We start from the raw sequence: 57,671 nt of genomic DNA, 5'->3' as shown, positions 1-57,671 counted from the left end.
CGGCTTAGGCGGGACAATCATTGGTGATGGTGGTTGTTCATGTGCCGGTGATGTATCTAAAGCCTTTGGTGGTGGTGCAGATTTTGTCATGCTAGGCGGTATGCTTGCTGGTCACTCTGAGTCAGGTGGCGAAGTGGTAGAGCAAGATGGTAAGCAATACATGAAGTTCTACGGCATGTCTTCACAGTCGGCTATGGACAAGCACTCAGGTGGTGTTGCTAAGTACCGTGCTGCGGAAGGTAAAACTGTTTTACTTCCATACCGTGGTTCAGTTCACAACACCATTTCTGACATCCTTGGTGGTGTACGTTCAACTTGTACATACGTAGGCGCAGCAAAGCTTAAAGAGCTAACTAAGCGTACGACTTTCATCCGTGTACAAGAACAAGAAAACAACGTATTTGGTAAAGAATAACGTTTAAAACACTTGTTTAAATGTAAAAACAACCATACGTTGATTTTACGAAAGCATACCCTAAAATATAAACAACTATACCTTGATAGAGCTTAAAAAGTGTACGATGCTTTAGTAAGTTTACAACAGGTATGGTTGTTTTTATATGAAAAAGCGAATTCTTAGAAACTCATCAGTAAAAAACATCTCGCGATTTGTCAGCCTCAAAACTGATTCTATCCAAACAGTTGAATCCGACTTAGAATTTGATGCCTGCTTCCACTTTGAATTTGCTCCTAAAATCGTGTCTTTTGAGGCACAACCTTTAGGGTTTGAATACTAACTCGAAGGCAAGCGACGTAGGTACACTCCCGATTTTTTAGTCACTTATGATGACGCTTATCAGACATTTTACGAAATAAAACCAAAGCAAATAGTCGAAAGCGATGACTTCAAAATTCTCTTTGCCGCCAAGAAAGAATACGCACTGAGTATTGGTAACGACCTCCATGTTCTGACAGAAGACGATATTCAAATTTATCCTTTATTAGATAATTTGAAGATCATTCATCGACATGCTTGTGACGAAAGCCTCAACTTAATTCAACGTAATATCCTAAATTTATTAAAAAAATACGGCGAGTTAAGAGTTGAGCAAATTATTCAGCTATCCTCAGCCCATTCATCAAGATCACTGCCAGCTCTATATGATTTACTTTCAAGACAACTGTTGAGCATCGATATGCATCGGCCGATCAGTTGGCAAAGTCCAGTTTGGGCTTCATAGCAATGGCAGAGCAAAACACACAGCGATTTGGTCAGCTATTTCCAAGCTCAGATAATGAATCCAAACCTAAGGAGACATTGTCACTACCAGTGTGGAAAGACATTGACCTGACATTCAAAGATGTTTTCGCTGTTAGCGAAGAACTAAGAGACGAAGCTATACATAGGTATAACGTTCTTGAATTTCTTATTGTGCGATATGGAAATAATTTTTCTAAAAAGGAAATCGATGACGCATTACCAACTTTAGAAGAAAAGTTCGGTTCTACTACACCTTCAGCAAGCAGCATTTACAGATACTGGAGAGCCTTTAAACAATCGGATTTCCAGCTGTCATCACTTATTCCTAAAGTCACAACTGGAAACACTGGTAAAAACGTATCAGAAGAACTTGAGCCATTAATTCAAGAAGCAATCAAAGACTACTTCTCTGCTGAAAAGCAAACGGCAGCATCAGCATATCTCACACTTGAAAGTGAGGTTTCTAGGTACAACGAAATCCATGATACTCAGCATACCTTGTTTTCAATACAATCATTTAGAACAAGAATCAGTAAACACTCCGAATACGAAAAAGTTCTGCTTAGAAAGGGAAAAAGTGCTGCTGATGCAGTATTTAGGAAAGTGGGTCAAAGGCCCGTTACAACGAGGGCTTTAGAGCGTGTAGAAGCAGATCATACAAGACTCGACTTATTCGTCATTGATGAGAACACAGGTATTCCACTAGGCAGACCTTGGCTAACTTTGTTATACGACGTTCATACAAAAAGTATTGTTGGTTTTTATTTAGGGTTCGAACCACCTAGTTACTTATCTGTCTCATTGGCTCTTGAGAACGCTATATTACCCAAAGACTACGTAAAAGAACTCTATCCTTCTGTAAATGGTACATGGCCTTGTTATGGATTACCTGAGCATTTAGTCGTAGACAACGGCGCTGAGTTTAACAGCAAAGACTTCAAGATTTCCTGTAAAGAATTAAAAATAAAGGTTAAGAAAAATCCAACCAAAAAACCATGACTTAAAGGCTCGGTTGAGCGTTACTTTCGTACAATCAATAATCGATTACTGTCCAGGATACCAGGAAAGAGTTTTAGTAACATATTTGAGAGAAAGGACTATGACCCGCTTAAAAATGCGGTCATTGACCGTGTTTTACTTCAAGAAATGGTACATATCTGGTTGGTTGACGTTTATCAAAATGGCAAGAATAGGCTAGAAAATAATATTCCGAACTTAAGCTGGGTCGAAGCAGTCAGATCATCGCTCCCACCTCGTCCATTCAAAGGTACCAGAGAGCTGTTAAAGTTCAATCTAGGGAAAAACCATCAAGTTGCTCTAGATAAAAATGGGATCAGGCTTGGCGCTACAATAAGGTACTCGAGTAAACGTTTAGCTCGTTATTGGGGGCAGCACACCATTGAGAATAAGAGTTTTCAAGTACGGATAAAATATGACCCTAGTTGCTTTGGTAAAGTCTATGTTCTTGACGAAGATAATGAAGAATTTTTTGCAGTTGAAGCTGTCGACGCCGACTACGCTTATTCAGTTTCCGAATGGTTACACAAAACATGTTGTAACTTCGCCAGACGACATATTCGCAAGAACTACAACCACAGAGATGTTGTTAAAGCATGGCGTAAAATCCTCGATATTATTGATGAAGCAACAGATAAAGCAAAGCACACTAAAAATAAAAATTCATTAGGTATCAGAACGACCTTTAAGGCGCAAAGAGTGAAAGAGCATGCCGAGAGAGCTAAATCAGAATCAACAAAACAAAGAACTGATTCAAGCAGAGCATTAGAGATCGACGATGGTGACTTAGATTGGGATATCGAAATTGATACCTCAGGCTGGTCAGTGGACTAATCAACTTTAAGATTTGAACTGCATGGATAGTATTGAAAAAACAAAGATAATTGACCAAGTCAAGCGAATTTTCGTTAAAAACCCCCAAATTACTGACATCCTTAACGATATTTCTGATTGCAGAGAGTTTAGTGATGGCGTTTATGAGCCAGATTGTATGATTGTCGTCGGTGATACTGGGTCAGGGAAAACAACTATTATCGACATATATTTAAAGAGTAACCCACGTTCCGAAACTAATGATGGCTCCGTTATCCCGATTCTATCTACCTCTCTTCCTCCCAATGCGACCCCAATTACGGCTTCTGAGCAATTACTATCTGATCTTGGTGATCCCTTTGCCTTCTCTAGAGGTAGTGATCCAGTAAAGGTTGCGAAAGAAATGGGCGATCTAATGAAATCATGTGGCGTTGAATTAATCATTATTGATGAATTTCAACACATGATCGACAGGAAAAATAAACAAGTACTTCACAGCGTCGCAGACTGGTTAAAAATGCTCATCGTTCGTTCAAAGATTCCGGTCGTACTCTTTGGTATGCCTTACTCCGTCGTGATTCTAGAGGCGAATAATCAATTAGCAGGGCGCTTCGAACTTCAGCATAAACTCGAACCTTTCCGGCTAAATAGCAAGCCAAATCGCTCTCGTTATAAAACGTTTCTATCTTTAGTTGATGATGCACTCCCTTTTCAGGAATCATGTGATCTGACATCCCGTGATATGATGAAGCGTACATACGTATTCTCTAACGGAAACCTACGTCGTATAAGAAAACTTATCAATAGAGCGACTCGAATAGCATTGCGCGAGGGTGCAACTAAGATTTTACTTGAACACTTCGCCGAAGCAGCTCCTAAAGTGAGTAAAGCGGCATGCGCTAAGAAGAATCCATTTATCGAACCGATAAATGCCCTGAAAATCAAACACCCCCCAATAGACGTAGGGTGGAAAAACTATTTGAACCAACAAGAAAAAGACGTCTCACTCAAGGATGCTATTTAAGGCTTCATTCTTGCCATAGCTCAAATAATCAAACATGTGCATGCTTGGTTGTGTCATTACCGGATCAGAACGCGTACTGGGTCACATCCACGCTAAAATTCAGCCTGTGAAGGTTCTGGACATAAATGCGTTAGAGCAAAAGGTCTAAGACTGGGTAGTGGGATTAGTAAATGTATGGGTATCAATTAAATTTCACACTGCCCCCACATATCAGGCGACAAGACTTTCAGCATGAGTGATATCATGTCGCTGTCTTTCAGAAAGTTCTAAATAAACAGGTAGACCATTACAGGAATGGGTTTACTGCTCACGAGCTCAGGGTTATAGCTCAGAATAGCCCCTAAGAGTAAAACGAAAAAACCAACCACCTGTAGAAGTATTTTATCTTCCATTCACGTCCTTCCCAGTAATAACCAAAGGATGATTTGAGTATCTTCTTAACGCCAACCTAAACATCACTAGTGTGTTGACGTTGGATCATTTCGAAACTGCCGAGGGCTTACTCCTGTTTTTGCTTTAAAAAGCTTTGAAAAGTGTTGTGGGTATTCAAAACCCAGCTCATAGGCTATCTGAGTAATGCTGTCATTCGTTTGTGAAATCTGACGCTTTGCTCGCTCTATTAAAAACAGATGAATATGCTCTAAGGCATTTTTTCCTGTCTCTTTCTTCAGTAGATCACTTAAGTAGTAAGGCGATAAACCAATCTCTTTACCACAGTATTGAACCGTAGGTATGCCCTCTTCAAAAGGCTTGTCGCTTTGGTAATATGAGTTTAAGAACTGATTAAAACGTCCCATGTAATCGTGGTTTAAATCAGATCGTACAATAAATTGACGATCATAAAATCGAGCACAATACTTCAGCAACAACTCAATGCTTGAGCAGATCAACGATTGAGTATGTTTGTCCATATTCATTTCAGTCTCATTTCCAACGCTAGAAGCGATATCAGTAACCATCAAACGCTCACGCTCTGAAAGATGTAAACCCTCATTTGTCTGATACTCGAAGAAAGAATAATCAGACATCTTGTGACTAAGGTCGCTCCTTGCTATCAGTTGAGGGTGAAAAGCAATGGTCCACCCCAACGAATCTTCCAATGGCTCCGTTGCTTCAATCATCAATTCTTGACCGGGAGCGATAAAGGTCATCGTTCCTTCATCAAAATCATAGGTCGTGTGACCATATCCAACCTTGCAATGAGCAGAATCCTTCAAAGAAATGAGAAAGAGGTCAAAACAGATTTTGACGTCTTCCTTAACTGCCTGCTTAACTTGAGATGGTTTGAAAAAACTCACTAGTGGGTGAGTTGGAGCACCCAACCCTAACGCAGTATGTAGGTCCGAAATAGAATTTATGTGCAGTGTATTGGTCATTTTCTGCTCTCAAATAATTTATCTAATTGGCCTATAGGGCGATAGCTTTCATCGTTTTGTCCAATTCGGCATAATACGGGTTCCAAGTAAGTCGAGCATGAATGCGATCGACTTCAGTGTAACCCCATGCTGAAAACCAAGTTTTCTCACCCTGATTGCATGCCTCGACATCAGAAGAGCTCAAGCTGTTTTCACAGATTATTTTGTCTCCACCCTGTCCATAGTAGCTATTATCAGGGGCAAATAAAGGGCTCATATGAGAGGCAGTACTTATTCTAAGATCGTCTCTTTGCATTGAGTAGCGTTCTACTTTGCCAGGAAGTTTAAATTCTGTGCTCTCCCCGTACCACACCAACCTACTTTTGGTATGCGTAAAATGTTGGCCAAAGTATTTATTTAGAGCATTCGCATCAATCACGCTATCAGCCTCTGAAACAACTAACATAACGGGAATGTCTAGTTTTTGATCTGCGATTTTATTGCGAAACACCTTAGCACTTTCTGAATAGGCTAATGCACTAACTAGAAGCCCAGAGTTATATTTGGCAAGGTTGCTCTCTTCTGTAAACCAACCTTCAGTAAAGATTGCTACTAACGGCGTTAATTTTTCTAGTACTGGCGTCCTGGTTTGAAAACCTGGTGAAAATAACATTAAGCCATCCACACCCTGATTATCTAATGCATGAATAGAAACCAAGTTACCGCCCGTCGAAAAGCCTCCTAGCCAAACTTCATCGTATTGCTGTTTTAGCTGCTGGGCATAGTGATCAATCATTATTTGCCAATCTTGATAGTTCACCATTTTCATATGTTTAGGGTTACTGCCGTGACCAGGCAAAAGTACAACCTGCACATAAAAACCCTGCTCAGCAAGAGAGTCTGAAATATCACTAAAACTAAAAGGTGAGTCGCCAAGACCATGTGCGAGTAAGATCGCTTTTTCTGAGCTTGGATCTCCCTTACTGTAAGGTGCATTCATCGCTAACTCTATTTCGTGCTGGTCATGTTCAGTGATAAAAGCTCGATTCTCCCGTAACCATTCTGTTGTCGTTTCCACATATTGGTCAAAAGTAGGTTGTAAATAATTGTAGTACTGCTCTGATTCATACATTGCCACACGAGATATACCGTTGCTGGCACAGCCGCTGATAATCATGATTAAGGTCGATAATAATAACGTCAATGAAGATTTTATGGCTTTCAATGCTAGAGATTCCTCTGCTGGTCTTGTCTACTACGCTTAAAGGAATTCTAAGTAAAACAGCCAAGAAAAACTTATTCATATCTCAAAAAATAATGAGATTTGAAATAGAGCAAAACCAAATAAGCCATTGATTAAATTGAACTTACACATCCAGTTTAACAATTATAGAAATGTATAAGTTTATCTAAGACCGACCAATTAAACTGATCCCATCTTTACAGCAGCTTGAAGTATAAGGTTGATACTGAGGGACTCATTAATGAAAAAATACATATTATCCATAGGGGTCTGCATGATTTCTGCAACAGCTTCATTAGCTAACGACGTTAATAAAGAGTTATACCAACTTGAAGAGACGGTTCAAGATGTCGAAGGGAATATCTACCGTACCGTTACAGTAGGCAATCAGACCTGGTTAGCTGAGGGGCTTAGAAGTACTGCATTTCAAGACGGCTCTGCTGTAAGGACAGGGGGAATCCCTGAAGATAAACCAGATAACTTATTGAAGTATGGCAGGCTATACGATTGGCATGATGTTTCTGATGAGCGAAAACTCTGCCCTGTGGGTTGGCGTGTAGCAACCGATGATGATTGGAAACAGTTAGAGCGCAATATAGGCATGCCTGAAGAAGAAATTGACCAAAATGGCTGGCGCGGAGGTGAGCAAAACCTTGGCGCTCAACTCAAAGAGTCCCAAAGCGATGGCTTGTTTAAGAAATTTGAACCATCAATCGTAAATAAACATCGCTTTTTTGCTCGCCCTGCTGGAGTGAAGTGGAATGGATTTTACATCACTCAAGGTGCCTACACTGAGTTTTGGACCGCAACCGCTTCGACTAATAAAAAGGCCATTATTCGAACTCTTGCTTATTCTTGGTGGAATGCGCATAAAGGTGAGATCCGACGAGCTACAAGCACCAAGGATTATATGTTTTCTGTTCGTTGCGTAAAAATTGAAGACTGATTTTTAGAACGTTGTAACGATTAATTCATGGCCTTGCGCCACCTTTACACTTTTTGATAATGGTAAACACTATGAGCTATTCATCAGTTTTAATTACAGGTGCAAACTCGGGACTTGGGTTTGAAGCAGCACGACAATTCGCTGAAAAAGACGGCATTTCGAGAATCGTATTGGCATGCCGTGATAAAAAACGTGCTGAAGAGGCGCTCCGCCAATTAGAAGATTCAACAGGTAAGGATATTTTTGAGATTTTACTTGTTGATGTTGGCGACGTTGAATCATGTCGTCAAGCTGCCGACAACCTTGATGCACCAGTAGATGCAATTATTTTAAACGCCGGAGGTGGAGGAGGAACAACGCCAACTCAACTGACTAAAGATGGGGTAATGTTTATCTTTGCGATCAATGTGTTAGGACATGTGGGATTTACTAATCACTTGATTAAAAACAATAAACTCTCCACTGGTGGCGCAGTTATGTATGTCGCAAGCTTTGCTGCAAGGGGAGCACCAGAAGTGGGTGCAAGCCGCCCTCCTATTGAACAGGGGTCAATTGAAGAGTGGACGAGCGTGATTAATGGTGAAAAATTTGCTGAAAACAAAAACTATACGGATATTTATGGCTCAGTGAAACTCATGGGCGCACTATGGACAATGAGTATGGCACGCGAGCATTTAGACAAAAGATTTATCACGGTTGATCCTGGTATGGCGCGTGGCACTTCTGGAACGGCATCCCTCCCTTGGCATCAAAGATGGGTCATGGATTCCGCAATGTGGGTAATGCAGAAGATAGGAAAGGCGCACTCTGTAGATGTCGGTGCTAAACGTTACGTTGATGTGCTACTTAACAGCGATGAATTTGAGACAGGTGCTTGGTGGGGAAGTAAGAAAGGGTTGACTGGTGCACTGGCGAATCAGGTAGACCACTGGCCTGAAATTATAGGTAGCCAATCAGCACAAAACAACGCTAACACTGTCATCAATCAATTTCTAACAGATTAGTACTGTTGCTCTCTTTGGTGTTACCCATGACACATACACCGAAGGTACAAAACCAGTTGGCTGTTTCGCTTCGCTACACAATATTTAGTGCAGTTCACTAAGCAATAGAGGTGAGACGGGCCATATATTCAAAAGGTTGGTTTCGAAAAGTTAGATTTAAAATACGAGAAAGTGAAAAATTAAACTTCAAGTAAAACATGTAGTTATCACTGGTGCGACCGCTGGTATTGGGCAAGCTTCCGCCATATCGTTGGCAAAGTCAGGCGCGAGAATAACTATTGTGGCGCGTAACCAGCAAAAAATTGAAAACACCTTGGCAGCACTCAAGGCAGCCTCTGGTCGCGATGATCATAGATTTGTTTTAGCAGATTTTGCCTGTTTGGCGTCGGTTCGTCGTGCTGCTGAAGAGATTTTGAGTTGGGATGACAAAATTGACGTATTACAAAATAATGCCGGTTTAGCTAGCTCAGTTTACCGCGAAACAGCGGATGGTTATGAAGAATTATTTGCTGTTAACCATTTGACCGGCTTGCTGTTGCCGCTGCTGAACGAAGGGTCACGTATTATTAATGTTTCCGCTATGATTTATGCCAGTGTGAAAGGAATTAATTTTGATGACTTACCAGCCACTAAAAACTTCGATCCCCTAAAAGGATATGCGTACTCTAAACTAGCCAATATTCTTTTTACCAAAGAGCTTGCTGAGCGATTAAAGCCGCACGGTGTAACTTGCAACGTATTGCATCCAGGGGCAGTGAGCACGACATTGGGTGCAGAAGACAAAGGCTGGGTACTTACAATTGCGTCTTTTTTGATTAAACACTTCCCTATATTGTTCAAAACACCAGAGCAAGGCGCTGCAACGTCAAATTACCTTTCTGAAAGCAATGAAGTCGCAAACATTACTGGCAAATATTTTGTTGATTGCAAACAAGTACAACTCAAACCAGTAGGGGAGGATATGGAAGCAGCGAAGTGTTTATGGTTGTTAAGTGGGAAAATGGCAAGTTTTCATTACCCCAAGCTATGAATCGACCAAACTTTTATGAGTTAGTTATTCGAGCTTCAATCGAGTTGGAAGAGACGCCTTCTTCTAGCACGGAAACTTGTCCAGTCACCGATGTAAGCCTTGGGGTCAGAGTCAAAAAACTCTGACCCCTCCCCCGTTTTGGCGAGGTGTAGTGGATTATCAAATTTGGCCTCATAGCTAGAGGTTTTACGATAAGAAAAAGTAAGTCAGACCCCAAAGTGAATGCCTTGCAGAATAGTTATTCTAAAACGTAAAGGGGCATAACCGTGTCAGAGAATCGCCATCTTGCCGCTTTCCGTGAGCGTTTTATCGAGACTACACATTCGATTGGCGGTCATAGTGAAAGGCTTCAATGACTCTCTGGTTGAAGTCTTTTAACGATAGTTCCTCGTTGGTCGGAGTGCTGTTACTGTTGAATGGTGGGGTAGCGTTTGTATCGTCACTGAAATTTATTGATATTTGATTGCCAGTTTGAACGGCGACAGGTGACTCTGAACTGAGACCATTCAAATTTGTATGCGTGCCCAATGTTTCTGATTCCTCTTTAAGAAACAAGCAACTGTTAGGAATGTCGTGTTCAATTTCTTCGGCAAACTGAATCAGTTTTGGGGCGGCAAAGGTGTACAACCAGGCCTCTTGGTTCCTTGATGAAGTAGTGCGTAAAATACGGCCTAGTATCTGTCGGAAATAGAGTTCAGTTTTTATGTTGCTAAGATGACAGCATACCTGAAGCCTTGGAATATCGGTTCCTTCGCTTACCATCCCTACACTAATAATCCATTCGGTATTTCTCGATTTGAAGTGTTCAATACGAGCATGCGAACCATCCTCTTTGTACGTAACGGTCGTAGTTGTTTGGTTGAATGTGGTTTCAAGCAATGATGCAATTTTTTTCGCATGACTGATTGAAGACGCAACAATTAAACCTCCAGCAGAAGGAGATTCAGTACGGATTTGTTTTAGGCGAGATACTGCCGTTTCTAAAATGTGGATTAGCGCAGAGTCATTGTGCAGTATCGCTGAGTAATTGATATCACCATCAGTAACTAACTTATACAGTGAATTAAATGATTCAACATGATTGTTAGCTTTAATTGTTGAATGTTCGCAGTCCACAAGAGCAATGGTTGGCCTGCGGCACACACCATCTTTGACTGCTTGAGCTAATGAATATTGATAGTCACAAATAATCTCACCCTCTGGATCTGTATATGACGAGAGTGCGACAGGTGTTAAATTTGAGCGCCAGGGCGTCCCTGTAAGTGCGAGGGTGTAAGTTGATGCTTTCTGTACCTCACAAAGGATATGGCGCCCCCAGGAGTTGGTGTTAGTTTCATTATCTCCTGCACAGTGATGTATTTCATCGAAAATACAAAGTACACGGTATTTTGAAAGTGTTTCCCAAAAATGTTCCCCAAGGTACCTAAGTGACTGATAAGTAATGGAGCTACCTAATGTGCCGAGTTTCCCATCAAAAGGGCAATTTAGTTCGGCGGAAAAACACGCGGCAATACTTTTAGATATAGTTTTAGATGGCGAGAAACAGATGACAAAATCAATCATCTGATTATCGAACATTCTTTTGGCTAAGTTGGCTGCCATAAAGGTTTTTCCCGCGCCAGGTGTCGCTTGAGCGAGAAAGTGATGCTTCTGGTTAGTAAAACCATCGAATGCTGAATCGATACATTGCTGTTGCCACGCTCTTAGCATGCAGCTGACCTACTGTGTTTTATTAGCTCTATTGCATTAGACCATACGTTAAGTTTCGCCATTAACACTGCTGCTTTTTGAGTGGTGACAGAATAGGATGGCTTTAGTAACTTTTTTAATTCTCTCGACCGCATCATAAGTATTTTGTACTCATCAACCTCAGCCAATGTGATAGCGAGCTCGGCTTCAATGCCTGTTTTTTCATTCTCAAGATCAATTGAAATTGGCTTCTGTTGCTTATCCTTACTGCTGGGGGTTGTCTTAGTTCGCTTCTTTTTTTGAATGAGCTTAAAATTGGATAGAACGAACTTTTCTGTTTTCGAATAATGCTTTTTGTGACCAATGAGCTCTGATTTTATAAAGCCAGCGTTTTCTAGTACTTGAATTTGCCTAGCGACGAATAGTCTCGCCGTGTTTTTGTTACCGTACATGTCAGAGATTTCTAGAATCGAATTTCTTACTTCAACGACTGTAAATTGAGTTACGTCTGTTCGTGAAATTGATTGATAAATATCGCTATTTATTCGTTGCTGTCTGCGCATTATTTCTAGCCGTTTTTGAAATTTATGCGGATTATAGTCCGTGGTAATATTTGCATCAAGAGTAGATAGTCTTTCATTTTAAGAGTTAAATAAAATGAAAGACTTAGCAAAGATGTTTGGTGCTAATCTACGTGGTGTGCGTAGAGATAAATCTATTTCACAAGACAAGTTGGCTCTGTTAGCTGATATTGATCGAAGCTATGTTGGTAGAATCGAGAGAGGGGAAGTGAACATCACACTCGAAAAAGCCTATCAGCTAGCACAAGTGCTTGAGTGTGATGTGAGAGAGCTATTACCTTAAAATCAGCGTCGCCCTAAGATATCTACTTATTCAGCAGTATATTGATCTTGAACTCGAATAAATGTGGTTCGTTTATTATCAGCTACTGTTTCAGTAGTAATGAGGATTATAGTCCTCTTTTGTGGGTAATACAAACAGCCATTTGGCTGCTTGTGATTAAAACTACAGTGTTGATTCTTTGTTAGAAGGCTACCTATTCGGCAGTACACGTGACAACTCATCACTACTAATTCTGATACCACTTATCAGCTACCTATTCGGCAGTACACTGTAGCTAAATAAAGAATAGTACAGTTTTATCAGATAGTTAATTCATAAAAGGTATTTTGCCCCTATTTTTAGATGCTAGATAAAAATCAAGCTATTTCAATACGTTACGCCATTGCTGTAAAAAAAGGGTTAAATAATCGGTATGGGTTGAGATGTGTTTTCAGTATTCGCAAGACCATAACTGCTAAATAGTGCATCTCCGTCTAAGCTAGCTTCTTTGAATATTCTTATATTGAGTCGAAAACTACCGCCACGACTTTTACTATCTTCCTCAAGCGAGTGGTAATGATCGAGTGCAACAACTTCGTGTTGTTTGAACGAGGATAAGTCAAACTCTTTACCTCTTTCTTCCGCACGTTTTTTTAATCTTTTCGCTTTTCTAGCTTGTCCAGCAGGTGTTGCTTTGTCTATCGACTGGCAACGCTTAAATGAAACATACTCGCAGCCGTCAGGGACAACCTTTGTATTTGATATATCAAAATAGTGCAGAACTTTCATTTGGGTGAAGTAGTGCTGTTTGAGTAGCAAATCGAGTTCGATTTTATTTGTGCTCACAAAAGAAATTTTATTTCCGATGGTATCGTCACTCCAAAGAGGAAATGAAACCCCAATATTTCTTGTTTCATACTCATAGTTAAAGCCATGAAGAATCTGAAGGCACTTAGCGGCTAATGATTCATTGTTACAACGCGCTGGCAGAAAAGTGACAGTTTTGTAGTACCACTTCATACTTAATCCCCCTTATGTTGGAACATTCCACCCTTGATGATGTTTGCGACCAAAAAGTGCAGGTCGTTTATGGTCTCTTGATTTGGTTTATCTGAAGACGTGAGTGCTTCAATATAAGACTCTGTTTGCTGAAGTATAGAAAAGAAATCTTTTTGCGTAGAAGGGTGACGGTAGCAAGTGACATCTTCTTTATGAACCCCAAACCGACCGACGCGTAGTGCCTCAGTTGCATCGGGGTACCAGTCGTCTATGGTCGCAATGGCGGCACCAGTTTTATAAATACCCAATATTGGGCTCCGTTCACCGTCAACCGTTGTGCATTGAAAAATTCGTCCCTTGCTTTGTTTCTTAGATTTATTAGTGTTGTTACTTTCATTTTCGGTGAATGCTTGGCTCGGGAAAATCTCTCTATTAGTCGGTAACCGCAAGGTGGCTTTCACTTCAAATATGGCCAAACCATTAGAGTGAGAAAAAGCATTTTTGGTCATTTGAGCAATAGCTTCCCAATCTTTATGGTTCTCAAAGTCATTTCTTTCTTGGTAGTTAGCCCTTATGTCTTGAAATGTGACAGCAGCTCCCGCCCAGGGCCAAGGGGTTAACTCTACATCCCAGCAATAGGCTTTTTTAGTATTTTTCCACAGCCATGAACCATTGCATATTGACTAGATATCGAGAAACCAATTCATTCCAACCAATATTTTCTTCATACACTTTGATGAGCTGCATTAGTGTGCGTTTAACCGTAGACGAATTACACTTGTAAGGTTTGCGTAGCTCAGAAGAAAAAGAGACCGAAAAGTAGCATTCAATGTGGCTCGCACCGAAAGGAGCATGACAAAAATCGACTTGATGTGGGTTACCTTGAGCCAGTTTTTCAGCGGTTGCACTCTCTTTGGTCCGCCCCGACGGCTCATAAGCTAAGGCTGCGGTTTCCATTTGTCCTAGTACAGTACGAGAAGTGTAGGTTAAGGGGGTCTTTCGCCCATCTGGCCACACAACTAGAAAGCACACATCAGAAGGATCAATAGAACGTTCATAGGCTAGGTTAGTCGGTAGTTCCATGATAGGTACTCCTTGGCTGCACAGAAAGGTAGTTTTGATAGCACTTGTGATGCCACAAAATAGTATTTATGTCGGTGTTTTGATCAAAAGTGACTGGCTCAATCAGACCAATGATGCACTCAGAAAAAGCATGTTTATAACCTCGAAGAGAGTTAGGTTTGTCGGTCGGCTCTTCAAGAAAATGATACCCAACACAGCTTGGGGTTAATTTTCGGTTCTCTTTAACTTCCGATAAAATATCACTCATGTTTTTGATAGGTTCAGTATGCATCGATAGCCATTTGCCGGTTTTCTGAGGAAAGGATTGAATCGTCTTTTCTAACGTTGAAAATGACCGGATGTATTTGAAATCTGCAATGGCTATTTTAGCGGAACCTCTGGCAAACCGTTTCGGCAGAGCTCGAACAATAGTATTTTCATCAACGTTCAAGCTACGATCAAACTTAATCACCAAACTAAAGACCAAATCACACTGCCAGTCATCGTGTGTAGCGGGTGGCGATATGGTGTGGTTTGCCTTTTGTACATATTCTTTTGTTAAACCGCGTTTTTCAACGTGTAGTTGATGGACACAGATGGCATACGAATCAATTGCGAGCGTAGGAAAAGACTCATTTAAGTTACGTTCAAACGCGTGAGTAAACCCCAAGAAAGCAGTGAGTGATGGAAGACCGACCGTGATAGGTGAACTCAACGCGCTTGCTCCACAAACTCTTATATTTGGAATAGCGAAAAATGAATCCTTTTCTTCACTGCGGTAAATATTAGTTGAAACGGTTGTAGGTTCGGTTAGTTCACGCTTGATGAGCCCAAGCAGGAGTTTAGTAATGCTCGGCTCGTATGCGAAACACTTAGCTGATTTGAAGCGGGATAGATCATCGTTTAAATGTTGAACAAGAGTATTCACATCCATGGTGTTGTCTTGTGTTGCCAACCAAGCCTTAACCATCTCGTGTATCTCGTTTTCGACTGTTCTCCGGTAAGCGATTCGCTTGTTTTCTGGCATTAAATATCGAGTATGCGTTTGGTACTGTTTTAACGATTGAATATGACTTGAGGTTAACCAAGATTTTCCAATGTTTATCTGATAATGAGGTGCAAGGGAAAAGTTAGGGACAGCTTTCAACATCTTTAAAGCACCACCACATGTCATGGGTAAGACTCCCATGTTAGTACCCCGGCTGTAACGGGTTAACGCTGTATAGCGATACTCATTTTCTAGCGCTTGATAGCAGTGACTTTGCATCGATTGAGAAGCTACTGGCGAGAGTGAAATATAAGTGTTGTCGCTATCAGGCAAAGATAGTTGAGTTAAGTAATTTGGAGCGAGACTGACCTTAATCGTTTTTTGAGCAATCTGAACCAATTTTTTAGCGATAGCCTTACGTGTTTTTTAGTAGCAGCCAAGCTTATTGAGTTTTTGCCACAACGGGTGTTCTACATCTTTAAGCAAATCACCAAGGCATGAAACCACACCATTCCAACGAAATTCATTGGTTAATAAAGCGCTTTTGTTAACATAGCTGGAATCATGGCTGTACGCCCAGTTGTGTGATTCTAATTTGGAAGATGAGAGTAAAAATTCAGGTAGCAGCCCCAAAGGAGTCGCGCGAATAACACCTTCAGAGCGTATGTCTGGAAATTTTAGGTTGTGGCTTTGTCTATACTCAACCGTTTTTAGACAGCGAGCCCACCATTTTTCATCTCTAAGCTTTTGCTTGCATTTAACCCTATCAAGTAGGTCTTTTTGGTCGGCGGTTTTATCTGTTAAGTTAACCAAAATGGTGAGAGCGTCTAGCTCCTTTCCATCGATATTGATATGTGGAGTAAGAGGGCGGAATGCTCGCTTTAATTCTACGTTCAAATCATCGGGTCTGGATTGTAGTAACTCTTTCAGACTCTTCATTTACCACCTCGATACATAGAAAGAGCGGTTAAATTCATCAGTTTGAAATTCGGCTAACCAAAGGCAATAAATATCACCTAGATGAAACAGGTGTTCCGTGACTTCAATAGGTGTATTCGGTTTGATTCTACGGTTTGGCATCAAAATTCGTTGCCCAACCATAGAGGCAACTTCATCTACGGTACAATTCATAAATATTGCCGCCTCTAGCGCATTCATTCTAAGGTTTGCAAGTAACCCATCATTAAGCCATAGGTTTTGGTCAATGTAGCTTAGAAGCTCACTGAGGATGATATTGTAGCGAAGGTTACGCTCTGGAAGTCTGACGGAACTGAAGAATAACCGCCCAAGAAGATCTTTCAGCCTTAACTCATGTCGACTAACAACGGCGTGTTCGAGATTGAATTCGATCTCTTTCTCAATCATGGAGTGGAATGTGTGAGGCCAATTAGAGTAGAAGTCAAAAAATGAAGAAGGGCTGAACATGTCGTCGTTCGTTTTGTTCCACCAATGAATCAATCCCCACCGGTAACTTTTTGGTAAATCAGGAAGACCTTCACATTGGTTACCTGCAAGCCAGTTCGATACTCTTGAGGGAATCCCCTTATCTACTTCGTAAGCATTACCGCTTAGTGGAGCATCGCACTCTTTACATAATCCATTCAGTCCCGGTACACGATAGTCATAATCGGCACCGCAGTTGCAAGTTCTAGTGAGCGGTAGATGATGAATATGGCAGTAATCGTAGCCTTCAAAGTGCCACAAATACGACGCATAACCATGTTCAGTTAGGCACTGTGGACAACATGGTATTGACTCTTTGCGAAGTAAAGAACGCGGGATAACTTCTGAACCACGAATTAACGCACATGTGGCAGGGGAGTATTTTAAATGAGTTCGATTGATGGCCAAGCTTGTTAAGTCAGCAGGTTCATTATAGGTCATTTGAGAAAGCTTGTGCAAGGCCGCGGTTCGAGAGCCAGAGCTGTTTTTGGCTGACACAGGGTTCATCTTGCAGATGTTAGTAGGGAAGGTCTGGAACCCTGAGAAGTCGATATCTTGAAGGTAACGTTTCGTGGCCATAAGAAAACGGTTCACATCTTCATAGCCATTTTTATTAGCGACTCGAATGAAGAAGCTTTCTAGTGATTCATCTTTGTTTGGTGTTGGCCGCTGAAGAAACATAATTAAACTACAGGCTCCCAAAATACCCATAGTATTAATTTAGTCTACTGAACTATTAGAAAACGATTCTATTTCAAATATGTGGATAGCCTCTCACCACTAGCTAATAGAGATCGTAGTGTGATTATGTTGTGAGTTAGTTGCCGTGGCTAGCTCAGAAATGCCCCAAACTTTGCTAGAGGTGCAGCTCGTCAATATTCCCGTATTACATTTAGCATTGATAAAACTAATGATAAATCTCCCACTGAAAAATAACCATTTTCAGTGGTTTTAATTTGTTAAGATCGAATATAAAAAGATGCAGTACTTCTTTCATTCGGGCTTTGTGAAGTACTTGTTCAGGAGGGAAAAGGCTAACAGTTGCTAAGGCGACATTTAGTTTAAGATTTTATCAAGCATATAAAGAAGAAAACAACTAGTGAATGTAATTCACTTCAACCTGAAATCTAAGTAACTTTTTTCAATTAAATCAAAGAGCAATAATCGACTCATCAAGTTAAGTGTCAAACGAAGACGCTTGAATAAAAATCACAAATACTCTTGAGGTGTCATTATGAATCAATATAAAAAATCACTAACACTCTTAACCTGTGGAGTTCTTCTAGCGAGCACACCATTAACAGTAATGGCAGAAGAAGAGTTTCACGATGCTGATCCACGAAACACAAGTTGGCGAGGTGGTATAGGCGCTTCAGATGAAGGCGAGATAAAACTGGCTGTTGGTGGTGGCGGTTCAAACCTTTTTGATACTGATTATCAAACACAAACAAATATTTTGATTGAATACTACACGGATTCAGAAAATGCTCGACTTCGCTCAGCTCACTTTGATGAGCGATTTGGTGGCGTTTACATAGACTATAATCATATTAGTGATGCGATGGACTTCTATTCGGCTGGCTACATGCTTCCTTTGGATGCTGGAGACAATTTAATGCTCTTCCCATCAATCAATTATACTTACGTAGATTTCGATACCGATGGTTTAGCGAAAGTGGCTAATGAAGCATGTAATTTTGCAAATTCCTCTGTTGTGAATGCCTGTGGCACACTTGAAGGGCTTGGAGGAGCAAGTGCAGCGTTGATTGAGCAAGTGATCGGCAATGACGACTCTGCTCAAATGGGGTCTGTGAACCTCTATGCTTTAAAGCCATGGAACGCTAACCACTACACTGTAATCAACGCCAACCTTGGGTCTTCGTTTGATGGTGTTGAAATGAATGTTGCTAATTTGATGTGGCTGCAAGGTATAAAGACAAAACTGGGTGACAACATTCTAAACATCTACTTTGAAATCAAATACGATGTGATTGAAATTGAACCGACTGGCTATACTGCAATTAACAACTCAATATTCAAATCTGAAGAGACCACGGGAACCATAGGCTTTGATTTCCGTTTCTAATAACTGTGATAAGTTTCACTTACATGTCAATATCATGTAAGTGAAACCGCTTCATTGTTATTCGCTTTTTTACCGTGAACATTGAAAGCTCTACGCAAATGACTCTCTGATCACTCCCTTTAACCATTGGACCCCCATATCTCTTTGGGTTGCGTTGTGATTGATTAAATAGAGCGGGAGATCATCACAATTAAACGGCAAATTAAAACGTTGAACCAAATCTAGTTTTTTGGTTTTATCATACAAGTACTCAGGAATAACACTGAGCCAGTCACTTTCAGAAACCATAAAAATCAGATTCATTGCAGCTGTTGAACTGTATGTCACGTTCACATTAGGTACTTTATCCTGAATAAGCCCCTCAAATGTATTTCTATCAATATCTGGTCGACTCCAACCAACATGTTCTTCGTTGAGGAATGCTTCAAGCGTCAGCTGCCCATTGATTCTTGAATGGCTCTTGTTTGCGATTGCCACCATTTTATCTGCCGCGACTTGTTCAACAACAAAAGAGCGATTTTCAGGATTGACGAATGAAATAAGTACATCGGCCTTTCGCATACTTAATGCGTTGTTAAAATTTTCTTCGCGATTTTCACTTCTAAACTTGACGATATTCACATTAGGAGCAGCGAGCTTTGAGATTTTTAACAATTTTTGAAAATACCAGAGATCGAGATCAGAATCCCCTGCGATAAAAAAGGTTCTATCACTTGTCTCCGGGTGAAATGTTTCAAATATCTTTTTGGTGCCTTCAAGAGCTGTGAGGTGTGGTGATATTTCTTTGTAGAGTTCCACGGCGTATGTTGTTGGCTTTAACCCTCTTCCCTCTCTGACGAAAAGGGGATTGTTATACTCATTTCGTAATTTGCTGAGCGCATGACTTACCGCTGATGAAGTAATGTGCATTATTTCAGACGCACCTCGAACACTTCCCGTTTTATATATCGCAGAGAATGTTTTGAGTAAGTTTAAATCAATCATAGTGTGGTTCTACCGTTTCGAAACTCTACTTAATCGTGAATGAAGTTCATGTTATTTTTCCAGCGATCAGTTCTTCGACCATTTTTTTTAGCCAAACATGCAGGCTATGATTGCGGTTTTTTTGTAGTACAGAAATAGAAAAAGGGACTTCAATCGTTTTTGAAAAGTTCATGTCTATTCTTTGAAGCAAATCAGGATAGCGGGCAAGATACATTTTTGAACCGACTAATATCGTGTCTGAGGTTGATACGATATTCACCGCCGTTTGCAAATCGCCACATCGTAGATCGATAATATATTCTCTCTCCGTTATCATTTCAGCTTGCGATTTAATCTTCATCCCATTTTCAACTTCAGTCCCTATACAGACAGCAAGATCGAATTCATCGAGTTCTTGTGGCATGTGAACTCCGTTTGCTAATGGGTGCTCTTTTCGTCCATACACGCAAAGCTCGTCAACAAACAGTTGCTTGCTGTGTATCTCTTTGGGTTGATCGAGGATTTCATGATTCAATGACATGTGAATATTGCCATTAAGCAGGCCGTTCATCGTACCTGAATCGCAATTGTCGAGGCGGATTTTTACGTTAGGGGCTTCAGATTTGATTTCGGTATAGAGCTCGGTACCAATAAGTTCAAGCGCGGAAGGGTGAAGGGCAATACGTAACTCTTCAGTTAAATGACTAGGATTAAAGGATTCTTGAGGTTGGAACGTCAATAATAGAGACTCAAGTGCACTGGGCATTCGAGAGTAAAGGTGAGCAGCATACTCTGTTGGTGCTAATCCAGATTTTGTCTTAGTGAACAAAGGGTCGTCTAAGGTGTCCCTAAGCTTTTTCAATGTACGGCTAATGGCAGATTGACTCAGCCCTAAGCGTTCGGCGGTTTTACTGGTATTTCGTATTTGATACAACGAGATAAAAACTTTTAGATGATGTATTTCCAATTGCTCTAATCTATTTAGATTCATAAAGACCTACGAAAAATAATATGTTAGTGAGTATAATACCAATGTGGGTTAAGTTGGCCCACATTGGCATTCATTCGTTAACTTTTATCTGCGACTCTAACTAGGGGCTGTTGACTTAGAGTATGGTCAATTCCTTAGGTTAAGTTTTGTAATTAAACAGTACACCCAAGTAGTGAATAGCGGCATCGTATTCACCTTTTAATTGGCTATTTTCAGGTCCATCAAGTGAATAAATGATGTCTGAGTTACCGCCGTAATAGTACTCGTAGTATAACTGCATGCGTAAATTTGTGGTTATGTCTTTACTGGCTCCAACGCCAAGTTTCCAAACTTCGCCGGTCGGGACATCAGGTGCCTGTAGAGTTGGATCATCTTGTGGCGAGCTCTCATAGGTAACCCCCGTTTCTAAACGCCATTGAGACTCAAGGTTATAGTGCATACCAAGGCTCAAAGAGTAAGTGTCTTCCCACTGTCGATTAATCGCGGCACTGGTGTTAGGTAAAGTGATGGTTGTCTCTTTAATTTTGCTAAAATCGCTCCAACTTGCACTCCATAGGGCGGCGGTATTAGGAGACAGAGAGTGATAACCACTAATACTGATAATGTTAGGCATGACGATGTTAAAAGATGCCGGCTTAAGTAGGTTATCACCTTTGAAATCACCATCCATATCATGATTGATTTCAGAGCGATAAAAAGCACCAAATCGATGAGCTTTATTAACCTCATAAAAAGCACTCAAGGTATAACCAAATTCTACACTCTCTCCACTGCCTGTTAACTTACGCTCGTTGTTACGAGAGGTCATGTTCTGTTCGATTTTGCCAAACTCACTGATCAAGCCAACACCCACAGAGAGCTTTTCATCGATTTTGAAAGCAAGACTCGGGTTAATCTGTACGGTCATTAACGACGTGTCTGTGACGAGTTGGGCGCCCGAAAAGTTATTCCCGTAATCAAGCGCTGAACCACCAGCAGCGGCAATGGCTAGACCAAAATAAACCGCATCATTAGCTGGCGTTACCCAATAAAAAGAACCCGCAGGCATAGTCGTTCCGGCTTCGCTATAGTGTTCTCCACCAGAAAAAGCCCCCGTAGAGCCGGTATCGGTGTAGTTGATGTCTGAAATGACTCCTTCAAGGTTAAATGCAATCGTGCTTTGCTCAATTCTGGTCATGCTTGCTGGGTTAGCAAAAGCCGTTTCAGCACCTTCGGCGATAGCTTGTGCGCCTGCGCCTGCTGTACTGACACTCATCATGCCCAGTTCAGGAAATACATAGGCGGCAGAATGGGCATGCGTGGAAAGTAACGCCGAAATAAGCGCAGTTAAATATGTATATCTCATGGATTAATTTCTCAAAATTGGGGTGTGACTTAGCGCTGTATCGAAAGATATCAGCGCTTAAAATGGGGTTGATTACAGAGCGTTTAGATACGATTTATAGAAATGAAGACGAACTGTTGCTGCTCCAATAACGTCAATAAAGCCAAGTAAAGGGTGGGGTTTACTCGGCGCGATCCATGCTGAGCTCGTCGCTCCAATAGGGATGACTTTCCCTTCTGGTTCAAATATTTCGAGTACGATTGTTCGCCCATGGGTACTGGTATTAGAACCGACATGCTGCCTAACACTCTGGGGCCTTGAATCGGTGAAACAGAGGCTTCATCAGTGCCTGCTTTGAAACAGTGACTTCAAAACCGCTAAATGCAGTTTGCCAAGCAACCTGCGAGCCAAGAAGCCCAGCTCCGGCAATCGTTACATTTTTAATATTCAAAATGTCACCATTATTTTAAATGCAATGAGTCGACAAAAATATGCCGACTCATCAATTTTGACGTTAACTATTTGTTTTCTTTACGAATTGCAGGTGGAACCCATTCACTTAGAAGCGCCGGTTGCTTTGGTTCATAAAGACGCATCGTTACACCAATAACACCATCTTTAGGAGCGGGTAGCCAGTTAGAAATTTCACTGTCAGCAGGGCGGCTGTGTTGTAGGTACAGCGTTAGTGAACCATCTTCGTTGAAGTCTAGTTCGTTACGGTCACCGATAGCGAATCGATTAAGTTCGTTCTGTACAGCAAAACCAGCTTCGTCGTACATTGTTACCGACCAGAACGCGCCTACTGGTGGGATTTCATCCGCTGCAAAGTGCAATTCGTAATTTTGCTTAGCATTCAATGCATCGCCATCTGCATCAGCAAGCGCTAGTGGGTAAATAGCATCTTCAGCATGGTTAGCACCAAGACCAATCAGTGCAATTGCCGCACGTTTGATGTAATGGTTACCATAAACACCCATAGTGTCAGTTGGGATGATCCAACCATTTTTTGGCGTTTCGATTTTCGGAATATAAGACTTGATATCTTTTTTCCCTTGTAAGGCACCTTGCTCAAGAACTGTTAACTCAGCTTCTGATAGTTTTTCAAGATCCCAACCAGTGTCAGCAGAGAAACCAATTCGTTCCATACGCATTAATTGAGACATATCTGTTTTGTGCGCGCCATACTTAGTGATAAGTTTGCTCGCACGCTCGAAGAATGTTTTCGCATCCATATTTGCCACTTGTTGAAGTGGTGAAGTCACCATATCGATAGCAGGATTAATTGGTGATTTAGCCGCTACGTAATCGGTACCCCATTTAGACAATGGTGTGATCTTAAAACCATCTTGAATCTTGTTTACTTGTTCATAGTCTCGACCGTCACTTTCAGTACGAGCAATCATCCAGTTCATTGTTGTTGGTGAAACAATGCGTGTTATACCCTCTGGTAATTCACCTTTCCAATCTTCAGAAACGACTGCAAACGCTACAGCATCAGAACCTGATGTACGTGATCCAGGTGCTGCATAGATGTCTGTCCACATGTCGTACATTGGCATAAGGTGGTAATGGCCATCAGTCTTTTCAGATGTGATAATTACCGGTTCTTCAGAAACATCGTACCAAGCGATCGAGTAAAGAGTATCAAAGTTTGGACGAACAACCTCTGTAAATGAAGCGTCTGGATAAGCACGGAAGTGCTGAATACCACCATTTACCGGAATGCCTCGATTACCTTGTTGTTCGCGAGTCACATCCATAAGAACGATTGGGTAGGCATACACATAAGCTTCTGAAATGATTTGCTGTGCCTGAACTTGAGTCAGTTCAGTTGAAAATACTTGTGCATTTGTGCCAGCGATTGCAGGAGAAGCGGCTAATGAAGCAGTACCTAACGAAAGAGTCAACGTTAAGGCCAGAGCCAATTTATTCTTCTTTAACATAGTTCATCTCCGAGGAATCGTTTATGGTTAATAATTGGGACGGGATTAGTTTAGTTCTTTGGCTGAACATTAATAGAATAAGAATCGACTTTGAGTTAGTCGAAAATCGAATAACAAGAGCCTGTAATTTGAATTGTGTATCTGCTTATAATTAAGCTAGGCTAAATTTAGGGGTATACGTCAGTTCTGACGTATACCCCTAATGTTTATCGAATAAAATTCGCGTCTCTATAAGCAGGATTAGGGTATGAATAAAAACCCTCTTGGCCTTTTTCCCCTAACTTATTTTGGCTGACGTAGTGTTTATCTAGGAAGTTAGCACGAGCTAATGCGGCAGCATCATCAAGTTCTTCACCCCATAATTTGTTTATGTCAGCAACAAGGGAGATACCCACAATATCCATCACCGCGAACGGGCCTCTTTCAACGTTGTGAGCCAGCATCCAGGTTTTATCAACGCTCTCAAAGTCCGCTACTCCGTTCACGACTAAGTCAAGTGAAGCATTGAGCCACGGAATCATGATGGCATTGATGATGTAGCCGCTCTGCTCTTTATGCAGAGGGATCGTCACCATGCCCATTGCTTTGCTGAATTGACAGATAACTTTGTATACCTCAGGGCATGTTGTTGGGTGCCCCATCACTTCACCGATACGGCTGTCCCAAACCGTATTACCGAAGTGTAATGCGAGGAATTTTTCTGGACGGTCAGTGCTATCGACAATCTGGCTTGGAACCAAGGTTGAGGAGTTCGAAGTGAAAATGGTTTTCTGAGGAGCAAGTTTAGACAGCTCTTTATAAAATGACTGCTTAATCTCAACAGACTCTGGAATGGATTCGTTAATTAAATCTGCATCTTTTACCGCCTCTGATAGATCAGACGTATATTTTAGTCGAGCAAGTGCTTCATCAACTTGTTCTTGAGAAGCGCCGCGCGTTGAAACAAATAATTCGGCGTACTCTTTGTGAAGTGCTTTACTCGAAGTAAGCCCTTTTTCAAAGTAGTCATATACAGTGACTTCAAAGCCGCTAAATGCGACTTGCCAAGCAACCTGAGAACCAAGAAGTCCAGCTCCCGCAATCGTTACATTGTTAATGTTCATAATATTATCTCCAGTGACTCACCCATATACTTTGAATATGATGAGTTAACTCATATATAAAAAACAAAATAAGCCGATGAATATTTATCGGCTTATAAACTAAAAATCGAATCGCTTATTGCTAGCGTTTACTTAGCTTTTTCAATTGCAGGTGGAATCCACTCGCTGACTAGGATTGATTGCTCTGGCTCATATAGACGCATTGTTACGCCAATTGCACCTTTCTCTGGTGAAGGAAGCCAATTAGATACTTTGTCTTCAGATGGACGGTTATACTGCATGTACAGTGTTAGAGAACCATCGTCATTGTAAGTAAGCTCATTTCGGTCGCCGATTGCATAACGATCAATCTCGTTCTCTACTGCAAAACCAAGTTCGTCGTACATGGTCACCGACCAGAAAGCACCAACAGGGGGCATTTCATTTGCTTCAAAGTGAAGCTCGTAATCTTGCTCACCGACCATCACATCGCCATCAACATCAGAAATTGCAATCGGATAGACCGCATCTTCAGGGTGGTTTGCACCAAGACCGATTAGTGCAATTGAGGCACGTTGAATGTAGTGGTTTCCGTAAACTCCCATGTTATCTGTTGGGATGAGCCAGCCATTTTTGCTCGTTGCAATTTTGGGGATAAATGACTTAATATTTTGCATACCTTGTGCTGCGCCCTGCTCAAGTACTTTAAGCTCAGCTTTTGAAAGGTTACTTAAGTCCCAGCCCGTGTCAGCAGAAAAGCCAATTCGCTCCATGCGCATCAATTGAGACATATCAGTAGCGTGAGAACCATACTTAGTGATCAGCATGCTTGCACGCTCGAAGAATGTTTTAGCATCCATATCAGCAACTTGCTGTAATGGCGGCGTCTTCATGTCAATGCTAGGGTCGATTGGTGATTTTTGTGCAACGTAATCTGTGCCCCACTTCGAAAGCGGTGTCATCTTGAAGCCATCTTGAATTTCGCCAACTTTATCGTAGTCGCGACCACTACTTTCTGTACGTGCGATCATCCAGTTCATTGTGGTGGGAGAAACGATACGTTTTACGCCTTCTGGAAGTTCACCTTCCCAATCTTCAGAAACGATTGCAAATGCGCCAGCGCCAGTTCCTGATGTGCGAGAGCCTGGTGATGCGTAGATATCAGTCCACATGTCGTACATTGGAAGAAGGTAGTAATGACCATTGGTATCTTCTGAAGAGATAATGACCGGTTCTTCAGATACGTCATACCAACCTGATGAATAAAGCGTGTCAAAGTTTGGACGAACCACTTCTTTGAATGAAGCATCAGGGAAAGCGCGGAAATGTTTGAAGCCACCGTTCACAGCAATACCCTTGTTAGTTTGTTGCTCGCGGGTCACATCCATAAGGACGATAGGGTATGCATACACATAAGCTTCTGAAATGATCTGCTGTGCTTGGTCTTGGGTGACTTCACTTGAGAAAACTGGCGCATTTGTGCCGGCGACTGCAGGGGTAGAGGCTAATGAAGCAGCACCTAACGAAAGGGTCAATGTTAAGGCCAGAGCCAATTTATTCTTCTTTAACATAGTTCATCTCCGAGGAATTATTTATGATTAATAATTGGTACGGGATCAATTTATGTATTTTGGCTGAACATTAATAGAATAAGAATCGACTTTGAGTTAGTCGAAAATCAAATAACACCCGCCTAGGCTGTAGTATTTAGAACAGTCTCAATTTTTTAACCACCTAAAAAATCGTGTAAAAATGACGCATCTATGTGTTCAAATTTGGGAGCCCCCGGATGATGATCTGTACCATCAATACTGGACGCTACGTTAAGCGACTTTCCATACCTTTAGTTATCTATGAATTGCTAATTTAGGGGAAACTGTAGCTCATTTATGTCCAAAAGCGTGCTGAGGAGGTAGATCGTAGTAACGGAGAACTGCACCCAATTATTGGAGGTATTTCATGTCTGAGTCTAATTTCTTTTTTACTTATCGCTCATTAAGAACAGCAGAAAATCACCTAAAGTATCAATAGTTGATTGATTTTGATTTTATATGATACTTACAGAGGTAATTATCTATATTGATAGCGATAGACTGGTTCCGAACTTATAAAAGGAACCGAACGATGAAAGCAACAACAATATCTCTATTAACATTAGGTATTTTTACTGCTGGCTCAACTCAAGCAATGGAGCTCGTTAGTCGAGATATTCAGGAAGGTCACCCAATGGCCAAGAAGTTCGAGTATCAGGGTTGGGGCTGTGATGGCGACAATATATCACCACAATTGATGTGGAAAGATGTACCGAAAGGCACTAAGAGTTTTGCTGTAACTGTTTATGATCCAGACGCACCAACAGGTAGTGGATTTTGGCATTGGGTAGCGTTTGATATTCCAAGTAAAATGACGGAGCTAGAACAAAGCGTCGATATCAGCAAGCTTGGTGGCAAGGAGGTTCGCATTGATTATGGTAGCAAAGGATTTGGTGGAGTTTGCCCTCCGAAAGGACACGGTATGCACCGCTATCAATTTACGCTTTGGGCGCTACCAAAGGCTACCTTGGGTCTCGATGAGAATACTTCGCCAGCAGTGGTTGGTTTTACACTCAACAGCATCGCCATCGATAAGGCAACGCTAACGGCAACGTACACACGTTAGGCGACCAATTAGGAGGCGTAATGAACGCTCAGTATCAAGTGACACTGTTTCGAGCCGAACAACTTCAGAAGCTCAGAAATGTGCGAATCCATTCTCCGAGTATTATTCAAATTATGGATGGGAGTAAGCGTTTATTTTGGCAAGATTCGGTTAAAGATCTCTCCGATACTGAGCTTTTACTGTGCGAGGCGTCTGCCTCCTTGAGTTTTGAGAACCTACCACATAAAGGACGATTCCTTTCGCGTGTATTTGCTTTTCACTGTTCTCCGACAAAAGCGATGCTTGAACTGAGTAGTAAGAGAGCCGCTGAAGAAGCTGTGCCTTTCTTTTATTCTGATAAAGCCCTGCAAAATACCCTGAATGCACTCATTTCGTTTGACGCCCAAACGATAAGCAAAGAGACACAGCGCTTTTGGGTGCTTGGCTTGTATCAGCAATTAGCTGAAAAAGGCGTATTACATCAACTATTTCCAAGTATTAACATGACCTTTCGACAGCAGTTGAGCCGCTATTTGGCTCGTTCACCTAGTGATAAACATGCTCTAGACGAAGTCGCGCAGCAATTTGCAATGAGCCGTGCGACTATGATTCGTAAGTTAAAGCGTGAAGGTACCCAGTTTCGCGAGGTGTTAACGGAAGTTCGCTTAGCCCATGCCTTATATCTGATACAGAGTGGCTACAGCAACGTTTCTCAGTTAGCGTTGTCGTGCGGTTATCAGTCAGAGGGGCGATTTAACCTGCGCTTTAAAGACAAATATGGACTAACGCCAACCAATTATCTTAAAACTGTATCGACCTAACTTATTCTTGTTTTGGACAGTTACAGTCGTTACTTTCTAATTCGAAAATATCCAAAAGTTTGTTACATACATGCCCACTATATCTCTCTCGAGGGACTGATTGGAGTGTGGTAATTTTACAACGTTGAATTTAAGTGGTTGGTCAAATATGCAAACTTTCGATGCTGATCTGCACCAGCAGAACTGGACATTTTACTAAGCGACTTTCCAAGACTAAAAGTTATCCGCATTTTTCTATTTTACGTGATAACTCTAAGAAGGTTTTGCCCCTCTTGTACGGTAATCTCAATTATACTTGCTCTTGTATGAGTGTGCTCTGTGGTTGCAGCGTTACTGTGAGAATCAAAAGAGCGAGGCATTCGCGAGTGATAGTGTTGAGTGGCTTTGACATTTGATATACCTCTTCAAGTTGGGTGGGTTTGTTCAACTTGAAGCAAAGTATACTTGTCTGCATTTTTTAGATAAATGTAGCTATATTTATCTATAGTCTCAATAAATAGAACAATAAGAACATCAAAATCCAACTGTACGCTTTTTATTGAGGGCTGGGTTTTTGTGACTCAAATAAGTGGCTGTGGCTTATCAAAAAGATAGCCTTGTGCAAGATCGATGCTCAATTGCTCCGCCATATCGAGCTGTACCTGCTCCTCAATTCCTTCAGCTAAAACAGCGCCACCGTAGTCATGAACCGCTTTGACGACCGCTTTTATTTCATCGACTAGAGTTGGATCAAACGTAAGCCTACTGATGATTTTGATGCAAAGTTTGACTACCTCAGGTTTGACTTCATCGATCAGCGCCAAATCAAAAAATCCGCAGCCAACATCGTCAAGCCAGAACTGATAGCCTTTCTTTCTCAATTGAGCCATTCGTTGTTTTATTGGTTGCCAGTCTCGTATCGGTAAGTGTTCAGTGAGCTCAATCTTAATTCTTCCAGCCAGTGCGTAGCGGTTTAGTATCTGAAATACGGTCTTATCTAACAACAGGTTAGGAGCAAGATTAACGGTGTAACATCCTATAGATGTATGGGCGGCAATATTTTCAAGATGAACTTCGAGGATGACAATTTCCAATTGCCTGCTGAGCTGTTGCGATTGAGCAGCGATAAACAACTGATCGGGCCGATGCCATAAGGAGTCTGAAGGACCACGAACTAAAACCTCATGTCCATAAGTGGTCTGGCGTTTAAGATCTCTAATAGACTGAACATATGAATATAGTGAACGCTCACTTAAGATATCACTCAGTGAAACAGCAGTCCCTGTTTCAAGTGGTGTTTGGCTTTGGTTCATGTCGCAATTTTCCTTGTTTGCTTACACGCTATCGGAGCGGAGTTAAGCATTTCTTTGCTAGCCCGTTTTATCATTCAGTTGCAGATGAGATAAAGAGTTGACGATCCGTTCCGCGAGTTCATGGTTGTTGCCCGAGAGGCTTATTGATAGCTTGGTGTCTTCAACTAGGGCTTCCATGTTTTGCTTAACCGTGTTGGAGTCGGACAGTTGAGCTTCAATGGCGTCCATAATGGTTTTAGACGATGTTTTGCTATCAAGCGACATGTTCATCAAGTTCTGCATGTTATGCATGGTGTCTTTGGTTACTTCTGAGCTGAGAATAATGACGTCCTCAACCTCTTTTTGTTTGTTGAAAATGCTGTCTGATATCTTTGAAATCGACGCCATTTCAGTATCGATCCTCTCAGCGGACTGATTCGCCGTGTTCGCAAGTTGACGGACTTCGTCTGCGACTACTGCAAAACCGCGACCGTGCTCCCCAGCTCGAGCGGCTTCAATTGCGGCATTAAGCGCCAACAGGTTTGTTTGTGCAGCGATACCTTTAATAGAATCCACCAATTGGGTGACGTTCTTGTTAATCTCATCCAGTGATTCGAGCAGTTCACTAAATTGGCAGATCTTTTCTTTAGAAACCAATACCTGCTCTTCCAAAGCCTCCAGCTTGTCGATGGTATTAGCCGCAGTTTCTGCCGTTTGACTGGAGTATTGATGACTCTCACAAGACAGCTTGTTAATACTTTCTGACTGCTCGATAAAGCGATTCACTAACTCATAGCTCTGTTCAATCGACTCAGCACGACTTCGTGACGCTTTATGAACATTGGCCGCATTGACGTGAATTTTCTTCGCATAGTCGGTAGGATCATTCTGTTTGAATAGAGAGTAATTTTCAGAGATTTTCTTCAGTTCTGCAAGATGGCTGGTATGAACTTCGACAATATCCGATGACGGTTTTTTAAACGAAAATATCATGATTAGACGGCCTTCTTTCGGGATTGAAGAGTTGCAGAAACGCTGGCTTGGGTAGACACACAAAAGGGTACGCAGTAAGTCATTAAGATTTTAATGATCAGCGTTGCGTCAATGTTGCTGGAGAGCAATTTGTCACCGTGATTAATGAACATAAGAATGGTGCCAACTATGAAAGAAACCTTGAGTGAGCGTTTCAGTATCGTAGGTTCGCCTGCGGTTTTAATAAACTGAGCTAAAGACATCTGCAACCTCTGTTTGGGTGAATATTGTTTAGATTAATATTGCTTTGGTGAATCATATATTTTATTGAACGATTGTTCAAATTAATGATGGTGTTCAACTGCAACTTACGTAAGGTTAATTGAGTATATTTAATCGCTAAAAGTTCTATGTGCCTTAGAAGTGTTCTTTCGCATTGAGGCTTTGTTGCGTAATTCGATGTAAGTAAATGTCAATTACACTAATTAATGAGAATTCAGACTGATGGTGAGGTCTTACCAAAATACAAAGCACTTACCGGAAGATAATATAGTTTGATCGATTCCAATAAAGTTTGTCATATTTCCTCTGTCAGTTCACTTGGCATAGGTTATGTGAACCGACTATAGCAAACACGCCTTTGCACCGAAAAGAGTTAGGCCGTTTTACTAACACTCCTGACAACAATGGCTGTTGCAATACAAAGGCTAATGGTATTGCAGCAGGTTTGACGAGCCAGTTTAATCACCAACTAGTTCCTATCCTTAATCCTAAAAATTCGCTTAACTGACTATAGTGTGTAGCTTGTAGGACTGTCTTGCGAGTAGCGAAATTTGTCCTTTTTCAAGGAGGGTTTCAAATGTGTTTGAAGGATGAGCTTAGAACGGTATTAGTTAATGCCCCTCCTTTAATGTTGGGAATACTCGTTTTTTATAATAACCATTGACCAAGATACTTGGTCAATGGTTAGTCGTAGACCGAAAGAGTGAACGCTAATGATTAGCATGCATCCCATGATCCGCACCGTGCTCTACATAGTGCTCGTAACGAGTACGCAGGCTAATCGTCATCCAGCCGTATGCTAAACCGATTGCACAGTAGACCAATTCGACGAAAGTGTCGTTGGCGTAGCTTGCACCGCCCACGTAGGACATAAAACCAAAGAAGATGCCAGCGCCAACAAACAGTGCGGGTACAAAGTCAAAAGGTGGCAAGCGCTCTAGACAGATACAGAAGATCACCACTACAAATACCGACATTGGCACGGCAAAGAAGCCTAGGCTGCTAAACACGCCACCCAGCTCCATGATAGCAACCGATGCGACGATCCCTGCAACGTATCCGAAGAAGGTTTTTTTGCCCCCTTCCACATTGCATCCAGCCATAAAATACATCGCCCAGGTAATAAAGGCGATCCAACCAAAGCCGATATTGCCAGCCACTGGCATCAAGGGGGCTACTACTTGATCTAGGACCTGAATGGTAAACGCCAAGAAGGCGACTATCACAGGGATAAGTATAAACTGTGAAAATTTCATTTGGTGCTCCTTAGAGTCGTGCGTTTTTTTCTGTTTCGTAGAGGTCCAATGCATGCATTGGGATCATAGCGTCATGGACAACGGCATTGATCGCCTTAAGCATAGCGATAGGACAATCGGACTGGAACACATTGCGTCCCATATCGACACCACATGCACCCGCTTGAATGGCGTTGTAAGCCAGCGTGAGCGCGTCCAGTTCAGGTATTTTTTTGCCGCCAGCAACTACGATGGGGACGGGGCAGGCGGCGACCACCTGCTCGAAGTTATCGCAGTAATAGGTTTTCACGATATGTGCGCCTAGCTCTGCAACGACCCTTGTGGCTAGCATAAAATAACGAGTGGTGCGTTCCATCTCTTTGCCCACGGCGGTTACCCCAAGTGTAGGGATCCCAAAGCGAGCGCCCGCATCGATGGTTTTCACTAGATTGTGTAAGCTGCTGCATTCCCCTTGCGATCCCACAAATACCTGGATAGCAAGACAAGAGGCGTTAATACGAACCGCATCATCGATATCGACGCCAACCACTTCATGACTCATATCGTCTTGCAGCACGGTGCTGCCGGCGCTAGAGCGTAGTATCACCGCTTTATTGTGATGGGGTTGGATGCAGCTACGCAGTGCCCCGCGAGTGGCCATTAAGGCATCAGCATGGGGAGCGAGAGGCTCTATGGCGAGGTCTAGGCGCTCTAGACCGGCAGTGGCCCCCATGATGTAGCCATGATCAAAGGCCAGCATTACCGTCTTGCCGCTGTCGGGACGAAAGATGCGACTAAGTCGGTCTTTCATGCCCCAATCGACGTGATCCATGCCCTTTACATGGAAGCTGTAACTTCGTTGTGGGGTATCCAATCCATAGTCTTTGGCGAGTTGATTTCCATTTTTGTCTGCCATTGTGATTCCTTAATGCACCTTATGCAGTGCTTCGTTAAATGATTCGAATAAGATGGCCATGCTAGTGGCTCCAGGGTCGATGTGCCCTATGGCTCGCTCGCCCATATTTTTGGCACGACCTCGCTTGGGGACCATAGCCTTGGTAGCTTCTGCACCTTGTCTGGCGGCTAGCGCAGCATGTTCAAACATATCTTCTAGGTCGACACCGCTGTTCGCGTCGACCTGCATGGTCTGAGCCACGGGGATCAGCGCATCGAGCATGGTTTTTTCACCGGCATGAGCTCCGCTAAAGCGGATTACTCTATCTACACCCGATTGGATAGCGTTGGCGGCTTCGCAAGGGGAGAGTTCTTCGGCTATGAGCCCCTCGCCGATCCCCATAAATAGGTTGCCCACCAGCATTCCAGCCGAACCACCATCTTGCGACATAATGGCCCATCCAAGGTCATTCACCTGTTTGTCCCACTGCTCGCGAGGCGCGTTATTTGGATCGTTCTCTAGGGCGTGCTCGATGCAGTGACATACACGGAGCATGGTTGTGCCGTGGTCGCCATCGCCGGTCTTGCCATCTAGGGCGTTAAGGTGCGGAACCTGGTCAATTATGTTCTTGGCTGCGGTTTCAAACATATCCAACAGCATTTGCTGATTAAGTACGGTCATTTTGATCTCCTTTTTAGACACAAAGAGTCCCTATGTCGTCTTTGCAGACGCCATGGTGTGCTTTGGGGGGGAGAGCCCTTTGATTAACTTTACTAAACAGGTGCAATAGCGTTTAGCGTGAGTGTATTGGTCGTTGAGTCGAGTAGATACGGTCTCTATTAAACAAGCGGTCTATCAAAGGGCTAGGAGTGAAAACGCTAGTGCTGAGTCCAATACGCGGTGTTACACGGCTTGTCCCAATAGGTTAGCGTTTCGCTATCGAACTTACCGATGCACATCTGGAATCCAGCCATCTCTTGAACGGTAAGCACCTCTTCAACCTTAGAGCGGCTGATCGCGGCGTTTTTGTCTTGCACAAACAGGTGGCAAGCGCGCGCGACAATGAACATCTCCATCAGGGTGGTTGCACCCGAGCCGTTGATCATCAGCATCAGGTCGTCACCGGGTTGAAGATCGATCGCCTTAGCTACGTGATTTAGCATGATGTTTGCGGTGTCATCTGCTGTTTGGATCTTCATGCGACCACCGCCACCCTCACCATGCTGTCCCATGCCAATCTCCATCTCGTCACTGGCTAAGTCTCCGATCGCCATACCCGATTGAGGGTGGGTTGCGTTACTCATCGCAACGGCTAGTGTTGCCATGGTTTGATTGAACTTGTCTCCAATGCGGTAGACCTCGTCAAGGGAAAGTCCTTCCTCAGCGGCAGCGCCCGCGATTTTGTACACCGGTACACAGCCCGCCAGGCCACGGCGATCCTTAACCTCAGCATCAAGACCAGCGCTGATGTCTTCGTGGGTGAGCAGCATCTTGACGTTGATCCCCTCACGCTTCGCCATCTCCATAGCCATGTTGGCTGACATTACATCGCCCTCATGATTAAGCACGATCAGTAGCACGCCAGCAGGACAGTTAGCCAATTTTAGAGCCTCAAAAACCTTGGGGGCGCCAGGGGCAGAAAAGATATCGCCTACGACCGAGTAGTCCAGTATGCCTTCCCCGACATAGCCACTTAGTGCGGGTTCGTGCCCCGCGCCGCCAAGGGTAACAATAGCCACCTTATTGGGGTCTTTTGGGGTGATTCTGGCGACGATCTTTTCGGAAACTATTTTCACCTTGTTTGGGAAGGTCATGGCGTAGCCTTGTAATAGCTCGATGGTGATATTCTCAGCGTTATTGATGAACTTCTTCATAATCCAAATCCTTTTTACAATTCTTGAGGTGTAGAACAAATCTGAGTCTCTTGGCGGTTTCTGTTCTATCGCAAATCTACTATACGATTTGCATAAGCTCTACTGGGGCTTCGTCTTCCATCACGAATGCAATCCGCAATGAATCGGTTGAATTAAAGGGCTCCAATAACACCGTTTTCCCTTTCATCGCTTCTTCTAGGTTGTCTACTTCATAGGCAACATGCGCTGTAGTCTTTAACTCATCCGGCATTGGACTGTCTTCTAAAAAGCGCAGCCATTCGATATGATTTTCGCTGTCGTTAAAGTCGGTAACGTACAGGCCAATATCTTCTTTAAATATCTCACCATGATGGTGGGACTGAGTTGGGATGCCGACATGGCTGAACTTTCTCATTTGATGCTCCTTATGCGTATTTCCCTGTTGACCACACTAATATATGCAGTGGTTTCGAGGTTCGCAAGTGCGTTTTCTCAAAATGCCTGGTTCTATTTTGTTCTTTAATTTCAGTAGCTTGAGGTAATTCCACGCAGGGGTTACAGGCAAGTGCAACACGAAGATAAACCTATCCCTTTTTAGCAAGTGCAACACTGAAATAATGGATTTCCTCTTTTTAAGTCTAAAAAATAGGGCAAGTGCAACAATCTGAGATAAAAAGAAAACCGGGTTATTGGGGCAAGTGCAACACGCGATTTCCATCACAAAAATGAACATAACCCGCTCTATTGAAGCGTTCTAATGGAAGAAAATAAAAAGGAGATAGAGGAGAGCCTAAACACTTGAAAGTTTCCTATAATACTACATATCGCTGTAAGCATCGTGATAGAGCTGCTCAAGGAGTGTATCGATCTGCTCAATAGTTAATTCTGGATGATGGTGTACGATAAACTCCTTGCAGTTTTGTTTGCTTAATCCAAGCTCAACCAGCTCAAAGACCAGTTCCTCGTATTGCCTTTCTACAATCTGCTTGTGAAATTTATTTCTATAGGCGGCCATCTGTTGCGCTAAGAGGGGCTCGTAACCGTATGGGCCGGAATTTCTATTGAGTTCGCGCCCCACCGTCGAGCGGTGAATACCAAGTTGCTTGGCGATCGCGGATTGGCTCTTTCCACTTTTACGCAGCGCCCACAGCTGTATACGCTTGGCTTCAGTCAGTTGATGATACATTGGTCCAACTCCCACGCAATATGAATGACACTTTATATAGTGTGCATGATAAATAGGCAAAATTCCGTGAGTCGGCAGAAATATAGACGGTATTTAGAGAGCCCTAGCGGCTTAAGTTTTGGTTTTGTGATCATTGTTATGGCTGGCGATTAACCGGTAGCGATGCCGCTTTATCAATCAGAATGAGTGATGCATTTGCACCGAAATATGCATTACCTGCAAGAAACAGAAAAAACTCGGCGTGATCGCTGGGACCTTTAATTGCTCGAGCGTGATGCTTGAGTTTCTAGTGGTCCCCTAATACTCAGAGCAATTGTACTGCTTGTGGGTCATGCACTGGGAAAGACTGTGGCTATCAGTCATCCTAGAAGATTGAATGCTAGCAGGGTCTTAAACTCCGACAAGCTATCGTATGCTCAAAAGTTGAAAATTACACAATCTGTAGGGTGTTCAGAAACTGATCCGCACCAGCAGTACTGGATATTTCACTAAGCGGCTTTCCGATACCAAAAGTTATCCGCATTTTTCTATTTTACGTGATTACTCTAAGAAGGTTTTGTCCAAATCCGCGTTAGTAGGTGCAATACTAATAGCTTGCTAACCAACGAAGAGTTCGTGATTGCTCAGCAGTCGGTAGAGCTTCTGTAATCACTGCAAATGCAATTGAAGGTCTGACTCAAATCGAGTCAGACCTTTTTTATTTTAAGGCTAGGGGGCATTGTTTAATCTAGTGAATTCCTGAATATTCCAAATGTTATCGGATTACCGATTTAGGTGAATCTGGCTTAGATATACTCGCATCTATCAAACGGTGTTTAATGCGGCTTAGACCAACAGGCGTCACCCCCAAGTACCGCGCGATATCATTTTGCGTCACTTTCGCCATCAGATCTGGAGATTTATCTAACAGCTGTTGATATCTTTGCTCTGCACTGAGGCACAATAATTCACGCTCCCGCGCTTCTTTCTTCATGGCAAATGCCAATAGAATATCGATAACTTCTCGTGCTAGCTGGTGGTTATTTTGACTTTGCTGGTAAAGCTGTTCGAAGCTGAATTTAAGTAACTGCGTTGGTTCTAAACATATGAGACCGAAGGTTGCTTTTTGTTTTTGATAGGCGGCCGACATACTGCCAATCACATCATGGTCAGTAAGAAAAGATTTTACACGCTCTTGTCCATCAGAGGTCAGATAGTACGCTTTCACCACTCCCTGTTTGATTAAATACAGAGAATCGTCACTGTCACCCTGCATGAAAACATGCTCGCCTACATCTTTAGAAACTTGCTGTCCTTCACTTTCAATAAACTTCGAAAATTCCATTCGTTTTAACCCAAGTTAACGCTCAATGCGGATTGATTCATTAAATTGACTCCTAGCTTAACGCACACCGCGTAATGGGAGAAGCAAATGAAGTTAATAAACCAAGTCATTATTATTACCGGAGGTACCTCTGGTATCGGCCTTGAAATCGTCAAGCGATTAAGTGAAACCAATGAAATGATTGTGCTTGGTCGAGACGAATCAAAACTTGCTCGACTGTCAGAAGATTATGGCGTTAAGGGCTACAAAGTGGATCTTAGCAATACAAATGAAGTGGAGTGGGTCGCTGCTGATCTACTCAAGCATTTCCCCAAAGTGGATGTCCTCATCAATAATGCAGCGGTGCAATTCTCTGCTGCGTTTAACAGTGATGATTTTAATTACGATACGATTCAGTCGGAAATCACCACGAATTTCACTTCAATATGTAGCCTTTGCTATTTGTTGCTGCCAGCGCTAGGCAACTCTGTTAATAGTGACGCAAGCAAAAGTATCATCCTCAATATCAATTCGGGTCTTGCGCTCGCGCCAAAAACATCCTCTGCGGTTTATTGTGCGACCAAAGCGGCTCTTAACTCTTTTTCTATCTCATTACGTTATCAACTGGAGGACTCGAATATTGATGTGATGCAAGCGCTGATGCCTTTAGTTGATACAAAAATGACGCAAGGGCGGGGAACAAACAAGATAACGATTGAGGAAGCCGTGGACCAGCTGATTTATGGTGTGGAAAAAGGCATTCAAGATAATGATATAGGAAAAGTCAGGCTGCTTCGCTGGTTGAATCGATGGTCCCCTAACATGGCATCCAAGCTGATGAAAACAGCGTAAGAAGTCGACCTATTCATGCCGTCGAACACAGTCGGCAAGGAGGTAGTAATGAATTGGAAACAAATCAGTGCAGGAGTATTAATGTTGATCACGTCGATAAGCACAGTAGCGAGCGAAATAACGGTATCGGGAATCGAACACAGACGAGGTGGCAATATTGTGGTGTTCATCTTTTCTGATGTGGGTTTTCCTAAGCGGCATGATCTGGCTATTCAACAGCAAACGCAAAAGGCACAGGGTGACACTATGACATTTCGCTTTGATGTAACACTGCAGGAGATCGCGATTAAGGTGCTGCACGATGAGGATGAAAATGGTCAAGTGACGAAGAACTGGACGGGGATCTACCCTGCTGAAGGGCTAGGTTTCTCCAATGAACAGAAGGTATCTTTAACGGGTCCTCCGACTTATAAGCGTTCTAAGTTCAATGTTGCCGATCTTAAAGGCGGACTGACTATTGAAATGCACTATCCCTAGGAGAGAGTGATGAAACACTTGATTAAAACTATGTTGATCTTAGCGGCGTTATTTGCACTCACCTTTGTATTATTAAAAGTAATGGGTGTCTTAAGCGTTGAACAAATCGAAACTTGGCTAACGTATGCGCAAGGCTTATCACCTATCTATGTTGGTGGGCTTACGGTGGCGTTATTGCTTGCCGATATCGTGATTGCCATGCCAACACTCACGGTCACGATTTTGTCTGGCTTCTTTTTGGGGAGCAGTCTTGGGGCATTATCTGCGATTATTGGAATGAGCTTGGCAGGGGTTGCTGGCTATGGCTTGGGTAAACGTTACGGTGATAGGGTGTTGATGTTACTGCTTAAAGATGAGCACAAGATCAATGAAGCTAAATCTGCATTTCAGAGTAATGGATTAGGGATGATCCTCCTAAGTCGAGCGATCCCTATTTTACCTGAGGTGACCGCCTGCCTAGCCGGCGCGACGAATATGTCTTTCTCACGATTTATGTTTGCGTGGTTTTTGAGCACGGTACCCTATTGTTTAATCGCTGCTTATTCGGGCTCAATAAGCTCGTTGAGTGATCCTAAGCCTGCGTTAATTGGAGCTGCCATGCTGACAACAAGCTTGTGGATTGGTTGGTTTGTATTTAGAAGATTGAAATTAAAAACCAGAGCCGTTAATTAATGTTGATGACTTGACGTTATAAGAGCCTATTTTGGCATCAGCTTCTGCTGGTTTGGGTTATGTTAGAGGGGAATTTTAGTTGAAATTTGGCGATCCAAAGTCGCTAGATCTAGTGTAATTCAAACGATAATGAGCACTATTAGAAAGCGAGCCTAGTGCTCGCTTTTTCTATATGAGAGTAGGAGGGCGAGCGTATAAAATCAGAATCAAAACTTGGCTCTATTACTTACTTTTGAGGGTAATGGATAACATTGTGGAACACCGCATTTTCTCCGCCGGTGTTTTTGTAGCCATGAATTTGGTTGGCATTGAAGCGTACGGCTTGCCCTGCGCGTAATGTGTGCCACTCCTCCTCAAACAATACTGACATTTCGCCAGAAATACAGAGGATGTGTTCGGTCACGCCCATGTTGTGCGGTTCAGACTCGTGCTGATAATTGGGTGCGAGGGTTAGTTCAAATATCTCAAATCCCAGTGCCTGCTCAAAAGGGAACAACAAGCTGACGAAGAACCCAACGTTGTATTCTTCACGTCTTAGTTCGTTTGCATCTCTAAAAAGGCTGGTGAGCTCATCGTTAGAAGTCGCTGTGATAAAGCTAGAAAATGATACTTCAAACCCCGATGCGATTTGCCATAGCTTTGCTACCGTCGGGCTTGATTCTCCCCGCTCAATTTGACCCAGCATAGCTTTACTCACCCCAGTAGCTTTTGCTGCTTTATCTAAACTCCAGCCTTTTTCTTTACGAAGTCGTTTTAAGTTATCACTAACTTTTATTTCTGTGTGCATATATTCTCAATAAACAACTTGTGCGTTATAGCGCACGTGCGTTAGATTGGTTGTATGGACGTTATAACGCACGTAGGAATAAATTAACATGACTAAGATAAAACTTTCCCATATCAGTACAGGCTTTATTGCGGTATTTATTGGCTATGCGAGTGCTGCAGCGATAATTTTTCAAGCTGCAATGAGTGCTGGATCAACCAACGAGCAAGTAGCTTCATGGTTTTGGGCGTTAGGGGTTGGTATGGGAGTAACCACTATATTGCTTTCATTACACTACAAGAAACCTATCGTTACAGCGTGGTCCACACCTGGTGCGGCATTGTTAATTACATCGCTTGAAGGGCTGACAATGAATCAGGCAGTCGCTGTGTTTTTGTTTAGTTCTTTATTAATTACGTTGGTCGGTTTAGCCGGGATATTTGAAAAAGTACTCAAGCAGATACCAACAGCGATAGCATCGGCAATGTTAGCGGGTATTTTACTGCAATTTGGTCTGGGCTTGTTCACATCGGTCACGGAAGAGGGGCAAATTATCTTTGTAATGCTGGCAATCTATATGGTGGCAAGGGTTCGGTTAGGAAACTTATTGATCCCAAGTATTTTCATCGTCGCTTTAATAATGTGTATCGGGATGGGAAAGCTAGATGTAAGTGAAGTAACGATGGGCTTAACTGTTCCTGTATTCATCGCTCCAGACTTCGACCTTCTCGCGTTGGTCAGCGTTGGAATACCGTTGTTTATCGTTACTATGGCTTCTCAGAATTTACCGGGATTTGCTGTCTTGAAAGCGAATGGCTACCAAGCCGATTCGTCCAAAATTATTACAACGACAGGTGTGACAGGTTTATTGTTAGCACCATTTGGCGGGTTTGCTTTTAACCTTGCGGCGATAACTGGCGCAATTTGTATGGGACCAAATGCCGATGAAAACCCGAAGACACGCTACATAGCAGGAATTTTTATGGGTGTGTTTTACCTTTTAGCAGGGGTGATGGGGATGTCATTTGTTTCTTTATTTAGTTCGGTTCCTGAGGCGGTTGTTATTGCTATTGCAGGTCTTGCGGTGATGCCTACCCTAATGAACTGTTTAGCGGTATCCATGGCAGACAGCCAATGCCGAGAGCCTGCACTGTTTACATTTCTAGTCACAGCCTCAGGTGTCAATTTACTGGGTATAGGCAGTGCTTTCTGGGGGCTGTGTGTAGGTTTGCTTTGCTACTGGTTACACAATTGTAAGGCTAGTGAGGGAAGAGAAAAAGGCACATCATCGACTCAATAACTGGTACCGCCTAGAACTATGAACAGCTAATACGAAATAAGCGTTGGATGGCTACTTTGTTAGATAACTACTTCGTTGGATAACTATTTAATTGCAAGTGACACCTCTTATTAGGGTCAGTACTGTATATTTCAGATATTTCAGATATTTCAGATATTTCAGATATTTCAGATATTTCAGATATTTCAGTTGTTAATCACTTCTCTCGGAATAAAGTTGTTCAAAATTTGGTATGTTTTGCTCCCAAATAGGAGTATCACCTCCAATAATTGATTTTAAAACATCAATAAACAACTTGGTTTTAATAGGTGCATCTCGGTGCGGGTATACGGCGTAAAAAGTTCCAAAATCTTCAAGGTTTAAATGCGTCATGATCGGGATAAGCTTTCCTTTAATGATTTCATTCTCAATCATTTGAGCAGTGACCACAGCGAGCGTATTACCCGCCACCGCGCTTTTTACTACCATCTCAACATCATTCACTTTATAAGCGGCATTAAGTTGAAATTGCTGTTCAATATTCTTCTCATCAAGATAATTGAATTTATTGATGAACAATCCAGGCGCGGCATAAATCGTAGCTGGCAGAGATTCTAGCTTTTCAATAGTCTCTATTTTCCCATGCTGTTGAATGAAATCAGGTGAAGCTACAATAAGTAAGCGGCTCCTGGCAATCTTACGAGAGATCAAATTGGAGTTCTTTGGTTTGCCAATACGAAAGCCAATATCAAAGCCCTCTTGCACAATATCCACCACTCTATCTTCTAATCTCAGCTCGCATTTTACATCTGGATATTGCTTCTGAAAAACCGAGATCGCATCTTGAACGTACTGTCGACCAAACATCATTGAACTGGTAATTCGTAATATCCCTCTTGGCTCTGAATGGTAGTTTTGCGCTAAACGGTGGGTGTTATTAAGCAAGTCACGTAACAGTTTTGCTTGGTTCACCATCTCATTACCCGCCGCGGTTAATGATAATGAGCGCGTGGTGCGATTAAGTAAGCGAACCCCTAATTCTTTTTCTAAACGACTTATCTGCTTTGAGATAACAGAGCGATCAAGATTCTTTTGCTCGGCAACATTAGTAAAAGAGCCAAGTTCAGTAACTTCTAGCAATAAAAGTAATCGATTAGAAAAATCCATTTGAACCTCATGAGAATAAATAAAAACAGTATTGGTGCAATTTTAGCATCAATATTATGCTATTAACTGTATTTTTCTCATCTAATAGATTGCTTATAGTTATCTCACTGACGGAGAGGACACCCTCTCAACATCACTATATTTAACTAGCCAATAGGCGACTTAGAGGAAGTACATTATGAAAACATTATCAATCACTAATCAAAATGGTATCGCAACAGTTGCTATCAACAACCCACCAGTGAATGTATTAACCATTAATCTAATCAACGAAATTAATGAATATGTGCTTTCTTTAAAAGATGACCGAGAAACTAAAGTTGTGGTGTTTAAATCACTGCATGAAACCTTTTTTTTAGCGCATCTTGATCTTAATGTGATCAACGGTACGCAAGGTGGTCAAGCAGCGTCTATTGAGTTCAACCACATGATCATGAACATCAAAGCAATGAAACAAGTGTCTGTTGCTTTGGTTGATGGCGTGGCTCGCGGGGGCGGTAATGAGTTTGTTATGGCGTGTGACCTTGCTTACGGCACCGAGAATGCAGCGTTTGCTCAACCAGAGATTCACGTAAATATTCCTACTGGTGGACAGGGCGCAGTTCAATTCGCAAGAAGAATGGGCAAAAACAAAGCACTACAAGCTTTGTTATTGGGTAACGATTTTACAGCACAACAAGCTGAGAACTTAAATATCATTACTCAATTTGTACCTAAAGCGGAAATGGATAACTTTTTAGCGATGACTTTAGGTGTGATTAGCACATTAGAAGTGCGTGATATTGTGATGTACAAAGAGATCATTGCAGCATCAATTAAAGATGAAGACGCAGGTGCAGAGCTAGAGTTACGTTACTTTTTAGAGCGTGCAAAAGAGCAAAAAACAGCCGCTATTATCTCTGCATTTTTAAAACATGGCGGACAAACAGAGCGTGAAGCAAAAGACATTCAAGGAATTTTTGTTGATACCGCGGCTGAACTGTCTAAATGAGTTCAAATTACGCTCTTTTGCTCTGTGTTCTACGCTGGAAGAAAGGAAGCTCAGATTGATTACAATACTAATAGGTTGCCAACCAACGAAGAATTCGTGATTGTTCAACAGCCAGTAGAAAATCTGTAACCTAAGCAATAATTAACATTATAGAAAGCGAGCTTAGTGCTCGCTTTTTTGTTTGTAAGTTGGATATTTATTCCGGGTTAGTGTTTTTATGTTGCACATCTAACGTAGAAGGTAAGTAGAGGTGTTATCAATAACGGAGTGAAAGAGTAATAAAATGAACTCTATTAGTGGTGAAGTTACCATTAGGCTGGAATAATTCAGAACCGGCGTTAATCTCACCATTCCCAAGATCCTGATACTGATAACTTAACCCAGCGGATAGATCTTGATAGATCTTGTGTTCAGCTCCTAAGCCAATACGCCATTGCGCGTCGAGGGGAAGCAGGATGTCTCGGTTTATACTACTTAAAGGACTCGTATCAGCACTTACTTCGCTATACAGTAGCCAATCTTCATAAGCATACTCGACCCCAATGCCTATCGAGTAAGTCGTCGAGTATTCTTCATCGTAATCTTGCCAAGCTTCCAGCACGCTTATGGCACATTAATGGGGCAGTGGGGTTTACCGGCAAAACACACAATGTACAGCGGTGATTTCTTTGATAGTGAAGGTGAAGCTCTCGATGGAAGTAAGTATGACTACACCGTAACGTTTGATGCCCCTCCTTTAGAAAAAGGCGGATTCTGGTCATACACAGCTTATAGTGGCAAAACAAGACTCATGGAAAAGAATGACCTGGGTAGACATTCTAGAGGTGACCGAACGCTTGTTCCAAATGATGACGGAACTTATACCATAACCATGAGCAGTGATACGGCAGGGCATGAAGATAACCCTAACTTTTTACCTATTCCTGATCATCAATGGTATTCGGTACTTCGTATGTACACACCAGGTGAAGAAGTGAAAACGGATCAATGGAAATCGACGTCTTTTAAAAAAATTAAAGGGAATCACCAATAGCGAGAACACAAGAATTTGAGCCAGTAAGAGATTACTGGCTCTCTATCATACTAATAGACCCCGTTAAGGTTAGTTTCTGAGGTTATATTGCTAACTTTTCTGCGCCGATACCTTTTGTACAATTCCTTATCAAACTATTTCTATTTAGCTTGCTCTTCTTTCAATAAATTTGGTTTAAATGAGCCTAGAAGTAATTCAGCTAAGAGCGGAAGTGCATTCGACATGCCTATCCATTGTTCAATTTTTGCCTTTTCTAAGTAGGCTTGGCTAACTTCACCTTGTGGGATGGATGCTTTTGCCAGAGCAACCAGTTCAGGCATCATGGGAACAAGAAAAGCAAACGCATTAATGCTTAGAATAGTTAGCATAAGGAGTTTTAATTTGAGCCACATAGGTTTTTGCTGAGCTGAATAATAGCCATATACATCTGCGAATAGCTTTAGCCCTAAGCCTGGTAAAATTAAAATATAAGCGCTTAACTCCTTATACGTACCAACATGATAAGCCATTAATGCTGTTTCATGCCCCAAAGTCGCACCTATTACGATATGAGACAAGATGCCGCCCACATACATAATGGTGCCGATTTCATTAAGGAATCTGATCACTTTTCTATTCATATTTATGCTTCTTTATTACTTCAGAATCGGTTAATGGATGTTTGTCAGAGAAAGCTTTTTACCAAGGTACTGAACATCGACATTTGCATAGCCTAACGTAACGGCTTCAAATTGATGGCTCAGCTCTTTTGCGTGTTGTGCATCCTTCGCTATAAATGAAACCGAGTAGATAGGTCTTGTGACATGGTTACCTAGATCTTGAGTATCAATGTACGAGGAAGTCACCAAACCAGCTTGGTTAAGACTGACTACTCGCTGTAAATCAATGTTCAGTACGCGGTCTATTTCGAGCGCTTCAATGCCGTTTTTCCAAGTAATTGTCACACCGTAGTTATTGTAATTAGGTGTGTTATCCAACCACTTAGCTCCTAGAAGTGTAATTTTACTGATGTTGACTAAGTCTTTTTCATACAAGGGTAAATGAGCAAGTTTAGTTTGTACTTGTTGTTCGCTATCAGCTGCAATAACAAAGCGCAACAGCTGAACAGGATTACCGTCTACTTCGCTGCGTGAAACATACATATCTTTTATTTCGCCTTGGTTTATTAGCTTTCTAAACTCAGCTTTTTGCTCTGGCATTGTATTGAGTACTTGCTGGAAATTATCGGTATTCCACTTTAGTTCAACGGCATAATCTTGAGCGCTCGTGCAGGTAGAAAAAAGGATGGCGGTAATGCAGGTTATGATTTTTATAGTTTTAATTTTAATTCCTTAAATGGTCTGACTTAGATTGTGTTTATTGTGATTACCAACGTGATCGATAAGAACGATGGCAGCTTTTACAGGTATCTTGTGCGGTCTCTAGCCCTAACTCTGCCAGTGAAACGTCGCTTTGTTTGCTGGCTTGGTGGAGCTTTGCAAAACCCTCATTCATTTGCTTCATGAGCTGATTAAACTTCTCTGGCTTTGTCCAAACTGTGTCTTTTGCTTTACTTCCTTCTTGGCTCTCAGCTGGGAAAAGCGTCATTAATTCTTGGCTATGATTCGTTAGATTGAGGCTGATTGAGCTCAATGCAGCCCAATCTGTGTCTGAACCATTTAAAGTGTCATCTGCCTTGTCGACAAAAGTCTCAATTTGTTTAAAAGCGTGCTGACGCTGCTCAACTTGAATTACGCCTGTATTTATTTGGTTCATATCTTGTGAACTGAACGCTTGAGCGCTTAGTAAAGTGGTCGTTACACATAGAAGCCTGACTGTCATTTTTTTCATATCACCCTCGTTGTTGAACTAGTAACCAATGATTCGTTGGTTGTTAATTTACACAACAATCATTGCACAAGCAACTGTTGTTGTGTAAATTGATGTCATTGATGTTTAAAAATGAATAACACGAGAAGGTTAAATGATGAAAATTTGGGATTTATCAACGCGCTTATACCACTGGGCTCAAGCTGTTCTTTTCATGGCTTTGATGGCGTCTGGTCTTTCAGGTAATGGACCACATGTACAGTTGGGATTAGTGTTGATGACGTTGCTTATTTGGCGATTGGTGTGGGGCTGGGTTGGCAGCGAAACTAGCCGATTTAATCATTTTTTACGCCCGCCAAAATCGGTCGTTAAGTATCTACAAGGAAAAGAGAAAGCTAAAGCTGGGCATAATCCGGCTGGTGGTTGGATGGTAGTGACACTTTTGTCTGCATTAACCATTCAATGTGTTTCAGGTTTAGCCCTTGCTGGATTACTCGATAATCTTCCATTTGCGGATATGTGGTTAACAGATCCCGTATTTTCATTTCTAGAGAGCATTCACTTAACCATGGTAAACGTACTTCCAGCTTTAGTTGGAGTGCATGTCTTTGCGGTTCTATTTTATAAGCTTCGTTCAAAACCATTAACCTGGGCGATGATTTCCGGAGTGCAGACTCGAATAAAATTTGAAGATACGGTCTATTTCGTGTCTCAGTGGCGTGCATTGCAGGTACTTGTTTTAGCCGCGACTATTAGCTTAGTGATCGTTGCGTTAGCGTGATAGCTAATTTAGATGAGGAAGATAGTTACATGAGTAAGATAGTTAAATGAAAAAGATAGCGAAGTGAAGAGTTTATCCGAGACGATGTTTCTAATCTTATTTTAGATTAATGGAAATTAATGCTTTACCTCAAGTTAACTTTAAGTATTAGGATTGGTTTCGATGCTGCAAAACGTTGCCAAAAAAGACTTTAAGGAGAGAAGCATGATCCAATTAGAACACGTAAATTTAGTCGTAAAAGACATCCCAGAAATGCTTAAATTTTACCAGGCTGTTTTTCCACATTGGTATGTACGAGATGAGGGGCAAGGTGAATGGTCAGGCAAGCCGAGAAATTGGCTGCATTTTGGGGATGAATACCAATACTTAGCGATAAGTGATCATGGTGAAGGAGAAAACCGAGACTTATCTGGTCACCAAGTCGGTCTGGCTCATTTTGCTTACGTGACGCATGACCTTGATGGTGTGATTGCAAGGCTAACGAAAGCTGGGTTCAAAATCTTTCAAAATGGAACTGAGAGTTCATATCGGAAAAATATCTATTTTCTCGACCCCGCGGGGTTTGAAGTGGAGTTTGTTGAATACTTAACGGATGATCCAAAATTACGTAATAGTGATGGTTAGTCAAACGAAGGGTTCAACCTGAGTCACTTTCCATTTAGTTAGATAATACCGACTAAAAATATGCAAAGAGGCGAGCTACTACAGCTCGCTATTTTTATTAGTTGCTAAACCACCGCCTAAGTCTGTGGCAATTGTTTTAGAGGGTTAACTATTTAAAACCAATTATTTAGCATTTTCCGTTTTTCTGGAAAATAAGATACGCTTCTCGGCTGTTAATCAATATGTGCTTTCTGTACAAAGTGAACGTGCCTGTTTCTTTCCTCGTAATCAATCGCTATTCTGCTATTAACTTTCTCTTACCGTTGCTGGTTAATACTCATTGCCTATGTTTGACCAAATTAAAGAATTTGTTAATCCAAGTAAAAATCCAGACTTGACTCAAGCTCATGAATTTCAGCGCCAGCACCTACCTACGCTATGGCTCTTAGGGAAAACAGGGGCAGGGAAATCATCATTTATTCAATCAGTAACGGGGCTTTCTTCAGTAGAAGTCGGCAATGGCTTTGCTCCATGCACAATGACGGCTCAAAGCTACGAGTTTCCCCAAGATAAGCCAGTTATGCGCTTCTTAGATACTAGAGGGTTAGGCGAGGCTGAATATGACCCTAAGCCTGACCTCGATGAGATAGGTAAAGCAGGACATGCTTTAGTGGTGGTGATGAAAGTCGATGAACCTGAGCAATCATCGGTACTCAGCGCACTAACATTGATTAAGAAGCAAAAGAAAATTAAGCAGCTACTGCTGGCTCATAGTGGTGTTTTGTTGTCTGCAGAATCAGAGCGCCAACGTCAGGTTTTATTTAACGAAAGCCAAGTAAAAAAGGTGTGGGGTAGCGCGTTTGATTCAGTGACGGTTGATTTTGAAGCGCCTGAAGGGTTGGTTTATCACTACAACGAGCTGATTGAAAAACTGACTCATATCCTTCCTGTTATCGGAATGATGATTGAAGATAAAGAACATTCAAGTGTTGAAGAAGCCAATTTTGACAAAGTAGAAAATGAAGTGCTTTGGTATGCAGGCAGTGCTTCCGCGAGTGATCTCATTCCTGCCGTTGGACTCGTATCTGTACCAGCGATACAAGCGAAAATGCTGCATAGCCTTGCCAATCAATATGGCGTTGAATGGAACAAGCGAGCATTCACAGAATTGGTCAGCACGCTTGGGAGCAGCTTTGCTTTGCAATATGGCGTTAAGTTAGGCGCGAGACAGTTAGTTAAGTTAATTCCTGGCTATGGACAAACCGTTGGCGCTGTCGCTGCTGCAGCCATGAGCTTTGGAACCACTTATGGCTTGGGACGAGCAGCCTGTTTTTACTTTTACCACAAAAGTAAAGGCACTGAGATCTCTCAAGAAGAGATGCAAACGATATATAAAGATTCATTGAAAAAAGGTAAGGCAGCGTCTGGCTATGAAGAAAATTAGAAGCTTTTATCACTTACTCTCCAATTTATCAGGTGGGCGTTGGGGCATTGTTCTCATATCTTCGATTTTACCTGTATTGCTCATGGCATTATTCGGGCTTTTTCTTGCTTTTAAATATGGGTATGTATTGGAGCTGTCGATTGCTATTGCGGTGAGCACTCTAGTGACGACTATTCCATTGTTTTTGTTAAGCCGCGTGAGTGATCGCGAATCCCAAGATGCGGCAGAGTCTGCTCTTAATGAAAATGGCTTAGTAGGAGAAGAAGTCGGTGATGGTCTTGTTAAAGCATCCTCTGAATGGTCTCAAGCTGAATTGGTTATTTGGAATCAAGCGAAGCTGCATAATCGGGAATATTTAAAAACGGATATTGATTGGGTCAACCTCGATAAAGTTGGTATTGAGATCCTTGAATTTGTCGCAAAGGAGTTTGGTAAGAAGACGTTAGATTTCTCTATTCCAGAAGGCTTAAAGTTATTTGAAGAAGTAGGTCTTAGATATAAGCGAGTTGTCAAAGAGAACATTCCGGGCATTGAATACCTTAAGTTCTCATACATTAAAGCTGGCTATGAAGCTTATGATAAGTATGGGGAATTAGGTCAAAAAATTGTTAAAGCGGCTGTTTGGGCTAATCACGCTAAAAATTTATATTACAACCCACTAAAGGTGGTGTCTGACCTAAGCCGAGAGCAAGCCACATCGTCGATGACGAAAGGCGTGGTTGAAGACATGCAGCAGGTCGCGAAAGAAGCCTTATTAGATGAGATAGCTGCTGTTGCAATTGATCTATACAGCGGACGATTCAGTTTAGAAGAAGATGACCTGCAAATCACAGATGCTTCAAAGTTAGATGAGAAGCGTTTTGCTGTTGAACTGGAGCCGGTCCGAGTCGTGTTGGTCGGTCAAACAAGCTCGGGTAAATCCTCAATAGTGAATCTTCTAAAAGATGAAATGGTTGCGGAGGTCGATGTATTACCCTCTACGGACGCGTCTACCGTTTACAGTGCGGAAGTGGATGATAACGAAGTCAGAGTTATCGATCTTAAAGGTTTGGATGGCACTGAAAAAACAGAAAAGGCAATGCTGCAAGAAATGACACAAGCGGATTTAGTGCTTTGGGTACTCAAGGCGAATCAGCCTGCTCGTGATTTAGATAAAAAACTAAAAGACAAATTTGATGGCTTTTACGCGGACCCAAAAAACGTATCACGTAAAAAACCAAAAGTATTAGCCGTGGTCAATCAGGTTGATAATTTGAAGCCGCTTACTGAATGGGAGCCTCCATTTAACTTGGTTAACCCCATTTCAGCTAAAGAAAAAGTGATTGCGCAAGCGTTACAGTACAATCAGGAGTTATTAGTTACTGATGGGGCTTTGCCTTTGTCTATTTCTCCAGAACGTGCTCATTTCGGTGTGGATACGCTGAAGGAAACCATCGTTAATGAAATATCAGAAGCGAATAACGTGCAACGAAACCGCCAGAGAACAGAGGCGATGAAAAGAGGAACGTCGATTAAAAAGCAATTTAATCGAATGGCTAAAGTCAGTAAAAAAGTAGCTCCGGAAGCGTTAAAAAAGGCGCCAGAGGCCTTAAAAGTAGCAAGCCCTAAAATTGCCGAGATTGTGATTAAGAAAGTGATTAAATAGATTTAATTGGTTAGGTTCGATGAAGGGCTTAGGGAATCAAAAATAAAGGAATAGTATGAGTTGGGTATTTTTCACGGTTTTGGCTGCGTTTAGTCAATCTTGGCGGAACGCTTTTCAAAGTCGATTAAGTAAAGAGTTGAATGTTGTTGGTGTTACCTTGGCTCGTTTTTTATGGGCAGGTCCGTTAGCGGCGGCATATTTAGTGCTTTTACATTGGTATCAACCCACACCTTTACCTATTTTTTCCAATCAATCTTACTTCTTTATTATTGGTGCTTCGGTCATGCAAATTGTGGCTACGGGGTTAATGGTTGTTCTATTTAAACAGAAAAATTTTGCCATTGGGGCTGGGCTTGCAAAAAGTGAAGCGCCAGTTTCTGCTTTTTTAGGTGTCTTATTCTTTGGTACTTCATTATCACTACTGGGGTGGGTTGGCGTACTTATCGGAGCAATAGCGGTATTCATGCTGAGCTGTCCTAATGGTATTCGCAGTATTTCTTTAAAAACGGCGCTAATAGGCTTAGCGTGCAGTACTTCGTTTGCGTTAACGTCTTTGTGGGTTCGAGAAGCGAGCTTAACGTTAGACGTTCCTTTCCCTCATCGCGCTGCGTGGGTGCTATTCTCGGTTATCTTTTTGCAAACGGTAATGCTTGTTTTGTTTATGCTGTTTCGCGATCGCCAAACATTAAAAGCGATGTTTATTAAACCTAAGTTGGTGTTGATGACCAGTATCGCCAGTTTTATCGGATCTCTCGGTTGGTTTAGTGCTATGTCACTGCAAACTGTGCCGTTGGTTAAAACCCTGGGGCAAATAGAAGTATTCTTTACGATTTTAATTTCATTTTTCTGGCTGAAAGAAGGCGTAAAAAGAAAGGATATGCTGGCTTTATTTTTTATCGCAATCGCTGCAATCTTGGTGATGTGGTAACGGTTAATCTAGGTTTATGCTGAGGCTTACCTAGATTGATATCGGTCTTAAGCCAGTGATAAGAAACACTACCGCGAACAGCTGTTGCTGTCACAACGTGAAGTGCCTGTCAGCCAAAATGAAACCTTATACCGATTGCGGGCAAATTTTAGGTAGAGTGAATCTGCTAGTGGTTTCACTAATTTCCAACGAAGTGGGGCATAAATCCAACCGCGTCCCATTAATTGCCATGCTTTATAGGTCACATCTAAACCAAGCAGTAATTGTCCTTTGTGATTGATGGCGTGCAAAATGTTGTTAGCAGCTTCTGCATCAATCTCTGGGTATGCCGAGAAGTCTTCACTGTAGATATCCACTGTCTTCAGTAAATTCTGTTTATCATGCTTTTTTAGTGCATTCATTTCTTTAGCGCAGAGTGGGCATGTTCCATCATAGAAGATAGTTAAATGAGTCATTCATTCTCCGTCCTATATTAACTGTTTTTCACTGAATTTTATGAATAGCCGTTTTGGTATCACCACAATCGTTTATACGGTGGAGATGCATTTCAAGATCAAATCTTTCTTTAATCACCCAAAATCCCCCATAAATTGCAGAGCCTTTAAAGGGTGAGTGTTTAACAATAAGACCAACTCTTCTTCAAGTACTGTGTGATCAAATTGATTCACCGTCGAATGAAGGTCTGGTGAACTTAAAGCAAAATGAATGAGTTCAATATAGCGAGTTTTATCGCCTCTCATAAGAGATTCTAACTTGATGGTCGCTTGTTGTTTTACGCCTAAATAGGGATGCTCTAATAAAATGTTGAGTACATCAAGATCCTCGATGAAGGGGATTAATTGAGAGATGAGCAACGGAGAGCTGAGCTCAACTAATGCCGGTATCTCAGTTTGTAAATGAACTGGTCCTAGCCACTCTACAAGCGTTTTCAATTCTGTACGGTAATCTGAATTAACTAACTGTTTATGTGCATAGTCGTCTAGCTCATCTGAACGAATAGAGGCGAACGCCAAGTTACATCGCAGTGAAGCTTTTACAATAGCAAAAAAATCTTCTTCGTCTAATTGCTCAATTGAAACGGCGGTACATAATTCAATTAGCTGTTCTTGAGAGGCGCAATACTCAATCACCTTTGAACGGTTGGTGAGGCTCTCAATAGTCGCAATTTTTCTTTGAGATTTTTTGAATGGCTGCTTCGTAGGAGAGGTGGTTTTCTCATCTAATGGCATTGATAAAGCAGCAAGTGTAGACATAGGGTTTACCGCAACAAGGTTACCGTCTTCAGAGCCATTATCTTTTGTGTTTACTTCTGCTTTCTTCGTCTTCACTTCTTCTAATCGACTGTTAAGCTCTAAATCTGATCTTTCAGTCAACTTAAAATCAATGTACGCATTATCAAATATAAGTTCATTGATTAAGTTTTTAGAAGCGGGAGTGTTTTGTGAAGCTAGGTTCTTTATCAGTAAAAGACGCACGCTGTTATCCAAAGTCTGTGATTGAAGATGCATGCGTAAAAATGAAACCGGAATTTGTAGCTCACGGCTTTGACATAACTCAGTCAATGAGTCTATTTGATGCTGTGGCTCTAAACGTCCGAACTCGGCAAAGAAATGCTTCACTATCTCGGATAAATCGTAATCAAACCTGCTTGCTAGGCTAAGACAAGGGGCAACATTGCACTTATTCATTTCTCCCGATTGCCACTGCTCTAAAAGTAAGAAGAAGCTTTCTTTGGTTATAAATGGCAGTACTTTTGATATTGGACGATTATTGCGGATGATCGGCTCTAAGTATTGGGGTGCGACTGGATATTGCCAGCGTAATAGCGTCGAAATGGCGATATCTTGCATCGGTTGTTGGGCGCTGGAGAGCATGCTTAAAAAGCTTTGTAGGTACTCTCGTGCATCTAAATCGGACAGTCTCGTTAATGCAATTCTATGAATCAGTAAGTCATCGCTTTCAAGAAACTTGAACAAATGAACCTTATTCGAGGAGGCTTTCAGTAACTTTCTGGTTAGTGATAATCCCAAACTGGTTTTTAAAGGAGATGATAAAAATCGACTCCATTCCTGTTCAACTAAATCATCAAGTTTATTTGGGGCAACCTTAGCCAGTAAGTAATACAAGGCTTGCTCTAATTCGGGTTCAGGGTCGCTATGAATGAGCATAATTAATTGAGCTAGCTCTTCTTCTACAAAGCTATGTGTCGTCTTGAGTAAAGCATTGACGGAGGCAAGAGCGATATCTATGCCATCATCCCAATCGCCGTCCCAACATTCGTTGTCCGCACTTGCTAATTCAAGTAATGCAGACTTTGCATCATCAACGCGGTGGTTTGTCGAAATGGCATGCATTGCAGCCAATTTTACGTCTGGGTCATGAGCCGAAGATAAGCATTTTATGAGTGGTTCTATTGGGCTATTGGGTAAAGACGATAAAGCATTTAAACAGCCAATAGTTAATTCTTCAGAATCAGTATGCAACTGAGATATTAATGCATTTATGGCTTCTTCGCATTGGTGTAGAGCATTAGCGGCGGATATTTGTTCAAGTTCATTACCGTGTTGTAATTTATTGAGTGTTAGGTCGATGAGGCTGGCATAAATCATAGTAATAACAACATGGTCTTGAATATTAATTTAGAATACTAACGGATATCATTTAGATTTGTATGATCACCATCATATCAATGATGAACCGTAGCCGAATAATATAGAACATCAATAGTAGCATGATTATGGGGAAGGGAATGAAGACCACAAAACAAGCAATTACTCAGGCTATTCTGGGTGTTTGTCTATTGTTGAGCGCCAGTGTGGAAGCCAAATTACCTCCTTTAGCAGTTGATTCTGCAAAAGCAGAGTTAGGGAAAAGGCTATTTTTTGATACTCGTCTTTCGGGTGATGACTCAATATCATGCTCAAGCTGCCATATTCCTCAAAATGGATTTTCACATCCAGAAGCACTAAGCCCTGCTTACACGGGCAGTGATGGCTTTCGTAATTCTCCATCTTTGATTAATACGGCATATAAAGAAGTTTGGTTTCATGACGGGCGCATTGGCACCAACTTAAATGATGTAGTAAGAGAAAATATAACAGAAGATTGGCTAATGAATATGGATATGCGCCTCATGCAAGAGCGCATAAAACAAGATCCTATCTACGTTGAAATGTTCAAAAAAGCCGGGCTGGGTGAGCCATCAAATGGTGGTGTACGTAAAGCTTTGCCCGAATATTTAAAAACTCTAACGTCTAAAAACTCCCCTTATGATTTGAATAACCTTTCCGCTCTGGCTTCTCAAGGTCAGGCTTTGTTTACTGGAAAGGCTGGATGCAGCCAATGCCATACAGGGGAGTTATTCAGTGATGGGCTAGCGCATAATACTGGCGTGCCTGAGAACCCTGATATTTTTACCGATCCTATGCGTCACCAAAGCTTCTTAGCATTCAATATGTTTATGGGTATACAAGATTATTTGGCATTAAAGCGTGATGTCGGGGCACATGTTCAAACTCATAAAGCAGACGGTTCGGACCGAGGCTCCTTCATTACTCCTTCCCTCAGAGAGCTGACTTATACCGCGCCATATATGCACAACGGAATGTTGAGCACATTGGATGAGGTTGTCGATTTTTATAATCGTGGTGGAGGGCAAGACTCAAACAAAGATCAGCGGATGAAACCATTGTCGTTGAGCAAGCAAGAGCAAGCAGCATTAGTAGCTTTTTTGGAGTCCTTATCAGGCGATCCGTTAATCGGTGCTGAATACGAGTGGTTAGAATATGACTTTGGCTATGAATACACAGAGGACTGGTCAAATGCTAAGAATTAACTCTACCTGTTTATCGTTGACTGTAATTTTATTTTTGGGCGCGTTTTTCCCATTTTTAGCGAATGCAGGACACAGTTTAGCCCCACTAGGGGAAGTGCCAATTCCGTTAGACAACAAACAAACACCAGAGAAAATCGAATTAGGAAAAATTCTGTTTTATGACGGGAGATTAAGCGGCGACACTAGCAGCCCATGTTCTGGCTGTCATATTCAAACTCAAGGTTGGGGGTTTCCTGACGATTTGTCTATGGGGTATCCCGGAACCGTTCACTGGCGAAATAGCCAAACCATTATTAATGCCGCGTATTACGATAAATTTTTTTGGGCGGGCAGCGCGATGTCATTAGAAGCTCAAGCGAAAGACGCTGCGAAAGGTGCCGTAGCTGGTAATGGTGAAGATGACATCATGGAAGCCCGCTTAGCGCTAGTACCCGAATACGTTAAGCGATTTAAACAGGTTTTTGGTGATGACACACCGAAAATCCATAATGCTTGGCGTGCAATTTCAGCCTTTGAACGCACATTAGTGCAAACAGACACACCGGTTGATCAATATTTACGAGGCGACCGTTCAGCACTAACCAAGCAACAAATTCGAGGTAAGCGATTGTTCGAAGGCAAAGCAAATTGTTTGGCTTGCCATAATGGTCCTCTCGCGTCTGACCAAAAGTTTTACAACATTGGCGTACCACCAAGTTTATGGTGGGAAGACGATGAGTTGGCACAAATTACCTTCCGCTTTGAGCTTTATTCAAAAGGCGTAACGGAAAAAATGTACCGAGAAACGAAGGCTGACCCAGGCGCGTATTTCAGAGCGAAGCGCAAAGAAATGCTTGGGAAATTCAGAACGCCAAGCATCCGATATACAAAATATACCGCACCCTACATGCACAATGGTGCGATCCCTACGCTCAGTGATGTGATTGATTTTTACAATCGTGGCGGTATCGCGAGTGATGGTCGTTCAACTGGTTTTCCGCAAACCAAGTCACCTTTAATCGTACCATTAGGTTTGAATGACCAAGAGAAACAAGATTTGCTTAGCTTTGTCGAAGCATTCTCTGGGGAGCAGATTTCAATAGAAGAGCCTGAACTTCCGCCTTACGAAGCGATGTATACAAAAGAACAGATCCTAGAGGCAAAAAAATAATGTCGATAAAATCTAATGCCTCTAGTTTGGCGATTCATAACTCACAAACATTCCATACCTCATCAGAACCTTTATTGGTTACAGGTGAAAAATCCGATAAAGGTCATGCTAAGTGCATGCTTTCTCGTCGTGACTTTCTACTTTATTCAGGCGCTGCGACAGCCGTTTCTTTGGTACCTATTACTTTGTTTGCAGGTACTGAACAGCAGCAAGAGGCTCACGGAAGAGTGGCGGGCTATCCTCGTAAAAAAATCGCGAAAATGAGTCAGTTAATTAACCATGAAGCGGTGTATTTTCAATATCCTGATAATGGTCCTAACTCTATCGCTATGCTGACAAAAACGGATATTGCCTGTGGTGGTGGTATTGGTGAACAAAGGGACGTAGTCGCATTTTCAATGATGTGTACTCATCAAGGCGGGCCGTTAACTGGAAACTATAAGGCAATAGATGAACACCGTGTTGTGGGGCAATGTCCTTATCATTTGTCGACCTTCGACATACGAAGGCATGGGATCATCGTTTCTGGCCAAGCCTTCGAAAGCTTGCCACAAGTTCTACTGGAACTCGAAGGTGACGACATTTATGCCGTTGGCGTTATGGGGCTAATCTTCGGGCGAATTGAAAATATTGAAGGACTGGATAAGGTTCAAGACACAGATCTGGTTAAGAAAACTGATCAGGTCGACTGGACTGGTCAGGCAAAAGAAGCAGATCACTTAGACGAAACAGCTGGCT

The 57,671-nt window shown here is 42.0% G+C and carries 56 protein-coding genes and 5 pseudogenes (1 of these 61 only partly in view); 27 read left to right on the top strand and 34 right to left on the bottom strand.

The genetic code is table 11. The features are described 5' to 3' along the window. The 6 genes and pseudogenes from F0226_RS02275 to F0226_RS02260 form a co-directional block, all read left to right on the top strand. Window positions 1-415 carry the final stretch of a GMP reductase gene (locus F0226_RS02275; RefSeq protein WP_171734099.1) on the top strand. It extends 629 nt beyond the left edge of the window, so only the last 415 of its 1,044 coding nucleotides appear in the window; its start codon lies beyond the left edge, outside the window; its stop codon occupies window positions 413-415. 145 nt (window positions 416-560) lie between these two features. After that, window positions 561-737, top strand: a complete 177-nt coding sequence (locus tag F0226_RS22505) for a hypothetical protein (RefSeq protein ID WP_253820735.1) — start codon at window positions 561-563, stop codon at window positions 735-737. Between the two features lie 66 nt (window positions 738-803). Further along, a pseudogene (locus F0226_RS22500) lies at window positions 804-1,181 on the top strand (heteromeric transposase endonuclease subunit TnsA); the annotation flags it as partial. A gap of 2 nt (window positions 1,182-1,183) precedes the next feature. Then, the gene (locus F0226_RS22495; protein WP_253820734.1) at window positions 1,184-2,200 is read left to right on the top strand and encodes a hypothetical protein; all 1,017 of its coding nucleotides are present in this window, start codon (window positions 1,184-1,186) and stop codon (window positions 2,198-2,200) included. 162 nt (window positions 2,201-2,362) lie between these two features. Continuing rightward, window positions 2,363-3,052: a Mu transposase C-terminal domain-containing protein gene (locus tag F0226_RS22490; protein ID WP_253820733.1), complete on the top strand. Its 690-nt coding sequence runs from the start codon at window positions 2,363-2,365 to the stop codon at window positions 3,050-3,052. Window positions 3,053-3,074: 22 nt separating this feature from the next. Continuing rightward, window positions 3,075-4,055, top strand: a complete 981-nt coding sequence (locus F0226_RS02260; protein ID WP_171734098.1) for a TniB family NTP-binding protein — start codon at window positions 3,075-3,077, stop codon at window positions 4,053-4,055. 458 nt (window positions 4,056-4,513) lie between these two features. Here the strand turns inward: F0226_RS02260 and F0226_RS02255 are convergent, their stop codons facing one another. Together F0226_RS02255 and F0226_RS02250 are read right to left on the bottom strand one after the other, a co-directional pair. Beyond that, window positions 4,514-5,431, bottom strand: coding sequence for a helix-turn-helix transcriptional regulator (locus F0226_RS02255; protein WP_253820732.1), 918 nt, complete (start codon window positions 5,429-5,431; stop codon window positions 4,514-4,516). Window positions 5,432-5,462: 31 nt separating this feature from the next. Further along, entirely contained in the window at window positions 5,463-6,635 is a 1,173-nt protein-coding gene (locus F0226_RS02250; protein WP_171734097.1) for an alpha/beta fold hydrolase, read from the bottom strand. Window positions 6,636-6,894: 259 nt separating this feature from the next. On the opposite strand from F0226_RS02250, the gene F0226_RS02245 reads away from it, so the two are divergent. From F0226_RS02245 to F0226_RS02235, 3 genes are all read left to right on the top strand, one after another. Next, window positions 6,895-7,599, top strand: a complete 705-nt coding sequence (locus tag F0226_RS02245; protein ID WP_253820731.1) for a fibrobacter succinogenes major paralogous domain-containing protein — start codon at window positions 6,895-6,897, stop codon at window positions 7,597-7,599. Window positions 7,600-7,670: 71 nt separating this feature from the next. Next, window positions 7,671-8,603: an SDR family NAD(P)-dependent oxidoreductase gene (locus F0226_RS02240; protein ID WP_171734096.1), complete on the top strand. Its 933-nt coding sequence runs from the start codon at window positions 7,671-7,673 to the stop codon at window positions 8,601-8,603. A 178-nt stretch (window positions 8,604-8,781) separates the two neighbouring features. After that, window positions 8,782-9,633 carry an SDR family NAD(P)-dependent oxidoreductase gene (locus tag F0226_RS02235; protein WP_171734302.1) on the top strand — a complete coding sequence of 284 codons (852 nt, stop codon included), beginning with the start codon at window positions 8,782-8,784 and terminating at the stop codon, window positions 9,631-9,633. A 315-nt stretch (window positions 9,634-9,948) separates the two neighbouring features. On the opposite strand, the gene F0226_RS02230 is transcribed toward F0226_RS02235, so the two are convergent. Continuing rightward, window positions 9,949-11,343: a DEAD/DEAH box helicase family protein gene (locus tag F0226_RS02230; RefSeq protein WP_171734095.1), complete on the bottom strand. Its 1,395-nt coding sequence runs from the start codon at window positions 11,341-11,343 to the stop codon at window positions 9,949-9,951. After that, window positions 11,337-11,885, bottom strand: a complete 549-nt coding sequence (locus F0226_RS02225; protein WP_171734094.1) for a hypothetical protein — start codon at window positions 11,883-11,885, stop codon at window positions 11,337-11,339. Before F0226_RS02225 ends, F0226_RS02230 begins: the two co-directional genes overlap by 7 nt. Before the next feature lie 94 nt (window positions 11,886-11,979). Between F0226_RS02225 and F0226_RS02220 the strand changes: the two genes are divergently transcribed. Further along, window positions 11,980-12,186 carry a helix-turn-helix transcriptional regulator gene (locus F0226_RS02220; RefSeq protein ID WP_171734093.1) on the top strand — a complete coding sequence of 69 codons (207 nt, stop codon included), beginning with the start codon at window positions 11,980-11,982 and terminating at the stop codon, window positions 12,184-12,186. 399 nt (window positions 12,187-12,585) lie between these two features. Here F0226_RS02220 and cas6f read toward each other — a convergent pair whose 3' ends face one another. The 5 genes and pseudogenes from cas6f to F0226_RS02200 form a co-directional block, all read right to left on the bottom strand. Further along, window positions 12,586-13,185 (bottom strand): type I-F CRISPR-associated endoribonuclease Cas6/Csy4, encoded by a 600-nt coding sequence (cas6f, locus tag F0226_RS02215; RefSeq protein WP_171734092.1) that lies wholly within the window; start codon window positions 13,183-13,185, stop codon window positions 12,586-12,588. A gap of 2 nt (window positions 13,186-13,187) precedes the next feature. Beyond that, window positions 13,188-14,247, bottom strand: a pseudogene (gene csy3 / locus F0226_RS02210) (type I-F CRISPR-associated protein Csy3). Then, entirely contained in the window at window positions 14,231-15,613 is a 1,383-nt protein-coding gene (locus F0226_RS02205; RefSeq protein ID WP_253820729.1) for a type I-F CRISPR-associated protein Csy2, read from the bottom strand. Before F0226_RS02205 ends, csy3 begins: the two are co-directional and overlap by 17 nt. 27 nt (window positions 15,614-15,640) lie before the next feature. Continuing rightward, window positions 15,641-16,153 (bottom strand): hypothetical protein, encoded by a 513-nt coding sequence (locus tag F0226_RS22485; RefSeq protein WP_253820728.1) that lies wholly within the window; start codon window positions 16,151-16,153, stop codon window positions 15,641-15,643. Beyond that, window positions 16,154-17,338: a TniQ family protein gene (locus F0226_RS02200; protein WP_171734091.1), complete on the bottom strand. Its 1,185-nt coding sequence runs from the start codon at window positions 17,336-17,338 to the stop codon at window positions 16,154-16,156. Between the two features lie 553 nt (window positions 17,339-17,891). Here F0226_RS02200 and F0226_RS02195 point away from each other — a divergent pair. Next, window positions 17,892-18,743 (top strand): hypothetical protein, encoded by an 852-nt coding sequence (locus F0226_RS02195; RefSeq protein ID WP_171734090.1) that lies wholly within the window; start codon window positions 17,892-17,894, stop codon window positions 18,741-18,743. A gap of 90 nt (window positions 18,744-18,833) precedes the next feature. On the opposite strand, the gene F0226_RS02190 is transcribed toward F0226_RS02195, so the two are convergent. From F0226_RS02190 to F0226_RS02165, 7 genes and pseudogenes are all read right to left on the bottom strand, one after another. Then, the gene (locus F0226_RS02190; protein WP_171734089.1) at window positions 18,834-19,727 is read right to left on the bottom strand and encodes a LysR family transcriptional regulator; all 894 of its coding nucleotides are present in this window, start codon (window positions 19,725-19,727) and stop codon (window positions 18,834-18,836) included. A 46-nt stretch (window positions 19,728-19,773) separates the two neighbouring features. Continuing rightward, entirely contained in the window at window positions 19,774-20,697 is a 924-nt protein-coding gene (locus tag F0226_RS02185; protein WP_171734088.1) for a LysR family transcriptional regulator, read from the bottom strand. A gap of 139 nt (window positions 20,698-20,836) precedes the next feature. Further along, on the bottom strand, window positions 20,837-22,042 hold the full coding sequence (locus tag F0226_RS02180; RefSeq protein WP_171734087.1) for an outer membrane protein transport protein: 1,206 nt from the start codon (window positions 22,040-22,042) through the stop codon (window positions 20,837-20,839). Window positions 22,043-22,114: 72 nt separating this feature from the next. Further along, window positions 22,115-22,371, bottom strand: a pseudogene (locus tag F0226_RS22480) (hemolysin D); the annotation flags it as partial. Window positions 22,372-22,539: 168 nt separating this feature from the next. Continuing rightward, complete coding sequence (locus tag F0226_RS02175) at window positions 22,540-23,964, bottom strand: DUF1254 domain-containing protein (RefSeq protein WP_171734086.1); 1,425 nt, start codon at window positions 23,962-23,964, stop codon at window positions 22,540-22,542. Between the two features lie 206 nt (window positions 23,965-24,170). Continuing rightward, window positions 24,171-25,067 carry a 3-hydroxyacyl-CoA dehydrogenase gene (locus tag F0226_RS02170; RefSeq protein WP_171734085.1) on the bottom strand — a complete coding sequence of 299 codons (897 nt, stop codon included), beginning with the start codon at window positions 25,065-25,067 and terminating at the stop codon, window positions 24,171-24,173. Window positions 25,068-25,195: 128 nt separating this feature from the next. Then, the gene (locus tag F0226_RS02165; RefSeq protein ID WP_171734084.1) at window positions 25,196-26,617 is read right to left on the bottom strand and encodes a DUF1254 domain-containing protein; all 1,422 of its coding nucleotides are present in this window, start codon (window positions 26,615-26,617) and stop codon (window positions 25,196-25,198) included. A 553-nt stretch (window positions 26,618-27,170) separates the two neighbouring features. On the opposite strand from F0226_RS02165, the gene F0226_RS02160 reads away from it, so the two are divergent. Both F0226_RS02160 and F0226_RS02155 read left to right on the top strand, forming a co-directional pair. Beyond that, on the top strand, window positions 27,171-27,704 hold the full coding sequence (locus F0226_RS02160) for a YbhB/YbcL family Raf kinase inhibitor-like protein (RefSeq protein WP_171734083.1): 534 nt from the start codon (window positions 27,171-27,173) through the stop codon (window positions 27,702-27,704). A gap of 20 nt (window positions 27,705-27,724) precedes the next feature. Continuing rightward, window positions 27,725-28,504: a helix-turn-helix domain-containing protein gene (locus F0226_RS02155; protein ID WP_171734082.1), complete on the top strand. Its 780-nt coding sequence runs from the start codon at window positions 27,725-27,727 to the stop codon at window positions 28,502-28,504. A 560-nt stretch (window positions 28,505-29,064) separates the two neighbouring features. Here the strand turns inward: F0226_RS02155 and F0226_RS02150 are convergent. From F0226_RS02150 to F0226_RS02105, 10 genes and pseudogenes are all read right to left on the bottom strand, one after another. Then, window positions 29,065-29,796 carry an EAL domain-containing protein gene (locus F0226_RS02150; RefSeq protein ID WP_171734081.1) on the bottom strand — a complete coding sequence of 244 codons (732 nt, stop codon included), beginning with the start codon at window positions 29,794-29,796 and terminating at the stop codon, window positions 29,065-29,067. Between the two features lie 57 nt (window positions 29,797-29,853). Further along, window positions 29,854-30,768, bottom strand: coding sequence for a methyl-accepting chemotaxis protein (locus F0226_RS02145; RefSeq protein WP_171734080.1), 915 nt, complete (start codon window positions 30,766-30,768; stop codon window positions 29,854-29,856). A gap of 2 nt (window positions 30,769-30,770) precedes the next feature. Further along, window positions 30,771-31,010, bottom strand: a complete 240-nt coding sequence (nrtS, locus tag F0226_RS02140) for a nitrate/nitrite transporter NrtS (protein ID WP_171734079.1) — start codon at window positions 31,008-31,010, stop codon at window positions 30,771-30,773. Window positions 31,011-31,739: 729 nt separating this feature from the next. Further along, window positions 31,740-32,285, bottom strand: coding sequence for a DUF1097 domain-containing protein (locus tag F0226_RS02135; RefSeq protein ID WP_171734078.1), 546 nt, complete (start codon window positions 32,283-32,285; stop codon window positions 31,740-31,742). A 10-nt stretch (window positions 32,286-32,295) separates the two neighbouring features. After that, window positions 32,296-33,180 (bottom strand): 3-hydroxy-5-phosphonooxypentane-2,4-dione thiolase, encoded by an 885-nt coding sequence (lsrF, locus tag F0226_RS02130; RefSeq protein ID WP_171734077.1) that lies wholly within the window; start codon window positions 33,178-33,180, stop codon window positions 32,296-32,298. 9 nt (window positions 33,181-33,189) lie between these two features. After that, window positions 33,190-33,840, bottom strand: a complete 651-nt coding sequence (locus F0226_RS02125; protein ID WP_171734076.1) for a dihydroxyacetone kinase subunit L — start codon at window positions 33,838-33,840, stop codon at window positions 33,190-33,192. A gap of 197 nt (window positions 33,841-34,037) precedes the next feature. After that, the gene (locus F0226_RS02120) at window positions 34,038-35,033 is read right to left on the bottom strand and encodes a dihydroxyacetone kinase subunit DhaK (protein ID WP_171734075.1); all 996 of its coding nucleotides are present in this window, start codon (window positions 35,031-35,033) and stop codon (window positions 34,038-34,040) included. Between the two features lie 79 nt (window positions 35,034-35,112). Further along, window positions 35,113-35,427: a hypothetical protein gene (locus F0226_RS02115; protein WP_171734074.1), complete on the bottom strand. Its 315-nt coding sequence runs from the start codon at window positions 35,425-35,427 to the stop codon at window positions 35,113-35,115. A gap of 639 nt (window positions 35,428-36,066) precedes the next feature. Further along, window positions 36,067-36,198, bottom strand: a pseudogene (locus F0226_RS22475) (helix-turn-helix domain-containing protein); the annotation flags it as partial. Window positions 36,199-36,952: 754 nt separating this feature from the next. After that, entirely contained in the window at window positions 36,953-37,522 is a 570-nt protein-coding gene (locus tag F0226_RS02105) for a Crp/Fnr family transcriptional regulator (protein ID WP_171734072.1), read from the bottom strand. 87 nt (window positions 37,523-37,609) lie between these two features. Between F0226_RS02105 and F0226_RS02100 the strand changes: the two genes are divergently transcribed. The 3 genes from F0226_RS02100 to F0226_RS02090 are packed head-to-tail and all read left to right on the top strand — an operon-like array spanning window position 37,610 to window position 39,502. After that, a complete protein-coding gene (locus F0226_RS02100) occupies window positions 37,610-38,353 on the top strand; it encodes an SDR family NAD(P)-dependent oxidoreductase (RefSeq protein WP_171734071.1) in 744 nt (247 codons plus the stop codon). A gap of 48 nt (window positions 38,354-38,401) precedes the next feature. Beyond that, window positions 38,402-38,830 (top strand): DUF2141 domain-containing protein, encoded by a 429-nt coding sequence (locus F0226_RS02095; protein WP_171734070.1) that lies wholly within the window; start codon window positions 38,402-38,404, stop codon window positions 38,828-38,830. Window positions 38,831-38,839: 9 nt separating this feature from the next. Then, the gene (locus F0226_RS02090) at window positions 38,840-39,502 is read left to right on the top strand and encodes a VTT domain-containing protein (RefSeq protein ID WP_171734069.1); all 663 of its coding nucleotides are present in this window, start codon (window positions 38,840-38,842) and stop codon (window positions 39,500-39,502) included. A 226-nt stretch (window positions 39,503-39,728) separates the two neighbouring features. Here F0226_RS02090 and F0226_RS02085 read toward each other — a convergent pair whose 3' ends face one another. Next, complete coding sequence (locus tag F0226_RS02085; RefSeq protein ID WP_171734068.1) at window positions 39,729-40,289, bottom strand: XRE family transcriptional regulator; 561 nt, start codon at window positions 40,287-40,289, stop codon at window positions 39,729-39,731. Between the two features lie 88 nt (window positions 40,290-40,377). On the opposite strand from F0226_RS02085, the gene F0226_RS02080 reads away from it, so the two are divergent. Next, a complete protein-coding gene (locus F0226_RS02080) occupies window positions 40,378-41,568 on the top strand; it encodes a benzoate/H(+) symporter BenE family transporter (RefSeq protein WP_171734067.1) in 1,191 nt (396 codons plus the stop codon). Between the two features lie 192 nt (window positions 41,569-41,760). Here the strand turns inward: F0226_RS02080 and F0226_RS02075 are convergent, their stop codons facing one another. Continuing rightward, window positions 41,761-42,714, bottom strand: coding sequence for a LysR family transcriptional regulator (locus F0226_RS02075; RefSeq protein ID WP_171734066.1), 954 nt, complete (start codon window positions 42,712-42,714; stop codon window positions 41,761-41,763). 178 nt (window positions 42,715-42,892) lie between these two features. Here F0226_RS02075 and F0226_RS02070 point away from each other — a divergent pair, with 178 nt between their 5' ends. Continuing rightward, window positions 42,893-43,705, top strand: a complete 813-nt coding sequence (locus F0226_RS02070) for an enoyl-CoA hydratase/isomerase family protein (RefSeq protein WP_171734065.1) — start codon at window positions 42,893-42,895, stop codon at window positions 43,703-43,705. A 256-nt stretch (window positions 43,706-43,961) separates the two neighbouring features. On the opposite strand, the gene F0226_RS02065 is transcribed toward F0226_RS02070, so the two are convergent. Further along, window positions 43,962-44,306, bottom strand: coding sequence for a hypothetical protein (locus F0226_RS02065; protein WP_253820727.1), 345 nt, complete (start codon window positions 44,304-44,306; stop codon window positions 43,962-43,964). Between the two features lie 15 nt (window positions 44,307-44,321). Between F0226_RS02065 and F0226_RS02060 the strand changes: the two genes are divergently transcribed. Beyond that, a complete protein-coding gene (locus F0226_RS02060) occupies window positions 44,322-44,738 on the top strand; it encodes a DUF1214 domain-containing protein (protein ID WP_253820726.1) in 417 nt (138 codons plus the stop codon). 140 nt (window positions 44,739-44,878) lie between these two features. Here the strand turns inward: F0226_RS02060 and F0226_RS02055 are convergent, their stop codons facing one another. From F0226_RS02055 to F0226_RS02045, 3 genes are read right to left on the bottom strand one after another with little or no spacing between them, the layout of a single operon-like run. Continuing rightward, window positions 44,879-45,358, bottom strand: a complete 480-nt coding sequence (locus tag F0226_RS02055) for an enoyl-CoA hydratase (protein WP_171734064.1) — start codon at window positions 45,356-45,358, stop codon at window positions 44,879-44,881. A 30-nt stretch (window positions 45,359-45,388) separates the two neighbouring features. Further along, the gene (locus F0226_RS02050) at window positions 45,389-46,060 is read right to left on the bottom strand and encodes a hypothetical protein (protein WP_171734301.1); all 672 of its coding nucleotides are present in this window, start codon (window positions 46,058-46,060) and stop codon (window positions 45,389-45,391) included. A 43-nt stretch (window positions 46,061-46,103) separates the two neighbouring features. Further along, window positions 46,104-46,568, bottom strand: coding sequence for a cytochrome c (locus F0226_RS02045; RefSeq protein WP_171734063.1), 465 nt, complete (start codon window positions 46,566-46,568; stop codon window positions 46,104-46,106). A gap of 136 nt (window positions 46,569-46,704) precedes the next feature. On the opposite strand from F0226_RS02045, the gene F0226_RS02040 reads away from it, so the two are divergent. The 5 genes from F0226_RS02040 to F0226_RS02020 all read left to right on the top strand — a co-directional run bounded on the left by F0226_RS02040 (window position 46,705) and on the right by F0226_RS02020 (window position 51,948). Then, complete coding sequence (locus F0226_RS02040; protein WP_171734300.1) at window positions 46,705-47,328, top strand: cytochrome b/b6 domain-containing protein; 624 nt, start codon at window positions 46,705-46,707, stop codon at window positions 47,326-47,328. 204 nt (window positions 47,329-47,532) lie between these two features. Continuing rightward, window positions 47,533-47,952 (top strand): VOC family protein, encoded by a 420-nt coding sequence (locus F0226_RS02035; protein WP_171734062.1) that lies wholly within the window; start codon window positions 47,533-47,535, stop codon window positions 47,950-47,952. Between the two features lie 325 nt (window positions 47,953-48,277). Next, window positions 48,278-49,375 carry a GTPase gene (locus tag F0226_RS02030; protein ID WP_171734061.1) on the top strand — a complete coding sequence of 366 codons (1,098 nt, stop codon included), beginning with the start codon at window positions 48,278-48,280 and terminating at the stop codon, window positions 49,373-49,375. Then, on the top strand, window positions 49,362-51,020 hold the full coding sequence (locus tag F0226_RS02025; protein ID WP_171734060.1) for a GTPase: 1,659 nt from the start codon (window positions 49,362-49,364) through the stop codon (window positions 51,018-51,020). The genes F0226_RS02030 and F0226_RS02025 overlap by 14 nt, the downstream gene beginning before the upstream one ends. Window positions 51,021-51,075: 55 nt before the next feature. Beyond that, window positions 51,076-51,948: a DMT family transporter gene (locus tag F0226_RS02020; RefSeq protein WP_171734059.1), complete on the top strand. Its 873-nt coding sequence runs from the start codon at window positions 51,076-51,078 to the stop codon at window positions 51,946-51,948. 68 nt (window positions 51,949-52,016) lie between these two features. Here F0226_RS02020 and F0226_RS02015 read toward each other — a convergent pair whose 3' ends face one another. Then, the gene (locus F0226_RS02015; RefSeq protein ID WP_171734058.1) at window positions 52,017-52,403 is read right to left on the bottom strand and encodes a DUF393 domain-containing protein; all 387 of its coding nucleotides are present in this window, start codon (window positions 52,401-52,403) and stop codon (window positions 52,017-52,019) included. A gap of 114 nt (window positions 52,404-52,517) precedes the next feature. After that, complete coding sequence (locus F0226_RS02010) at window positions 52,518-54,557, bottom strand: hypothetical protein (protein ID WP_171734057.1); 2,040 nt, start codon at window positions 54,555-54,557, stop codon at window positions 52,518-52,520. A gap of 140 nt (window positions 54,558-54,697) precedes the next feature. On the opposite strand from F0226_RS02010, the gene F0226_RS02005 reads away from it, so the two are divergent. From F0226_RS02005 to F0226_RS01995, 3 genes and pseudogenes are all read left to right on the top strand, one after another. Next, window positions 54,698-55,783 carry a cytochrome c peroxidase gene (locus F0226_RS02005; protein ID WP_171734056.1) on the top strand — a complete coding sequence of 362 codons (1,086 nt, stop codon included), beginning with the start codon at window positions 54,698-54,700 and terminating at the stop codon, window positions 55,781-55,783. Beyond that, on the top strand, window positions 55,770-56,933 hold the full coding sequence (locus F0226_RS02000) for a cytochrome c peroxidase (RefSeq protein WP_171734055.1): 1,164 nt from the start codon (window positions 55,770-55,772) through the stop codon (window positions 56,931-56,933). The genes F0226_RS02005 and F0226_RS02000 overlap by 14 nt, the downstream gene beginning before the upstream one ends. Before the next feature lie 116 nt (window positions 56,934-57,049). After that, window positions 57,050-57,583 (top strand): annotated as a pseudogene (locus F0226_RS01995) (arsenate reductase (azurin) small subunit); the annotation flags it as partial. Window positions 57,584-57,671 lie beyond the last annotated feature (88 nt).

This window comes from Vibrio sp. 99-70-13A1 (genome assembly GCF_013114625.1).
In the GTDB taxonomy this organism is placed as follows: Bacteria; Pseudomonadota; Gammaproteobacteria; order Enterobacterales; family Vibrionaceae; genus Vibrio.
The sequence above is the reverse complement of the archived record's forward strand: the minus strand, read 5'-3'. Positions and strand labels throughout refer to the sequence as shown.

Bases quoted from the DNA above. Each gene is read 5' to 3' on its own strand.
- F0226_RS02195 (WP_171734090.1), top strand. From the start codon at position 17,892: ATGAATCAATATAAAAAATCACTAACACTCTTAACCTGTGGAGTTCTT.
- F0226_RS02060 (WP_253820726.1), top strand. From the start codon at position 44,322: ATGGGGCAGTGGGGTTTACCGGCAAAACACACAATGTACAGCGGTGAT.
- F0226_RS02180 (WP_171734087.1), bottom strand. From the start codon at position 22,042: ATGAGATATACATATTTAACTGCGCTTATTTCGGCGTTACTTTCCACG.
- F0226_RS02185 (WP_171734088.1), bottom strand. From the start codon at position 20,697: ATGAATCTAAATAGATTAGAGCAATTGGAAATACATCATCTAAAAGTT.
- F0226_RS02090 (WP_171734069.1), top strand. From the start codon at position 38,840: ATGAAACACTTGATTAAAACTATGTTGATCTTAGCGGCGTTATTTGCA.
- F0226_RS02135 (WP_171734078.1), bottom strand. From the start codon at position 32,285: ATGAAATTTTCACAGTTTATACTTATCCCTGTGATAGTCGCCTTCTTG.
- F0226_RS02035 (WP_171734062.1), top strand. From the start codon at position 47,533: ATGATCCAATTAGAACACGTAAATTTAGTCGTAAAAGACATCCCAGAA.
- F0226_RS22495 (WP_253820734.1), top strand. From the start codon at position 1,184: ATGGCAGAGCAAAACACACAGCGATTTGGTCAGCTATTTCCAAGCTCA.
- F0226_RS02120 (WP_171734075.1), bottom strand. From the start codon at position 35,033: ATGAAGAAGTTCATCAATAACGCTGAGAATATCACCATCGAGCTATTA.
- F0226_RS02225 (WP_171734094.1), bottom strand. From the start codon at position 11,885: ATGCGCAGACAGCAACGAATAAATAGCGATATTTATCAATCAATTTCA.
- F0226_RS02055 (WP_171734064.1), bottom strand. From the start codon at position 45,358: ATGAATAGAAAAGTGATCAGATTCCTTAATGAAATCGGCACCATTATG.
- F0226_RS02240 (WP_171734096.1), top strand. From the start codon at position 7,671: ATGAGCTATTCATCAGTTTTAATTACAGGTGCAAACTCGGGACTTGGG.
- F0226_RS02200 (WP_171734091.1), bottom strand. From the start codon at position 17,338: ATGTTTCTTCAGCGGCCAACACCAAACAAAGATGAATCACTAGAAAGC.
- F0226_RS22485 (WP_253820728.1), bottom strand. From the start codon at position 16,153: ATGAAGAGTCTGAAAGAGTTACTACAATCCAGACCCGATGATTTGAAC.
- F0226_RS02000 (WP_171734055.1), top strand. From the start codon at position 55,770: ATGCTAAGAATTAACTCTACCTGTTTATCGTTGACTGTAATTTTATTT.
- F0226_RS02115 (WP_171734074.1), bottom strand. From the start codon at position 35,427: ATGAGAAAGTTCAGCCATGTCGGCATCCCAACTCAGTCCCACCATCAT.
- F0226_RS02005 (WP_171734056.1), top strand. From the start codon at position 54,698: ATGAAGACCACAAAACAAGCAATTACTCAGGCTATTCTGGGTGTTTGT.
- F0226_RS02045 (WP_171734063.1), bottom strand. From the start codon at position 46,568: ATGAAAAAAATGACAGTCAGGCTTCTATGTGTAACGACCACTTTACTA.
- nrtS (WP_171734079.1), bottom strand. From the start codon at position 31,010: ATGTCTTTAGCTCAGTTTATTAAAACCGCAGGCGAACCTACGATACTG.
- F0226_RS02125 (WP_171734076.1), bottom strand. From the start codon at position 33,840: ATGACCGTACTTAATCAGCAAATGCTGTTGGATATGTTTGAAACCGCA.
- F0226_RS02170 (WP_171734085.1), bottom strand. From the start codon at position 25,067: ATGAACATTAACAATGTAACGATTGCGGGAGCTGGACTTCTTGGTTCT.
- F0226_RS02040 (WP_171734300.1), top strand. From the start codon at position 46,705: ATGAAAATTTGGGATTTATCAACGCGCTTATACCACTGGGCTCAAGCT.
- F0226_RS02070 (WP_171734065.1), top strand. From the start codon at position 42,893: ATGAAAACATTATCAATCACTAATCAAAATGGTATCGCAACAGTTGCT.
- F0226_RS02155 (WP_171734082.1), top strand. From the start codon at position 27,725: ATGAACGCTCAGTATCAAGTGACACTGTTTCGAGCCGAACAACTTCAG.
- F0226_RS02150 (WP_171734081.1), bottom strand. From the start codon at position 29,796: ATGAACCAAAGCCAAACACCACTTGAAACAGGGACTGCTGTTTCACTG.
- F0226_RS02230 (WP_171734095.1), bottom strand. From the start codon at position 11,343: ATGCTAAGAGCGTGGCAACAGCAATGTATCGATTCAGCATTCGATGGT.
- F0226_RS02080 (WP_171734067.1), top strand. From the start codon at position 40,378: ATGACTAAGATAAAACTTTCCCATATCAGTACAGGCTTTATTGCGGTA.
- F0226_RS02020 (WP_171734059.1), top strand. From the start codon at position 51,076: ATGAGTTGGGTATTTTTCACGGTTTTGGCTGCGTTTAGTCAATCTTGG.
- F0226_RS02145 (WP_171734080.1), bottom strand. From the start codon at position 30,768: ATGATATTTTCGTTTAAAAAACCGTCATCGGATATTGTCGAAGTTCAT.
- F0226_RS02030 (WP_171734061.1), top strand. From the start codon at position 48,278: ATGTTTGACCAAATTAAAGAATTTGTTAATCCAAGTAAAAATCCAGAC.
- F0226_RS22505 (WP_253820735.1), top strand. From the start codon at position 561: ATGAAAAAGCGAATTCTTAGAAACTCATCAGTAAAAAACATCTCGCGA.
- F0226_RS02105 (WP_171734072.1), bottom strand. From the start codon at position 37,522: ATGGAATTTTCGAAGTTTATTGAAAGTGAAGGACAGCAAGTTTCTAAA.
- F0226_RS02165 (WP_171734084.1), bottom strand. From the start codon at position 26,617: ATGTTAAAGAAGAATAAATTGGCTCTGGCCTTAACATTGACCCTTTCG.
- F0226_RS02245 (WP_253820731.1), top strand. From the start codon at position 6,895: ATGAAAAAATACATATTATCCATAGGGGTCTGCATGATTTCTGCAACA.
- F0226_RS02220 (WP_171734093.1), top strand. From the start codon at position 11,980: ATGAAAGACTTAGCAAAGATGTTTGGTGCTAATCTACGTGGTGTGCGT.
- F0226_RS02260 (WP_171734098.1), top strand. From the start codon at position 3,075: ATGGATAGTATTGAAAAAACAAAGATAATTGACCAAGTCAAGCGAATT.
- F0226_RS02010 (WP_171734057.1), bottom strand. From the start codon at position 54,557: ATGATTTATGCCAGCCTCATCGACCTAACACTCAATAAATTACAACAC.
- F0226_RS02255 (WP_253820732.1), bottom strand. From the start codon at position 5,431: ATGACCAATACACTGCACATAAATTCTATTTCGGACCTACATACTGCG.
- F0226_RS02100 (WP_171734071.1), top strand. From the start codon at position 37,610: ATGAAGTTAATAAACCAAGTCATTATTATTACCGGAGGTACCTCTGGT.
- cas6f (WP_171734092.1), bottom strand. From the start codon at position 13,185: ATGAAGTGGTACTACAAAACTGTCACTTTTCTGCCAGCGCGTTGTAAC.
- F0226_RS02160 (WP_171734083.1), top strand. From the start codon at position 27,171: ATGAAAGCAACAACAATATCTCTATTAACATTAGGTATTTTTACTGCT.
- F0226_RS02190 (WP_171734089.1), bottom strand. From the start codon at position 19,727: ATGATTGATTTAAACTTACTCAAAACATTCTCTGCGATATATAAAACG.
- F0226_RS02025 (WP_171734060.1), top strand. From the start codon at position 49,362: ATGAAGAAAATTAGAAGCTTTTATCACTTACTCTCCAATTTATCAGGT.
- F0226_RS02015 (WP_171734058.1), bottom strand. From the start codon at position 52,403: ATGACTCATTTAACTATCTTCTATGATGGAACATGCCCACTCTGCGCT.
- F0226_RS02075 (WP_171734066.1), bottom strand. From the start codon at position 42,714: ATGGATTTTTCTAATCGATTACTTTTATTGCTAGAAGTTACTGAACTT.
- F0226_RS02085 (WP_171734068.1), bottom strand. From the start codon at position 40,289: ATGCACACAGAAATAAAAGTTAGTGATAACTTAAAACGACTTCGTAAA.
- lsrF (WP_171734077.1), bottom strand. From the start codon at position 33,180: ATGGCAGACAAAAATGGAAATCAACTCGCCAAAGACTATGGATTGGAT.
- F0226_RS02095 (WP_171734070.1), top strand. From the start codon at position 38,402: ATGAATTGGAAACAAATCAGTGCAGGAGTATTAATGTTGATCACGTCG.
- F0226_RS02175 (WP_171734086.1), bottom strand. From the start codon at position 23,964: ATGTTAAAGAAGAATAAATTGGCTCTGGCCTTAACGTTGACTCTTTCG.